This window comes from Bacillus sp. PDNC022, from assembly GCF_016919285.1.
Lineage (GTDB): Bacteria > Bacillota > Bacilli > Bacillales > Bacillaceae > Bacillus > Bacillus safensis.
The window spans coordinates 3,626,853-3,684,523 of the sequence record NZ_CP070345.1 but is presented as its reverse complement, the minus strand read 5'-3'; the positions used below and the strand labels follow the sequence as shown (position 1 = coordinate 3,684,523).

General features: G+C 42.4%; 62 protein-coding genes and 1 riboswitch (2 of these 63 cut by a window edge). Of the genes, 11 read left to right on the top strand and 51 right to left on the bottom strand.

Annotated features, from left to right (window positions below; genetic code table 11):
• The 6 genes from JVX94_RS18725 to yutH form a co-directional block, all read right to left on the bottom strand.
• Window positions 1–1,591, bottom strand: partial view of a S9 family peptidase gene (locus JVX94_RS18725; protein WP_205184101.1) — the 5' portion only. 380 nt of this gene lie to the left of the window's left edge; the window shows 1,591 of its 1,971 coding nt (coding positions 1–1,591); it begins with the start codon at window positions 1,589–1,591; its stop codon lies beyond the left edge, outside the window.
• 101 nt (window positions 1,592–1,692) lie between these two features.
• Window positions 1,693–2,625, bottom strand: a complete 933-nt coding sequence (gene thrB, locus JVX94_RS18720; protein WP_039181185.1) for a homoserine kinase — start codon at window positions 2,623–2,625, stop codon at window positions 1,693–1,695.
• On the bottom strand, window positions 2,622–3,683 hold the full coding sequence (gene thrC / locus JVX94_RS18715; RefSeq protein WP_024423361.1) for a threonine synthase: 1,062 nt from the start codon (window positions 3,681–3,683) through the stop codon (window positions 2,622–2,624). Before thrC ends, thrB begins: the two co-directional genes overlap by 4 nt.
• Complete coding sequence (locus JVX94_RS18710; protein ID WP_095409492.1) at window positions 3,683–4,984, bottom strand: homoserine dehydrogenase; 1,302 nt, start codon at window positions 4,982–4,984, stop codon at window positions 3,683–3,685. The genes thrC and JVX94_RS18710 overlap by 1 nt, the downstream gene beginning before the upstream one ends.
• 223 nt (window positions 4,985–5,207) lie before the next feature.
• Window positions 5,208–6,176 (bottom strand): 2-hydroxyacid dehydrogenase, encoded by a 969-nt coding sequence (locus JVX94_RS18705; RefSeq protein WP_205184098.1) that lies wholly within the window; start codon window positions 6,174–6,176, stop codon window positions 5,208–5,210.
• 74 nt (window positions 6,177–6,250) lie between these two features.
• Entirely contained in the window at window positions 6,251–7,273 is a 1,023-nt protein-coding gene (gene yutH / locus JVX94_RS18700) for a spore coat putative kinase YutH (protein WP_144472224.1), read from the bottom strand.
• A 132-nt stretch (window positions 7,274–7,405) separates the two neighbouring features.
• Here yutH and JVX94_RS18695 point away from each other — a divergent pair, with 132 nt between their 5' ends.
• On the top strand, window positions 7,406–7,906 hold the full coding sequence (locus JVX94_RS18695) for a phosphatidylglycerophosphatase A family protein (protein ID WP_025094161.1): 501 nt from the start codon (window positions 7,406–7,408) through the stop codon (window positions 7,904–7,906).
• A 39-nt stretch (window positions 7,907–7,945) separates the two neighbouring features.
• Here JVX94_RS18695 and JVX94_RS18690 read toward each other — a convergent pair whose 3' ends face one another.
• Genes JVX94_RS18690 through JVX94_RS18680 form a run of 3 tightly spaced genes read right to left on the bottom strand, consistent with a single transcriptional unit; the run spans window position 7,946 to window position 9,467 of the window.
• Window positions 7,946–8,719 (bottom strand): TIGR01457 family HAD-type hydrolase, encoded by a 774-nt coding sequence (locus JVX94_RS18690; protein ID WP_111292852.1) that lies wholly within the window; start codon window positions 8,717–8,719, stop codon window positions 7,946–7,948.
• Between the two features lie 18 nt (window positions 8,720–8,737).
• Window positions 8,738–9,172, bottom strand: coding sequence for a DUF86 domain-containing protein (locus JVX94_RS18685; protein ID WP_095409495.1), 435 nt, complete (start codon window positions 9,170–9,172; stop codon window positions 8,738–8,740).
• A gap of 19 nt (window positions 9,173–9,191) precedes the next feature.
• Window positions 9,192–9,467, bottom strand: coding sequence for a YutD family protein (locus JVX94_RS18680; protein ID WP_024423368.1), 276 nt, complete (start codon window positions 9,465–9,467; stop codon window positions 9,192–9,194).
• A gap of 120 nt (window positions 9,468–9,587) precedes the next feature.
• Here JVX94_RS18680 and JVX94_RS18675 point away from each other — a divergent pair, with 120 nt between their 5' ends.
• Complete coding sequence (locus JVX94_RS18675; RefSeq protein ID WP_111292841.1) at window positions 9,588–10,223, top strand: YhcN/YlaJ family sporulation lipoprotein; 636 nt, start codon at window positions 9,588–9,590, stop codon at window positions 10,221–10,223.
• 39 nt (window positions 10,224–10,262) lie between these two features.
• On the opposite strand, the gene lipA is transcribed toward JVX94_RS18675, so the two are convergent.
• Window positions 10,263–11,159: a lipoyl synthase gene (lipA, locus tag JVX94_RS18670; RefSeq protein WP_008360456.1), complete on the bottom strand. Its 897-nt coding sequence runs from the start codon at window positions 11,157–11,159 to the stop codon at window positions 10,263–10,265.
• A 326-nt stretch (window positions 11,160–11,485) separates the two neighbouring features.
• Between lipA and JVX94_RS18665 the strand changes: the two genes are divergently transcribed.
• Complete coding sequence (locus tag JVX94_RS18665; RefSeq protein WP_240193847.1) at window positions 11,486–12,430, top strand: M23 family metallopeptidase; 945 nt, start codon at window positions 11,486–11,488, stop codon at window positions 12,428–12,430.
• A 62-nt stretch (window positions 12,431–12,492) separates the two neighbouring features.
• On the opposite strand, the gene JVX94_RS18660 is transcribed toward JVX94_RS18665, so the two are convergent.
• From JVX94_RS18660 to JVX94_RS18640, 5 genes are all read right to left on the bottom strand, one after another.
• Window positions 12,493–12,723 carry a hypothetical protein gene (locus tag JVX94_RS18660; protein ID WP_205184093.1) on the bottom strand — a complete coding sequence of 77 codons (231 nt, stop codon included), beginning with the start codon at window positions 12,721–12,723 and terminating at the stop codon, window positions 12,493–12,495.
• Between the two features lie 224 nt (window positions 12,724–12,947).
• Window positions 12,948–13,718: a sporulation protein YunB gene (gene yunB / locus JVX94_RS18655; RefSeq protein WP_095409498.1), complete on the bottom strand. Its 771-nt coding sequence runs from the start codon at window positions 13,716–13,718 to the stop codon at window positions 12,948–12,950.
• A 69-nt stretch (window positions 13,719–13,787) separates the two neighbouring features.
• Complete coding sequence (locus JVX94_RS18650; protein ID WP_034282637.1) at window positions 13,788–14,093, bottom strand: YunC family protein; 306 nt, start codon at window positions 14,091–14,093, stop codon at window positions 13,788–13,790.
• Window positions 14,094–14,160: 67 nt separating this feature from the next.
• Window positions 14,161–15,534 (bottom strand): bifunctional metallophosphatase/5'-nucleotidase, encoded by a 1,374-nt coding sequence (locus JVX94_RS18645; RefSeq protein ID WP_111292843.1) that lies wholly within the window; start codon window positions 15,532–15,534, stop codon window positions 14,161–14,163.
• A gap of 63 nt (window positions 15,535–15,597) precedes the next feature.
• Window positions 15,598–16,449, bottom strand: coding sequence for a DUF72 domain-containing protein (locus tag JVX94_RS18640; RefSeq protein ID WP_111292844.1), 852 nt, complete (start codon window positions 16,447–16,449; stop codon window positions 15,598–15,600).
• Window positions 16,450–16,753: 304 nt separating this feature from the next.
• On the opposite strand from JVX94_RS18640, the gene JVX94_RS18635 reads away from it, so the two are divergent.
• Together JVX94_RS18635 and JVX94_RS18630 are read left to right on the top strand one after the other, a co-directional pair.
• Window positions 16,754–17,920: a PucR family transcriptional regulator gene (locus JVX94_RS18635; protein WP_205184090.1), complete on the top strand. Its 1,167-nt coding sequence runs from the start codon at window positions 16,754–16,756 to the stop codon at window positions 17,918–17,920.
• A 64-nt stretch (window positions 17,921–17,984) separates the two neighbouring features.
• The gene (locus JVX94_RS18630) at window positions 17,985–19,142 is read left to right on the top strand and encodes an oxalate decarboxylase family bicupin (protein ID WP_197197713.1); all 1,158 of its coding nucleotides are present in this window, start codon (window positions 17,985–17,987) and stop codon (window positions 19,140–19,142) included.
• A gap of 64 nt (window positions 19,143–19,206) precedes the next feature.
• Here JVX94_RS18630 and JVX94_RS18625 read toward each other — a convergent pair whose 3' ends face one another.
• The 3 genes from JVX94_RS18625 to JVX94_RS18615 all read right to left on the bottom strand — a co-directional run bounded on the left by JVX94_RS18625 (window position 19,207) and on the right by JVX94_RS18615 (window position 22,822).
• Entirely contained in the window at window positions 19,207–19,935 is a 729-nt protein-coding gene (locus JVX94_RS18625; RefSeq protein ID WP_039181218.1) for an NPP1 family protein, read from the bottom strand.
• Window positions 19,936–20,225: 290 nt separating this feature from the next.
• A complete protein-coding gene (locus JVX94_RS18620; protein WP_111292849.1) occupies window positions 20,226–21,425 on the bottom strand; it encodes an MFS transporter in 1,200 nt (399 codons plus the stop codon).
• 155 nt (window positions 21,426–21,580) lie between these two features.
• On the bottom strand, window positions 21,581–22,822 hold the full coding sequence (locus JVX94_RS18615) for a pyridoxal-phosphate-dependent aminotransferase family protein (protein WP_205184087.1): 1,242 nt from the start codon (window positions 22,820–22,822) through the stop codon (window positions 21,581–21,583).
• 168 nt (window positions 22,823–22,990) lie between these two features.
• On the opposite strand from JVX94_RS18615, the gene JVX94_RS18610 reads away from it, so the two are divergent.
• The gene (locus tag JVX94_RS18610; protein WP_205184085.1) at window positions 22,991–23,869 is read left to right on the top strand and encodes an endonuclease I family protein; all 879 of its coding nucleotides are present in this window, start codon (window positions 22,991–22,993) and stop codon (window positions 23,867–23,869) included.
• A gap of 13 nt (window positions 23,870–23,882) precedes the next feature.
• Here JVX94_RS18610 and JVX94_RS18605 read toward each other — a convergent pair whose 3' ends face one another.
• The 9 genes from JVX94_RS18605 to JVX94_RS18565 form a co-directional block, all read right to left on the bottom strand.
• On the bottom strand, window positions 23,883–24,626 hold the full coding sequence (locus JVX94_RS18605) for an IucA/IucC family C-terminal-domain containing protein (RefSeq protein WP_095409505.1): 744 nt from the start codon (window positions 24,624–24,626) through the stop codon (window positions 23,883–23,885).
• A gap of 21 nt (window positions 24,627–24,647) precedes the next feature.
• On the bottom strand, window positions 24,648–25,685 hold the full coding sequence (locus tag JVX94_RS18600) for a FecCD family ABC transporter permease (protein WP_197197709.1): 1,038 nt from the start codon (window positions 25,683–25,685) through the stop codon (window positions 24,648–24,650).
• Window positions 25,678–26,694 carry a FecCD family ABC transporter permease gene (locus JVX94_RS18595; protein WP_048237375.1) on the bottom strand — a complete coding sequence of 339 codons (1,017 nt, stop codon included), beginning with the start codon at window positions 26,692–26,694 and terminating at the stop codon, window positions 25,678–25,680. The genes JVX94_RS18600 and JVX94_RS18595 overlap by 8 nt, the downstream gene beginning before the upstream one ends.
• A 73-nt stretch (window positions 26,695–26,767) precedes the next feature.
• A complete protein-coding gene (locus tag JVX94_RS18590; RefSeq protein WP_095409506.1) occupies window positions 26,768–27,724 on the bottom strand; it encodes an ABC transporter substrate-binding protein in 957 nt (318 codons plus the stop codon).
• A 136-nt stretch (window positions 27,725–27,860) separates the two neighbouring features.
• Window positions 27,861–28,772: an alpha/beta hydrolase gene (locus tag JVX94_RS18585; protein WP_240193787.1), complete on the bottom strand. Its 912-nt coding sequence runs from the start codon at window positions 28,770–28,772 to the stop codon at window positions 27,861–27,863.
• A 64-nt stretch (window positions 28,773–28,836) separates the two neighbouring features.
• Window positions 28,837–29,748, bottom strand: coding sequence for an alpha/beta hydrolase (locus JVX94_RS18580; protein ID WP_205184083.1), 912 nt, complete (start codon window positions 29,746–29,748; stop codon window positions 28,837–28,839).
• A 312-nt stretch (window positions 29,749–30,060) separates the two neighbouring features.
• Window positions 30,061–30,489 (bottom strand): phosphate-starvation-inducible protein PsiE, encoded by a 429-nt coding sequence (psiE, locus tag JVX94_RS18575; protein WP_024423385.1) that lies wholly within the window; start codon window positions 30,487–30,489, stop codon window positions 30,061–30,063.
• Between the two features lie 36 nt (window positions 30,490–30,525).
• Window positions 30,526–31,833, bottom strand: a complete 1,308-nt coding sequence (locus JVX94_RS18570) for a HAMP domain-containing sensor histidine kinase (protein WP_205184082.1) — start codon at window positions 31,831–31,833, stop codon at window positions 30,526–30,528.
• The gene (locus JVX94_RS18565; RefSeq protein ID WP_205184081.1) at window positions 31,820–32,515 is read right to left on the bottom strand and encodes a response regulator transcription factor; all 696 of its coding nucleotides are present in this window, start codon (window positions 32,513–32,515) and stop codon (window positions 31,820–31,822) included. The genes JVX94_RS18570 and JVX94_RS18565 overlap by 14 nt, the downstream gene beginning before the upstream one ends.
• 250 nt (window positions 32,516–32,765) lie before the next feature.
• Between JVX94_RS18565 and JVX94_RS18560 the strand changes: the two genes are divergently transcribed.
• Window positions 32,766–33,965: a DUF418 domain-containing protein gene (locus JVX94_RS18560; protein WP_111292968.1), complete on the top strand. Its 1,200-nt coding sequence runs from the start codon at window positions 32,766–32,768 to the stop codon at window positions 33,963–33,965.
• 88 nt (window positions 33,966–34,053) lie between these two features.
• Here the strand turns inward: JVX94_RS18560 and JVX94_RS18555 are convergent, their stop codons facing one another.
• Window positions 34,054–34,986, bottom strand: a complete 933-nt coding sequence (locus tag JVX94_RS18555; protein WP_205184080.1) for a helix-turn-helix transcriptional regulator — start codon at window positions 34,984–34,986, stop codon at window positions 34,054–34,056.
• An 82-nt stretch (window positions 34,987–35,068) separates the two neighbouring features.
• Between JVX94_RS18555 and JVX94_RS18550 the strand changes: the two genes are divergently transcribed.
• Window positions 35,069–35,713, top strand: a complete 645-nt coding sequence (locus tag JVX94_RS18550; RefSeq protein ID WP_205184078.1) for an FMN-dependent NADH-azoreductase — start codon at window positions 35,069–35,071, stop codon at window positions 35,711–35,713.
• A 156-nt stretch (window positions 35,714–35,869) separates the two neighbouring features.
• Here JVX94_RS18550 and JVX94_RS18545 read toward each other — a convergent pair whose 3' ends face one another.
• The 21 genes from JVX94_RS18545 to JVX94_RS18445 form a co-directional block, all read right to left on the bottom strand.
• Complete coding sequence (locus tag JVX94_RS18545; protein ID WP_205184077.1) at window positions 35,870–37,726, bottom strand: alpha/beta fold hydrolase; 1,857 nt, start codon at window positions 37,724–37,726, stop codon at window positions 35,870–35,872.
• 58 nt (window positions 37,727–37,784) lie between these two features.
• Window positions 37,785–38,351, bottom strand: coding sequence for a TetR/AcrR family transcriptional regulator (locus tag JVX94_RS18540; RefSeq protein ID WP_205184075.1), 567 nt, complete (start codon window positions 38,349–38,351; stop codon window positions 37,785–37,787).
• Window positions 38,352–38,672: 321 nt separating this feature from the next.
• Window positions 38,673–40,070, bottom strand: a complete 1,398-nt coding sequence (gene sufB, locus JVX94_RS18535) for a Fe-S cluster assembly protein SufB (protein WP_007500362.1) — start codon at window positions 40,068–40,070, stop codon at window positions 38,673–38,675.
• Window positions 40,071–40,087: 17 nt separating this feature from the next.
• Complete coding sequence (gene sufU, locus JVX94_RS18530; RefSeq protein WP_008347017.1) at window positions 40,088–40,534, bottom strand: Fe-S cluster assembly sulfur transfer protein SufU; 447 nt, start codon at window positions 40,532–40,534, stop codon at window positions 40,088–40,090.
• Window positions 40,524–41,744 (bottom strand): cysteine desulfurase, encoded by a 1,221-nt coding sequence (locus JVX94_RS18525; protein WP_169055662.1) that lies wholly within the window; start codon window positions 41,742–41,744, stop codon window positions 40,524–40,526. Before JVX94_RS18525 ends, sufU begins: the two co-directional genes overlap by 11 nt.
• Window positions 41,744–43,057, bottom strand: coding sequence for a Fe-S cluster assembly protein SufD (sufD, locus tag JVX94_RS18520; protein ID WP_034280840.1), 1,314 nt, complete (start codon window positions 43,055–43,057; stop codon window positions 41,744–41,746). The genes JVX94_RS18525 and sufD overlap by 1 nt, the downstream gene beginning before the upstream one ends.
• Window positions 43,058–43,075: 18 nt before the next feature.
• Window positions 43,076–43,861 (bottom strand): Fe-S cluster assembly ATPase SufC, encoded by a 786-nt coding sequence (gene sufC / locus JVX94_RS18515; protein ID WP_034280842.1) that lies wholly within the window; start codon window positions 43,859–43,861, stop codon window positions 43,076–43,078.
• Between the two features lie 210 nt (window positions 43,862–44,071).
• A complete protein-coding gene (locus tag JVX94_RS18510) occupies window positions 44,072–44,209 on the bottom strand; it encodes a YuzK family famiily protein (RefSeq protein ID WP_162838476.1) in 138 nt (45 codons plus the stop codon).
• Between the two features lie 215 nt (window positions 44,210–44,424).
• On the bottom strand, window positions 44,425–44,793 hold the full coding sequence (locus JVX94_RS18505; RefSeq protein WP_003212803.1) for a carboxymuconolactone decarboxylase family protein: 369 nt from the start codon (window positions 44,791–44,793) through the stop codon (window positions 44,425–44,427).
• A gap of 103 nt (window positions 44,794–44,896) precedes the next feature.
• Entirely contained in the window at window positions 44,897–45,718 is an 822-nt protein-coding gene (gene metQ, locus JVX94_RS18500; RefSeq protein ID WP_024423400.1) for a methionine ABC transporter substrate-binding lipoprotein MetQ, read from the bottom strand.
• A 14-nt stretch (window positions 45,719–45,732) separates the two neighbouring features.
• On the bottom strand, window positions 45,733–46,401 hold the full coding sequence (locus tag JVX94_RS18495; protein WP_024423401.1) for a methionine ABC transporter permease: 669 nt from the start codon (window positions 46,399–46,401) through the stop codon (window positions 45,733–45,735).
• A complete protein-coding gene (locus tag JVX94_RS18490) occupies window positions 46,394–47,419 on the bottom strand; it encodes a methionine ABC transporter ATP-binding protein (RefSeq protein ID WP_095410052.1) in 1,026 nt (341 codons plus the stop codon). Before JVX94_RS18490 ends, JVX94_RS18495 begins: the two co-directional genes overlap by 8 nt.
• A 154-nt stretch (window positions 47,420–47,573) precedes the next feature.
• Window positions 47,574–47,682: riboswitch (SAM riboswitch) on the bottom strand.
• Window positions 47,683–47,784: 102 nt separating this feature from the next.
• Window positions 47,785–48,126, bottom strand: coding sequence for an SCP2 sterol-binding domain-containing protein (locus JVX94_RS18485; protein WP_095409521.1), 342 nt, complete (start codon window positions 48,124–48,126; stop codon window positions 47,785–47,787).
• 120 nt (window positions 48,127–48,246) lie between these two features.
• Window positions 48,247–48,549 (bottom strand): thioredoxin family protein, encoded by a 303-nt coding sequence (locus JVX94_RS18480; protein WP_111292656.1) that lies wholly within the window; start codon window positions 48,547–48,549, stop codon window positions 48,247–48,249.
• Between the two features lie 12 nt (window positions 48,550–48,561).
• Complete coding sequence (locus JVX94_RS18475; RefSeq protein WP_034281437.1) at window positions 48,562–48,906, bottom strand: ribonuclease M5; 345 nt, start codon at window positions 48,904–48,906, stop codon at window positions 48,562–48,564.
• A 131-nt stretch (window positions 48,907–49,037) separates the two neighbouring features.
• Window positions 49,038–49,274, bottom strand: coding sequence for a YusG family protein (locus tag JVX94_RS18470; RefSeq protein ID WP_048237389.1), 237 nt, complete (start codon window positions 49,272–49,274; stop codon window positions 49,038–49,040).
• Between the two features lie 44 nt (window positions 49,275–49,318).
• Window positions 49,319–49,702, bottom strand: coding sequence for a glycine cleavage system protein GcvH (gene gcvH / locus JVX94_RS18465; protein WP_008347039.1), 384 nt, complete (start codon window positions 49,700–49,702; stop codon window positions 49,319–49,321).
• Between the two features lie 66 nt (window positions 49,703–49,768).
• Complete coding sequence (locus JVX94_RS18460) at window positions 49,769–50,125, bottom strand: arsenate reductase family protein (RefSeq protein WP_024423406.1); 357 nt, start codon at window positions 50,123–50,125, stop codon at window positions 49,769–49,771.
• 111 nt (window positions 50,126–50,236) lie between these two features.
• A complete protein-coding gene (locus JVX94_RS18455) occupies window positions 50,237–52,018 on the bottom strand; it encodes an acyl-CoA dehydrogenase FadE (protein WP_144472183.1) in 1,782 nt (593 codons plus the stop codon).
• A gap of 14 nt (window positions 52,019–52,032) precedes the next feature.
• Complete coding sequence (locus JVX94_RS18450; RefSeq protein WP_024426007.1) at window positions 52,033–53,208, bottom strand: acetyl-CoA C-acetyltransferase; 1,176 nt, start codon at window positions 53,206–53,208, stop codon at window positions 52,033–52,035.
• A 12-nt stretch (window positions 53,209–53,220) separates the two neighbouring features.
• Entirely contained in the window at window positions 53,221–55,608 is a 2,388-nt protein-coding gene (locus JVX94_RS18445) for a 3-hydroxyacyl-CoA dehydrogenase/enoyl-CoA hydratase family protein (RefSeq protein ID WP_205184073.1), read from the bottom strand.
• A gap of 199 nt (window positions 55,609–55,807) precedes the next feature.
• Here JVX94_RS18445 and JVX94_RS18440 point away from each other — a divergent pair, with 199 nt between their 5' ends.
• From JVX94_RS18440 to JVX94_RS18430, 3 genes are read left to right on the top strand one after another with little or no spacing between them, the layout of a single operon-like run.
• Entirely contained in the window at window positions 55,808–55,945 is a 138-nt protein-coding gene (locus JVX94_RS18440) for a YuzL family protein (protein WP_111292652.1), read from the top strand.
• 26 nt (window positions 55,946–55,971) lie between these two features.
• On the top strand, window positions 55,972–56,223 hold the full coding sequence (locus JVX94_RS18435) for a hypothetical protein (protein ID WP_048237393.1): 252 nt from the start codon (window positions 55,972–55,974) through the stop codon (window positions 56,221–56,223).
• 11 nt (window positions 56,224–56,234) lie between these two features.
• A complete protein-coding gene (locus JVX94_RS18430; RefSeq protein WP_024423410.1) occupies window positions 56,235–56,582 on the top strand; it encodes a spore coat protein in 348 nt (115 codons plus the stop codon).
• A 215-nt stretch (window positions 56,583–56,797) separates the two neighbouring features.
• Here JVX94_RS18430 and JVX94_RS18425 read toward each other — a convergent pair whose 3' ends face one another.
• Complete coding sequence (locus JVX94_RS18425; protein ID WP_024423411.1) at window positions 56,798–57,049, bottom strand: YusU family protein; 252 nt, start codon at window positions 57,047–57,049, stop codon at window positions 56,798–56,800.
• A gap of 71 nt (window positions 57,050–57,120) precedes the next feature.
• A protein-coding gene (locus JVX94_RS18420) for an ABC transporter ATP-binding protein (RefSeq protein WP_008347057.1) crosses the window boundary here: on the bottom strand, window positions 57,121–57,671 show its 3' portion. The gene runs 280 nt beyond the window's last position; only the last 551 of its 831 coding nucleotides appear in the window; its start codon lies beyond the right edge, outside the window — the gene reads right to left on this strand; the stop codon is at window positions 57,121–57,123.

Below are 57,671 nucleotides of genomic sequence, written 5' to 3'. Positions count from 1 at the left end.
GGTCGGTCTGTCCGACAATCCAGTTGGTCATAAAACCGCCATAGCTGCCGCCAGTCACGCCAAGTCTTGTTTCATCAAGGAAATCATAGGCTTTGAGCACATGATCAACAGCCTGCATGACATCGTCATAATCAACGTCACCATAGCTTCCTCTCACACGGTCGGTAAACATCTGTCCGTATCCATGACTGCCATGCGGGTTGATATATACGATGGCATAGCCTTCAGAAGCAAGCATTTGAAATTCATGAAAATACGTATGACCATACATCGCATGCGGTCCGCCATGAATTTCTAGAATGAGCGGATATTTCTTTCCCTCTTCCATCTTGGAAGGCTTCATAAACCAGCCATGCACCTCGTCGCCATCTTTTGACTGAAAAGAAAATGGTTCAGGTTCGGATACGACATGCTCCTTTAGAAAATCATGATGCTCAAACGTGATTTGCTTTAGTTCTGTCTCCCCTAATGTCATCTCATACAGCTCACTTGGTGAGACAGGTGAAAGCCTGCTGAGCAGCAGTTTAGATTCATTTGGATGAAGGCTGAAATTGGTGATATGTTCTGCCTCTAGTCGAACAGGATACGCTAAACCTTCAATAGAGAAATAATAAATCCCTGTACTGCCTTGATCAGAAACAAGCGCATAAAACCCTTGGCTGTCCTTTGTCCACTGCGGAAGCTGATAGGCCTCGCCCATCACGCTATCTCCTGCCATACAGTTCCCAACATACATATCGAGCATTTCTGACAACAGAACCGCTTTGTCTTCCTTCAGATCATATAACCATAATGATGGGAAGGTGGCATTTTGAAATTCGCGCTCATGTCCAATATACAAAAGGCTCTTTCCATTAGGAGAAAAAGATACGGTGGAATAAGCGCCGTTTGCTTGTGTAATTTTCCTTGTCGTACCATCTTCTAATGACAGGAGACACACGTCACTTATGTAAGGTGTCTGTGCATTTAATTGAATAAAGGCAAGCCATTTGCCGCACGGAGAAACCGTATGATTCATATGATGAACCTGCTCACTCGTGACAGGCTCTATCTCTCCTGAACGGATATCCACTTTCACGATCTGCGTGAATCGCCCATCTAAAAAGCCTCTTCCATCTGCTTTATAGGTCAAATCATCATATACTGCTGGAGCAAAGTCATCTCGCTCTTCCTTTTTTTCATCATGAACAGATTCTGATTGTTTCAATGACACAGCCGCATAAAGAAAAGCGCCATCTGGAGAAAAGACAGGATGAGATACTCCGTAAGGAATCGTCGTTAAGGTTCGCACGCCGCCTCCTTCGCTCTTCATGAGCGCCAGCTGAGGGACTTCCTTTGGCTTTTGTAAAATAAAAGCAAGCTGCCTGCCATCTTTTGACCAAACTGGCTGATGATGCTTTCCATCCTCAAATGTCCATTGTGTCAGCTCCTCTGTCTCTTCATCTCGAACCCATAAATGGATATTGTAATCGTCCTTTTTCTCATTCACAGTGACTTTTGTAAAGACTGCCTTTTTTCCATCTGGTGAATAAACCGGATGAGAAACAGAAACAATCTTCGTTAAATCTTCTGCCATCATCAATTTCTTCATGAACGTATCTCCCCCTTATATGCATAAAAAATAGTTCGATCCTCTAAATAATAATCCCTGCTTCTTCCCATAAAAACAAACATAAAAAAGAACGTGCAGATTCACAGCACGTTCTTTACTTGATTAACAGGATAATGCTGCACGACAACCCCTTCTACTGGCACCGTCAGCAAATCGACTTCGCAATGCGGGAAGTTTTGAGCAAGCTGTTCTTTCAGCGCTTCTCCCTTCCCTTTTTCCACTAAGGTAAGGATCGTCGGCCCAGCACCGCTCAAAGCCGTTCCATACGCTCCTTTTAGCGAAGCGACATGCTCTACCTTCGACAGCTCTGGCACGAGCATTGTGCGGTAAGGCTGATGAAATAAATCCTTATTCATCATTTCTCCAACAAGCGGCCAGTTTTGCGTCATTAAGGCGGCTACAAGGACGTTGCTCACAGCACTCGCACTGACGGCATGTTTATAGGAGAAATCCTCTGGCAGGACATCACGGGCATCCTTTGTCAGCACTTCATAAAAAGGAATCACCACGACGACATCTACATCCACATGCTGCACTTTAACGGCATGTGTTTTGTCTTCTTCGTGGAGACCAATCAGTAAACCACCAAATAAAGAGGCACCCGCATTATCTGGATGACCTTCTACCTCACTTGCATAAAAGAGCTTCTGATCATCTGTCATATTTAATTCAAGAAGCTGATTGGCGAGTTCAATGGCGGCCACGATGGCAGCAGCACTGCTGCCAAGCCCCCGTGCCAATGGAATATCACTCCACACTTTGACATGAACAGGCGGGAGTGTTTTTCCAAAGTCATCTGCGACCTTTTTGGCTGTTTGATAAATCAGGTTGTCGGTGCCTGATGGAATCCCAGACACGACATCTGTTTCTGCTTCAAACAGCCAGCTATCATGGTCATAGACCGATAGCTTTAAATAGCGGCTGAGCGCCATTCCAACTGAATCAAAGCCTGGTCCTAAATTGGCAGTGCTTCCCGGTACTGTGATTGAAAAAAGCATGGAGGCTTCACTCATACGCGTGCGGCCTTTTCTAAATGTTCAAGAATTTGATCTTCATCTGCATCGAGTGTGACTGGCTTGATTTGTGAAATATCGATAGCCGTATTTGGATCTTTCAGTCCGTTGCCTGTTAGTACCGCAACAACTTTACTGCCTGGCTTGATTTCTCCAGATTTCACCTGCTTTAACACGCCCGCAATCGACGCACATGAGCCCGGCTCTGCAAACACGCCTTCTTCACGTGCAATCAATTGATACGCATGAAGAATTTCCTCATCTGTTACTTCATCAATCTTTCCGTTTGATTCATCTGCGGCTGCCACAGCTTGTTTCCAGCTCGCTGGATTTCCGATACGGATAGCCGTTGCCACTGTTTCTGGCTGCTCAATCACTTCATTTCGAACGATTGCCGCTGCACCTTCTGCTTCAAAACCGCGCATGACAGGCAGTCCAGTTCCTTTTTTCTCGTGATATTCCTTGAAGCCTTTCCAGTAGGCCGTAATGTTCCCAGCATTTCCGACAGGAATCGCCAGTACGTCCGGGGCAGAGCCTAGCTGCTCACAGATTTCAAATGCTGCTGTCTTTTGTCCTTCAATTCGATAAGGGTTGACCGAGTTAACAAGGGCAATCGGTGCTTTTTCACAGATGCTGCGGACGATTTTCAGTGCATCATCAAAGTTACCGTCAATGGCAATGATCTCTGCTCCGTACATGACAGCCTGTGCAAGCTTACCGAAGGCAATTTTCCCGTCTGGAATGATGACAATACATTTCATATCAGCGCGGGCTGCATAAGCTGCTGCTGCTGCTGAGGTATTCCCTGTTGAAGCGCACATGATTGTATCGTTGCCTTCTTCTTTTGCCTTTGCAACGGCCATGACCATTCCTCGATCCTTGAAAGAGCCTGTTGGATTGACGCCTTCTGTTTTCACATGAAGCTCGATCCCCAGCTTTTCTGACAGCTTGGCGAGATGGATCAGCGGTGTATTCCCTTCATTTAATGTTAGTTTAGGTGTAGATTCGTTAACTGGTAAGAATTCTTGAAATTCTTCAATGAGTCCATTCCATTTCATCAGCTTAAACCGTTCCCTTCTACTCGGTACGTGCTCTTCACTTGAACCACCACGTCGAGGTCGTTTAATTTTTGCAGGATATTTGAGAAATCTTCTTCTGAGGTCTGATGTGTAATAATCACAATTTCAGCCAGCTCATCATGTCCTTTCACAGGAAGCTGAAGGATCTTTTCAAAGCTGATACCTCTTTCAGAAAAAATAGATGTAATGCGGGAGAATGCCCCGACTTGATCTCTGACATGAATTCTTAAAAATTGCTGAGCAAATATTTCTGATGAGGATTTGATCTTCTTGTCAAACTGCGGTGCGATAAATCCGCTTCCGTTCACGCCAAGGCGCATGTTTTTCATTACTGCGACTAAGTCTGATACAACAGCTGTTGCCGTTGGCAGACTTCCTGCTCCAGGTCCGTAAAACATCGTTTCTCCTACAGCACTTCCGTAGACATACACCGCATTGAATTCATTGTTGACGGATGATAATGGATGATGATCAGGAAGTAAGGTTGGCTGGACGCTGACCTCCACCTTCTCTCCGTCTCGCTGAGCAATTCCGATCAGCTTCATGGTATAACCAAACCGCTTACTGAAATTAATATCCTCATCAGAGATATCAGAAATACCTTTCACCTTTACATCCTCTAAATCCACATTCATAGAAAAGCCGAGTCTTGCAAGAATCGCCATTTTCCTTGCTGCATCCAGTCCTTCTACATCAGCTGTCGGGTCTGCTTCTGCAAAGCCAAGATCCTGTGCTTCTTTTAAGACATCCTCATATGCGCTTTTATCGACGTTCATTTTCGTTAAAATAAAATTCGTTGTACCGTTCACAATCCCCATCATCTTGGTGATTCGGTCAGAGGCCAATCCTTCCTCCAGCGTACGCAAAATCGGAATTCCTCCGGCGACACTTGCTTCATAATAAAGATCACAGCCATTTTCTTTCGCTACATGTAAAAGCTCCGTACCGTAAAGTGCCATTAAATCTTTATTGGCTGTAATAACATGCTTCTTCTCATTCAATGCATCTATTAAATATTGTTTTGTCTCTTCAATGCCGCCCATCACTTCAATGATGACGTCGACCTCTGGATCTCTAATCACATCGTATACTTCAGTTGTGAAGACCTCTCTTGCGACATCCACATCTCTTTTTTTATCGGGATTGCTCACAAGCACTTTTTGTATTAATACCGGACAGCCGATTTGGTGCATTAATTTATCCTGATGGTCTTGGATAATTTTTACGACACCGCTCCCCACTGTTCCTAATCCTAATAGCCCAACTCGAATTGCCTTCACCTGAAATTCCACCTTTCTCCGTAAATGTCCTCTCTAAAAAGACATTTGTTAACCTTACACAGACATTCAATGTACACACATTATAAAGGGGTATCCTCATTTTGACAAGGTAATAAAATAAGAGATTGTCAGAATGAAACCGCTTAACAGCTATTTATATCAAGATTCTATATTTTCAAAATATTTTTGTCAGAAAAGCTCCCGAAAGCCGGGAAGCTTTATATTATAAACGAACCGGCGTTTTGGCTGGCTCGTCTTGTAAGACAAGCGCAATATTTTCAGCACATAAACGCATCATTGTTTTTCTCGTTTCGACACTGGCACTTCCAATATGAGGAAGGACTGTGACGTTAGGTAAAGTCGTTAACGGATGAGACGGACTGACAGGTTCCTCTCTAAATACATCCAGACCAGCGCCGGCAATTTTTCCTGTCGTGACAGCCTCATATAAAGCATCCTCATCCACAGTCTGTCCTCTTGATACGTTAATGAAATAAGCAGAGTTCCTCATCAGATCAAATGCTTTTTCATTAAACATGTCTTTCGTTTCCGGGGTTAACGGCGTCAGACAGACGATGAAATCAGACTGCTTGAGCAGTTCCTCAAAAGCCGCATAGGTCACGCCAAGCTGCGCTTCTGCCTCGGGTTTTCTTGAACGATTATGATAAAGGACATTCATATTAAAGCCTTTGGCCCGCTTGGCAAGTGCTGTTCCAATGCTGCCCATTCCGACAATCCCGAGTGTTTTGTGATGAACATCAGCACCGGCAAGAAGAAGCGGCCCCCAGCCTGTCCAGTTTCCATCCTTAATCCAATCACTCGCCTCGACAATGCGTCTAGCTGACGCCATCAGAAGAGCAAAGGCTAAATCAGCCGTCGATTCTGTTAAGACATCTGGTGTATGACATACGGTGATTCCGTACTTTTTGGCTGCTTCAAGATCAATATTGTCATAGCCAACAGCAAGGTTTGCAACCACCTTGATATTCGGTGCCTTTGATAAAAGGGTCTCATCTATTTGATCTGACAGCATGGTGAGAAGCGCATCCGCTTTAGCAGCCTGTGTTTCTAACTCTTCTCTTGGACACGGCTCATCTTCGCTCGGCCACATCTCAACATGAGCGACTTCTTTTAATGGTGTAAGTGATGCTTCATCCAGCTTTCTTGTGATATAGACATAAGGTTTCGGCAAGAAGAACACTCCTTTAATCGATTTCTTTAAGCATAACGAAAAACGCCTCAAGAGAAAAGAGACGTTTTGTGTGTTCACTGAAACTTCAAATCAGCTGCAGGCTGAATCCAGCCAACAGCCGGAATGGGGCTGCCGCCGCTTCGCATGGCACTCATTTCTTGAAAGACCTTCAGAAAGTATTCATAGCGGCTTGCATCATTTAAGACGTAATCTAACCGCTCTTCATAATATGACTTTTCATTTTCTCCCGACATGTAGTAGCCTTCTACAATTTCAAAGTAATGAAGCGGAAACAGCAGGCGGCTGTATAACAAACGCTTTGAAAAGGAGGAAAGAGGTGTCACCTGTTCATATTGCTGAAGAAAGGAAAAGCCCTCTTCAATTAAATCTTCCTTATGCTGTACAAAGGTCTCTCTTAAGTATTCGGCAATATCACGGGTTGGATGATCAAAGACCCAATCCACAGGTAAACGCAGCGGCTGCTCATGCGGCCATGTCATACGTGAAAAGCGCTGATGACAGACAGTGCCTGAGTCACCTTCTTTCGGTTCATCATCAAGTTCAGTATCGACTAAATATTGAATGGCATTCTCCGTTAATCCAAGATAATACGGAAACGATTCAATGAATTTTTGTTCAAACCGTTGCAGCGGTTTTTGATGCATTTGCTGCATCCAAAACCCTTCAAGCTGATCTAATCGTTTTGCCCATAATTCCTTCCAGGCACCGACACGTTTTGTTTCGGATACTTCATATGGAAATCCTCTTCCCCTGACATGAAAGGCTGCCAGCTCTGACGCTTGCTGAAACGAGCGGCTTGAGAGCGGAGGCGCTGCTTTTAATAAAGCATACTGCTCCTTCCCATGAGTGAAGGTGGGCTTCTCTTCGTTTGTTAATTCAAACACAGCAACGTATGGGTCTCCAGCATTCAGTAAATACTGACTGATATGATACAACTCCGAGAGTTCTTCTTCTCGCAAATGAGACACAGGAACAATGAGGAAGAGAGCCTCCGCCGTTTGAAAGCTCTGATAACTGCCATATGGCGTAAATTGACGAACATCAATACCAAATGTGTGATAGATGGTTTCTTTCATGTTTTCACCTGCGTTCCTATGATCAATCTCTTATCATATCGTAGTCGCAGGTTGAGGGATTTATGAATACTATTTACTATCCGAAGCTTTTTACACGTTGTGGACAAATTACGAGGATTGGGTGAGGAATACATGCCGCATCATCATGAGATGAACGAAGTAGAAAAAACAGCAAGACGCCGTTTACAAGAACGAGGCGTAACCATTCAAGATATAGCAGACCTTGTCTACTTTTTACAGGAAAAATATCATCCTGGCTTAGACATGACAGAGTGCATCCACAATGTGGAGCGTGTCATCGCAAAACGTGAAGTCCAAAATGCGATTTTAACGGGCGTCGAATTAGACGTACTCGCCGAGCAAAAAAAGCTGACTGAGCCGCTTCAATCAATACTTGAAACTGACGAAAGCCTGTATGGCGTTGATGAAATTTTATCCTTTGCAATCGTCAATATTTATGGTTCGATCGGCTTTACGAATTACGGATATATCGATAAAGAAAAACCAGGAATACTCGGGAAACTCAACGATAAATCCACAGGCGAATGCCACACCTTTTTAGATGACATTGTTGGCGCTATTGCTGCTGCCGCATCAAGCAGGCTGGCACATAGTGCAAGAAATGCGGAATAAAGAAAAAGAGGACGCGCGCGTAACGCTTGTCCTCTTTTTTTATGATAATCGCTCAATCCACTCGGATAATGAATCAATCACATAGGTTGGCTGTTTTTCATACTGCTGAAGCAGCTCTTTTGTTGTCACACCTGTATGGACGAGTAATGTGTCCATTCCTGCATTCATTCCTGCCATAATATCCGTATCATAGTTATCACCCACCATGAGCGTTTCAGACACATCTGTCCCAAGTACACGCATCGCTTGTTCCATAATAATGGATTCTGGCTTTCCGATAAATGTCGGCTGAACCGTTGTCGTCACGGTTAGTACTGATGTTAACGAGCCGTTTCCTGGCAAAAGCCCTCTTTCTGTTGGAATGGCAATATCTCCATTTGTTGAGACAAATTGTGCGCCTTGACGAATGGCAATCGCACCTACTGCTAATTTTTCATATGTAATGCCACGATCAATTCCAACAACAACGAAATCAGCGTCTTCCTGACCAAATGTCAGCCCTTTTTCTTCAATGGCCTGTTTGATTCCTTCTTCACCAATCACGTAAACTGACGCATCTTTCTTTTGCTCAGCAATATAATTGGCCGTCGCCATACTTGTTGTAAAAACTTGTTCTTCTGTTGCTGGGATATCGAATGAAACGAGTTTTTCCGCTACCTGCTTCGGCGTGCGTGATGAGTTATTCGTGACAAACAAGTAAGGAATGCTCAACTCATTTAACTTTTGAACAAATTGACCTGCTTCCTCGATCTTTTCTGTTCCTTTATACATTGTCCCGTCTAAATCAATTAAATAGCCTTTGTATTTCATGATGCTCACAACTCCAATGGTTTATTTAAACGCTGATACTGGGCCAAGCTCCTGCTCCAAGTAGGTTCGGATGCGGCTTGGAAAGACCTCTAGTGCCTGCTCTACTTCGCTGATCACCTGCAATAAGTCATGATGAACCACTTCCTGATATTGCTGCACAAGTGTTTTGCGGGATGAGACAAGCTTTTTCAGCTGACTGCCTTCCACTTCTGGTACGACTTTTTCATCAACAAGTATATCCATGATGTCATCATAGCTTCCTGGGTCACGCATAATAAAGCCATCAATCATGTCATTTCCAGTATCAAGAATACATTCGACGAGCAAATGAACAATTCGTTCCAGCGCTTTTTTCTCTAGAGGACTTGTCCATGTTTGATGACTCTGCAACAACTCATATTGCTCCTCGAAAAAACGTAATGTCTCTTCAATCTTTTTTCTGTCTACGAAATACATCATGACGCTCCCCTTTGCGTTATTTTCTGATTCGTTTTAAGACAAAATAGGCACAGCCAAAATTACAGTATTCATAAATGTATTCATCGAGTGTGCTGATTTTAGTATCAAATGTGGCCTTTTGGTTTTGGTCATCAAAGAAACCCTTCAGCCTGAGCTGATTATAGCCCCAGTCCCCCACAATATAATCATACTTATTTAAAATATCTGAGTACCTTGCTTTAAACGCTTCTTCATTAAAGCCGTCTTTGATATCTCTTACAAGATCAAAGGTAGCATTCTGAACGACGATCATCTTCTCACCTCTTTTTAAACGATCCATCTTTAATGATAATTCATTGGAAGAACTCCATCAATTGCTAAAGCATGTTTTTTCCGATTTAGCCGAAGCTAAAGGAAAAAGGAGGTCACATTTATGAAGAAACAACTGACGGCCGCGGTTCTCCTCAGCATGCTTTTAGGCGGGTGCGGCTTTCAATCAGGTATGAACCGGCAAGTGGATGAAGATTCTTCAAGTAAAACCATCCGTCTGTCGGATCGTCATGAAGGAAATAATTCCAACATGCCAGAAGCAGACACAAACAGAGCAGGGTATGTTCGTTATCAGCGCCAGCAAGTAACGGATCAGAAAGAAAGAACCCCTGCTTTAAATCGTGAGCATCTTGCCCACGTGATTACAAGTTTAACGGTGCAGCTGCCAAACATCAAAGATGCTGCCACACTTGTGACAGATGAGGATGCACTCATTGTGTATCGAACAGGAAATAAAAACCGTGATGAATCTGCCGATCAAGTAAAGAAAACGGCGGTTTCTGTTCTCCCTCGTTATTATCATGTATACGTCTCTGATAATCCAGAGCACTTTCAATCCATTGCCAATTTTTCACGTCTTCAAACCAATTCACGTGATTTTGACCAAATTTTAACCAAAACGATTCAACAAATGAAGTATTCCCCTCAAGGTGGAGATATCTCAACGAAAGAAGATGCAAATGGCATGACGAATTCCGACCGTACGATGAGAAGAAACGCCCCTTACGGCCAAAATTAATACGAGAAAAAACGCCAGAGAGCTCTGGCGTTTTCTTTGTTATGCTTGCGCCTGACGCTTTTTAGACGCTTCGTTTACTTGTTCATCTGCATGGTAGGAAGAGCGCACAAGCGGCCCAGCTTCACAGTGGCTAAAGCCTTTTGACATCGCAATTTCCTTCAGCTCTGCAAACTCATCCGGATGGTAGTATTTTTGAACTTTCAAATGCTTTTTCGAAGGCTGTAAGTACTGCCCAATCGCCATGATATCGACGTTATTGGCAAGAAGATCATCCATGACTTCAATGATTTCTTCCTTCGTTTCACCGAGTCCAATCATAATGCTTGATTTTGTTGGAATATCGGGCTGCATTTCTTTTGCACGACGCAAGAATTCTAATGAACGATCATATGTAGCACGCGCACGAACTCTTGGCGTTAATCTGCGAACTGTTTCAATGTTGTGATTTAAAATGTCAGGACGTGTGTCCATTAACGTCTTCAAGTTATCATAATTACCGCCCATGTCTGAAGGGAGAACTTCAATGGTCGTGAATGGGCTTTTTCTTCTAATGGCACGAACGGTTTCAGCAAACACACCTGCTCCGCCATCCTTTTGGTCATCCCTTGCAACCGCTGTTATGACAGCGTGCTTTAAGTTCATTAAGGCTACTGAATCTGCCACGCGTTCTGGCTCTTGCAGGTCAAGCTCAGTTGGAAGTCCAGTTTTCACCGCACAGAAACGGCATGCGCGCGTACAAACAGATCCAAGGATCATAAATGTAGCGGTTCTTCTCACTGCCCAGCATTCGTGAATATTCGGACATTTTGCTTCCTCACAAACAGTATGCAGGTTGTTTTCCCGCATCATTTTCTTCAAACCGGTATAGTTTTCATTCGTATTCAGCTTAATTTTAAGCCAGTCCGGTTTTCTTACGTGCTCTTCCTTCTTTGCCAATTCCATCATCTCCATATGAATTCGTTAAAGGTGCATCTACAAAAATCTTCCTGCTATATACGATGGATGCAGCCAAGAAGCTGCAAAAAATTGAATCTTCGGCCTAAAGCCTTTTCTTTAGACACTTTAACATAGTACAGATTGAACAACAAGGGAATGAGCTGCAAAAATACCCAAAAGCCTCCTAAAAAAACAGAAGAAAATTACTAACATTTTCTTCTTATGAAATAGAGTGATCTAACCACACTAAACGGTAGAAGACGATGCTCGATGAAAGGAGATGGACGTTTGTGAAAGTCGTTTTAGCCATCATGATTGCTCTTTCAATGCTCCCTTTACCTGTTCATGCAAAAGGGACTGGCAAGCAGCCAGATGAATTGAAGCAGAGAATGGCCCTATATGAAAAAGTCTCCATCACAACTCATGTTCCATGGTATGTACTTGCTGCAGTTGATCAGTATGAACACAATATTCGAAAAAGCAGAAGAGATTTACCGAAACAAAAAGGCGTCATTGGCATCTACATTCCCCGGGAAATGTGGATTGGACCAGAAAACCCGAATAAACAGGATACCTCTCCTTTAAGCATTAAAGTGTTTGACGGAATTGGTCTTGATGGGAATGGGGATGGCAAAGCAAGCAGCGATGACGATGAGGATGTATTATTCACTTTTGCACAATACTTGCTTCACTACGGCAGCAGCATTGATCAATTAAAAATTGGCTTATGGGACTATTATGGACGTGATCAAACCGTTGGAATCATTTCATCTTTTATGAAGCTATATAAGCACTACGGGCATCTTGATCTTGGAAAGCATGCTTTTCCTCTTCCGGTTGGAGCTGACTACAGCTACCGGAGTACATGGGGAGATGCGAGAGGATTTGGAGGCAGAAGGATTCATGAGGGAACCGATTTATTTGCCCATTATGGACTTCCTGTTCGTGCGACATCGTATGGCGTGATTGAAATGAAAGGCTGGAACCGTTTTGGCGGCTGGCGGATAGGCATTCGAGATATTCATAATCATTATCATTACTTCGCTCACTTAAATGGCTTTGCGAAAGGACTTAAGACAGGTCAAATAGTTGAACCTGGCCAAGTGATTGGATCTGTCGGAAGCTCCGGTTACGGTCCTCCAGGCACCGCAGGAAAGTTTCCGCCCCATCTTCACTATGGCATGTACAAAGACAACGGCAGAACCGAATGGTCATTTGACCCATACCCTCATTTAAGGGCGTGGGAAAGAGCTGAACGGAAACGACATTAAATAAATAAAAGGAGAAGTTTAGCGCTTTTGCACTCTTCTCTTTTTTTATTGCATTTTATTGCTCATTGCTTATTTTTCTCCTTCAAACCTAAAACTAAAAATACAATACCCAGGATAAGAAATATGATATACATAACTGTTACTTCCATTGGAATCATATCAAACATCCCTCTAAATATATCGATACTCAAACTTTCATTTCCTATCAGTAATATTGATGCTGCGATATATTTAGCACTAAATACTATGGCAAAAACCAAAAAACAAATACCACTTACATAAAGTTTCTTCATAATAAATCCCCCCTCACCAATGCAATCACTACTAGCAATAGTAATAATCACGTGCGCATGCCAAGCCGAACATTTTACCAATATAAAATTAGCCACTAATTATTTATCATGACACATTCTCCTCTATGGAATCAAGTGGTGAAATAGGATTTTATTAACACTCCCAAACATATAAGACGATTCATTACATCACATTAAAAAACAGCCCAATCATTCTTGGGCTGTTATTCCTCTTTCTTCTTTTTCTCTGGGAGAACAATTGGTGGAGCGCCTGAGTTTGTTCCGCTGCCATTATAATAATCTGGTACGTCTCCTTGAACGGCTTGTATGGAGACAGGTACAGAGTTTTTGACTACGATTGTTTCAGAGGCAAATGGGATAATGACTCTTACCTTGACCTCGATCAGAACACTAATATCAATCAAGGCATTGTTGATGCCATAAGGCTTAATGTTTTTTTCAACGTCTGTATGCGGATCACCAATCACACTAAAGCGTACAGGCACTTTTGGTCCGAGGTTGGCGATGAGTGCATTTCCGGACGCTTGCCCAAGCGGAATGTTATATATAATGCCGTCATGTCCATCTGTTTGATCCTTTAATGCTTCTTTTGCCTCTTTTTGAAAGTTCCCCTTTTCAATGTCCTCTAAATTTTTTTGAAGATGACGCGAGAGGTCAGCCATTGCTTTCGATGTTGCTTGCGCATTAAAATCAATGGTCGTCACTTTTCCATTCTCACTTGTATTCATGACCACCATATCCTTCATATTCTCCTGATCGTCTGCAAAGTCTTGTACTGAATATTGTATGAGGTGATTGGCGATGCGCTCTGTTTCTAGTTCAGCAATGTGAATAAGGGTTGGTTTAATGGATCGGTTGATAAAAAATAAACTAATTACGGTTGAGAGCACAAAGAATAAGATCGCAAGCAGCATGACGTAACGAAATGGCAAAGGGCCCTTTTTGTAGGGGCGATAACGGCGGTTCATTCTCAATAAAAAATCCCCCCTTCTCCATTACATGTGTATGCAGACAGGCGGGGGGATAGGAATCATCTCTCTATTTTATTTCACCATTTTTAATAATGCATCTCTTCCAATTGTTCCAGCTGAGATGCCCAGTGCTTCTGCGGCGTATGTCACAGATTCTAAAGGAGCATCGAGCAATTGCTCAATCGTTCTTACACCAACTGCTCTTCCTGCAATAATTCCTCTATCTGCAAGCTTTTCATTCAAGAGCCCGACATCCAGTGCACCGCACATGATATACCCATGTTCATTTGATACTGCCATAAAATTTGTCTTCGGCAGTTTGACGGTGACCGCTGTAAAGGAATGGCCATCAATTGTAATAGGTGTTAAATTCACCAAATCCCTTCACTCCTCTCATCACAATCTATGTGAAAAGAGGGCGCGTGTTGTTAGGCTGAAGCGGATTTCATGTGGCTTCCTTCAAGCGCCATGTCAGAACATCACGTAAAAATTCAGGCATGAAATATTCAATATGTTCGTGATCACGGATATGCGGAAAAAGAGAGCCTAATGTATACATATCGACTGTGCCAACTGTATAGGAGGCGTCTTTTTTGATCAATTGACCATGTACAAAGACATCTTCCACCCGTTTGGCATCGCCTTCTTCTAATGTATAGCTGAGTCCACTATATAGCATTTTCCCCATCAGCTCACCTCTAAATCCGAAACCTTTGATGCGCAGCTGTTCCATTTTTTCTTCACAGCCCCGCCGAACCGTTTCGATGAGCTGTTGACCGGTAAGCGTCACCCGAATGGGGTTAATGGGATGCGGACATATCCGGTGGATTTCTTCTCTTGTGACGATCCCTGCCTCTAATGAATCAAGCACCATACCTGCATTCATCATACCAATATCTGCTCCGCACCAATCTTTAATGGCATCTGTTAAGAGCTGCGGAAGCGGAGATTCGTCGAACCACTTCGTTTCTAGCTTCGACTCAATCGTTGTCACTTTTTCCTGCATGAGTGCTTTCGCTCTTCTTTCTGCTTGCTGTAAGGTGGTGATGGCTTCATCTGATTCACTGATGAGCTGATCCACTGACTGTACTGTCGCTTTTTTCTCTATCAGCTCTTTGCGCGCTGTATCGATCGTCAGCTCAACACAGCCAATATAATGCCCATACTTTTCAGCACATGCAAGCAGCACACCATTGTCCATTTCACCTTGTTCTAACAGATGATGCGTGTGTGAGCCTAGGATGATGTCGATTTCAGGGAAATCACGTGCGACCTCTCGATCATGAATGATACCGAGATGGGATAAAAGTACAATGACATCTGCCTGTCCCTTCACTTCCTGCAGCATGTCCCTTATGCTGTCAAACGGATCAGTAATGTTCCAGCCGAGCTTTTCATATACAGGTGTATACGCAATGGTCACGCCTAAGAGACATATCTTCAGTCCGTTTTCCATCGTGATCATATGATAGGGCTTTGCCCACGAAGGCCGTTTGCCTTTCTCAAATAGATTAGACAGGACCACTGGAAATTGGGCATTTTCATACAAGTGATCCAGCTGATCATGAGGCAGCGTAATGCCTTCATTATTCCCGATCGTGACCCCATCATAGCCTAGCTGATTGAGGAGCTTGACGTTTACCTTTCCATAATCAGCTTCGGATACGAGATTCACTCGGTCCATATGGTCGCCAATATCAAACAAGAGCATCTGATCGTGAACTTGACGCTTTTCTTCAATATAAGCTGCAATTTTTGGCCAGTTCTCAAAGTGGCTGTGCAAGTCGTTTGTATGATATAACCATAGCTTCTGCAGCATGTTGATCTCTCCCTCAAGTTGTCACTGAACCGTCTCATTCAGGTTGAAAGCCTCAGCTCTCGGTTAACTAAATAAATCTAACTGCTTCGGAGACAGGCTTGAATACGTGATATCCAGCAAATCAATCATCTGCTGGCCATTCGTCGCTGCATCTCCGCCGGAGTTATTATTAAACACGACATAGACATCTTTCGATTGCTGATGCAGGATGTCGAGATTCTTTTTCCACTCTTTTAATTCAGCTTCATTATATAAATATAAGTATCTCACTTCACGCCAATTCTCATGGTCTGCCGGGTGAAGCCAGCCCTGTTTATTCCTCCCGTGAAATCGGACCAATGTTTTATCACGGTGTGTAGCTTTTATGACTGGCGGAATGGAGCCTTCTCCGACTTGCGGTTCATCACAGACGGAATGAATCCATCCTTCCTTTTCCATAAAGGATAAAGTCTGCTCATAAAATTCTTCTGAAAACCATGTACGGTTTCGGAATTCGAGAGCACATGGAATATCGCCCATCTTCTCCTTACACCATCTTAAATAGTGGACGTGCTCTTTTTTGCAATCAAACCATGGGGGAAATTGAAATAGGACCATGGCTAGTTTCCCTTCACGAATGAGCGGAGTCAATGAAAGAATAAACGCGTCAAACATTTCTTCCTTCGAAGCAAACGGAATCTCGCCCCTTTGATGTCCAGTCATTCCTTGGTATGCTTTCACAACAAATTGAAAGTCATCCGGAGTATCCTTTATCCACTTTTCATGATTACGCTCAGGCTGAACCGCATAAAAGCTGGCATCCAATTCCACAATCGGAAACGTTGACGCGTAGTGAAACAGCTTTTGCGCGCTGCCGATTTTTGGCGGATAAAGACTGTCATGATCTCCCCAGCCAGTTAATCCGATATAAATCATGTTTCTCACCTCTTGCCACTCTCATGTATAGACGGCTTCCTCATTCGAAGCCTTTGTTTCTTGTGATACCCATATTTCTGAAAGAAATTCTTCTGTCTACAACATATCATATTTGCTCGTAATTCTGAATGAAGATGACTGGCAGCACGTGATTTTGTCCTGAGGCTCTGTTTGTTTGTTATATTAATTGACAACTTTCTATCTAAAATGATTTTAGCTGATAACATAAAATGCATATCAGAGATGTTGACAGTGATTGTCCATTTTTTTATTCATCTTCACCAATAAAGGAGATTGAGTGGATATGAACATAGACGATAACCAGTTTGAATTATTACAAAAAATGGCCAAAAAGATTCACAAGCCTGTCTATTTGTTTAATCAGCATGGACGTATTCTTTATACCTCGCACCCCATGATTACGAGCCCAGAATGGATGCACATTCTCCCCTTTTTTCAAAGCAGGACAACTCATTCTTTTTCAATGATACATGCAAAACAAACCTTTTCCGTCTTTCCAATTGATCTAAACGAACAAACATGTGATTATCTGGTCATCCTCTCTTTCATTAATCCGCAGAAAGCATTGCATGCGATGATTGCAAAAGCAGTGAACGAAATATCGATTGCGCGCATGAGACAATATGCCGCTCTGCAAACAGCCAAGCGTGCTAGAAATGAGGGCTTTCGCAAATGGATAGAGAGGGCATCGTCTTCCCAGCAAGATCCCTTACATTTCGCTCAGGCGTTTGGATTAAACGCCGAATGCCGCTACCTATGTATGATCTGTCAGCTTGACCAGCGTAGTGATACCATATGTTTTATGAAGCAGCAGATGATTTTAGATCAAGTGGTTGATTTGCTCGAAAGTGCACTTCCAAGCTGCCCATTCCCTGCCCTTCTGTTTGTCAAAGGTGATATGGGTGTTGTATTGATGGAGGAGACTGGCAGTTGGCCGGAGGTTGGCGACAGGCTCACCTCTTTTTTAAAACAGTTGCAGATGCTCGTTAAAATGCAAGTGAATCACACTATTTCCTTTGGGGTGAGCTTGACTGGCTGCCCATTCCCCCATCTGTCTGAGGGCTGCAATGAAGCATTAGAGGCTCTTCATGCCGGACATCTCTCATCGCGGACTGAATATATTCAATTTTATCAGGCAAAGGATGTGCCAGATTTACTAAGGCTCATTCCAAGAAAAGATATGATCACGTTTCACCAGCTGCACCTTCATCCGTTATCTGAACCATCACGAGTCGATCAAAGTCTTCTTCACACCTTATCTGTCTATTTAGAAACCCATTGCCACATTTCAGAAACAGCCAAACGATTGTCTATTCATCGCAACACGGTCATTTATCGCCTCGAGAAGTGTGAAGAATTGCTTCGAATCAGCTTAAAAGATCCTGACGCAACATTGCGGCTGCGCTTAGCCTTCCGTATTCAAATGTTTCTCTCATCCCATCCTGATTGAATTTTTTCTTCCGGAGCTTCATATAGTTTGGAGGAGAAAATTGAGACTCGAGGAGGGATGACAAATGGATGATGAGCTCCGTCACATCCCGCAGCCCATTCGAAAGGATGGCGCGGGTGCCACCGACTTAGGCCCGCGCGATGTCCTTCGAGATATAGAAAACCCAGATATGTTCGTTCCCCCTAAAACCGATGCCGGAACGATCCCAAATTTAAAATTTTCATTTTCTGATACACACATGCATTTGAATCACGGCGGCTGGTCTAGGGAAATTACGAAGCGGGAGCTGCCTGTTTCAACAACAATTGCAGGTGTCAACATGCGGCTCACACGCGGAGGTGTTCGTGAGCTTCATTGGCATAAGCAGGCGGAATGGGCGTATATGATTTTAGGCAAAGCCCGCATCACATCTGTAGATGCAGAAGGGCGAAATATGATCGCTGATATAGAAGAAGGCGATTTGTGGTATTTCCCGCCTGGTATTCCGCACTCTATTCAAGGACTTGAGGATGGTTGTGAGTTCCTTCTTGTATTTGATGATGGCGATTTTTCCGAATTTGATACATTCACGATCACAGACTGGTTTGCCCATACACCGAAAGATATTCTCTCCGACAATTTTGGTGTCCCTAGGAAATTGTTTGACCATATTCCGAATAAGCAGCGCTACATGTTTCAAGGTTCGCCGCCGGCATCCTTAGAAAGCCAAATGGTATCTGATCCATACGGCAGCATCAAGCCGGCATTTACGCACCAGCTTCTTCGTCAAAAACCGATAACGACCTCTGGCGGAACAGTCCGAATTGTCGATTCACGAAATTTCCCGATTTCAAAAACGATTGCGGCTGCACTTGTTGAAGTAAAACCTGGCGGCATGAGAGAAATGCACTGGCACCCTAATAATGATGAGTGGCAATACTATTTAACCGGTACAGCCAAAATGACAGTCTTTGGAGCAGGTGGTACTGCCCGCACCTTTAATTACAGAGCAGGTGATGTTGGATATGTTCCTTTTGGTATGGGGCATTACATCCAAAATATCGGCCAAACGAGCCTTTGGTTTTTAGAAATTTTTAAAAGTGACCGGTTTGCAGATATTTCGTTGAATCAGTGGATGGCCTTAACCCCGCTTCAATTAGTGAAAGAGCATTTACACGTAGATGATGCGATGATTCGTGCGCTTCATAAAGAAAAATCACCTGTCGTGAAATATGAGAGATGATGCGATTTTGTTTATAAAAAAACCGATCATTTTTTAGATGATCGGTTTTTTATCATGGCTATCCTTATCGATACCACGCTTTTGCTAAATTGTTTTTAAAGTTACTATCTTTGAAAGGTACGTTTGCACTACCAAAGTCTGTTGTATTCAATGCATGTCTTGCTGCCGGCGTTAGATCATCCCAGCCAATTAAAGGCTGCATCCCTTTACCGCTCACATTGCCGCTTACATCCAGCTCGTGGTTCAATGGCCAGTTGCTATCATAACCAACCAAAGGATTTGTTCCTAAAATACTTGCGGCACTCGGTGCTGCTTTCTTATATTGCCCATGACCTGAGTAAGCAATCGATTGAACACGCGGGCTGGCTACAGCTGGGTTGTCAATCCAAACGACAATGGATTCCCAGTCATGACGATGACCAAAGCCCGGTGATGGATTATCTTTTGGGAAATACCAAGCATACATAATCGCCCAGCTGCCATTGTACCAATCTGAACGTGAATATACTTGACCGATATTACTGCTGCATCCACCATTATGTGAACCGCTCGTTTTTAACCCTCTGCTTGTGTTTCCAGCAGCATCTACAGCTGGGAATGGTACACATCCATGCCATACTTTCAAATAAGGCTGAAATTTCTTCGCCGCTTTTTGTGTAACAGTTGTTGGATTGACTTCTCTAAAACCAACTACCTTGTCATGATCAATTTCTGCCGCATGAACTGCTGATGGCACTGCTGTACTAAACATGGTGACGATAAAAAATATAATGGCAAACATAAACTTCTTCATTTTCTATCCCCTTTTCTCTTGATTATCTCAGTTACCTCATGCTGTCGAGATTGATGTTACCATTGCGGAAAAAACCAATCAATCACTTTTTGTACAAAATGTATATTTTAGTATTTTATTAACAAGTTTTTATTGATCTCAAAGACCTAAATCTATGGATTCCATCTCAGTAAAAGGTGTAAATATTGATAAACTCTACTGTTCATTTTGATAAAATATAAAACATATACTATTTCTATATGGAATTTTTCTAAATACATTTCATTCAATAAAAAAAGACTGTAGATCAACTACAATCTTCCTTGCGCTGCATGAGCATGCTGCACTTTTTTCCCCCACACGATAGATGCAGCGAAGCTTACGCAAAGCACCAGTGTTCCAAACATAAAAGGAAACTCAATATTCACATCAAATAATATACCCGCAAGACTCGGTCCGACGATATTGGCAAGGCTCATAAAGGATGTATTGAGACCGCCTGCTATCCCTTGCTGATTGCCTGCCATCTTGGACAGCAATGTATTGAGGGCTGGTCGGACAAATGACGTAGCCGATAAAAATAAAATCGAACCCGTAAAAATCAACCAAAAGGACGGCGCAAAACGGCAGGCGATCAACATGAAAGCCGCACCTAACAGCGCATAACGCACGACTCTCATCTCCCCAAATCGTTTCACACAAGCATTCACTAATGCACCTTGAACAAGCACCCCGGCAAGACCCGCAACCGTAATCACAAACGCAATATCCTTCGGAGAAAATCCGTGTTTTTGGTCTACATATAAGCCGAAAATCGATTCAAAATGAATGATTCCGAAATTGAGGACAAAGGCCAATATAAACAAAAAGCCGTACGATGTCCTTAGGGCCTCGATCATTTGCACAAAAGGATTGAAATGAATATGCTTGTTGAGCCGCGCCTCTTCCTGCTTTTCCTTTGTTAATGTTTCAGGTAAGAAGAGGATGGATAACAAGGTAGAAAGAGCAGCAAAGGAACCGGCAATAAGAAAAGGAAAAGCGATCCCGTACTCAACCAAATAACCGCCTACGCCCGGCCCAATGACAAAACCTAGTGTCATCGCTGCACTGAATAGACCCATTCCTTTCCCTCGGTCCTTTTCACTTGTGATATCAGCGATGTATGCAAACATGGCCGGCATGAGTAAAGCCCCGGCAGCACCGCCTAAAAACCGAGACACGAACAGCATCCAAAGCTGATCAGCAAAAGCAAAAATAAACTGAGCAATTGTAAAGCCGGCAATCCCGGCAATGATCAATTTTCTTCGTCCAAATCGATCGGTCAGTGCGCCGGCAATCGGCGATAACGCAAATTGTGTAAGACCTGTTGCAGCGACAAGAAAACCAAGTGTTTTTCCTGTTGCACCAAAGGCTTCGATATAACTCGGCATAACAGGTACAATGAGGCCAAAGCCAAGCATGGCAATAAAAATATTGAGCATCAAAATGTATAATCTGCCCATCTTCTTCATATAAAAACCTCTTTCTGCAAAATAAATGAAAATGATGACAAAAAATGATGAGAACTTCTCCAGTATAGCGATAACCTCATCTATAAGTCTAGTTTTTCAAAAATTAGCGTTCTTTTCCAAATAAAAAAATACCCGCCAATGGCGAGTATGAGGTATCACGTTATTTCAGCTTGTTCATAGATAGAAAGAGCCGCCTGAAGCCCTGCTCCGCAATGGATGGACGCACCGTGTTTGATGAGGATCGCTTCAAGCCCTGCTAACACAAACAGTACATTTTCCTTTCGGCAGCTGTAGCCCATTGTCCCAATTCTCCATATACGGCCGGCAAGCGGTCCAAAGGAGCTTGCAATCTCAATCCCAAAATGATGGAGCAGGTCGGCACGGACCGCTTCTCCGTCAATATCACTTGGAATGACAATACAAGTCACAACCGGCATTTTACAATCTGGATCACCAAACAATTCAAGCCCCATTGCTTCAAGACCTTTCATCAAGGCTTTCTCATGATATGCGTGCCTTTGAAAACGTTCAGACAGCCCTTCTTCCAGCACAACACGAACCCCTTCTCGCAGTGCATAGAGCATCGTTGTCGCTTCTGTATGATGATTTAATCGTCTTGGGCTCCAATAATCCTGAAGCTGGCTTAAATCAAAATAATTGCTTTTGATTGGAGAAATATCGATTTGTTTTTGTAATTCATCCTGTGTCGCAATGCCTTTTTCTACTTTCTTTCTCGATTCAATGACAGCTGCGACTCGGTCATTATACGTAATAGGTGACATGCCTGATGGAACAGATAAACATTTCTGCGTGCCGCCAATCGCCGCATCAATTTTCCATTCATCCACTTTTACCTCGACACCGCCAATGGTCGCCACAGCGTCTACAATGAACAGCACATCAAGAGCCCGGCATGCTTCACCGATTTGCTTGAGCGGCTGCAATCGTCCAGTCGATGTTTCACCATGAACCATTGCAACGATTTTAGGCTTGACCTGCTTTATTTCTTGGATGATGTCGTCAGGATCAAAAACCGTCCCCCATTCACATTCCATTGTATGTACCTCAGCACCGTAGCGCTGCCCTATTTCAATGAGCAGGTGACCAAAGCGGCCAAAGACAGGCACAAGCATTGAATCTCCCGGTTCAATCACACTGGCGAGCACAGCTTCAATCCCTGAACGGGACGTACCGTCAATTGGATAAGCCCATTTGTTTTCTGTTTGAAAAAGTGACCGCAATAAGGTCATTGTTTCATTCATAATGTGTGTAAATGCCGGATCAAATTGACCGAGAATTGGCGTGCTCATCACACGGAGCACTCTCGGATCTACTTCAACGGGCCCCGGTGTCATAATCGTTCTTGAAGGTGTTTGCAGTTCTTTCACGTTATCCATCCTCTCCTTGCTGTCATCCTATATGCCCACTTATACAGTAATGTGTATAAAATAGCAATCTCTTTTCCTACGAACTTATTACATAAAATTTACGAGAAATCCATTTATTTCTTCATGGCAATATGATAGAAATAAAGAGAATACATTCCCTATCAAGGAGGAAATCGAATGAAAAGAACTTTATTTGGAACTGTGGCCGCCGGATTGATGATATTCGGCACATTAGCCGCTCCGCTGCCTCCAGCTGCAAATGCTCAAGCCTTCACGCTGAATGAACCAAGTCAAACGATCACCTTTTCCCCGTTACAGCTTCAAAACGAAACATCTGCACAACAAACGCAAACTACCGCCACAAGTCAAATCGATTCCTATTACCAATCTGCTGCTGGCAAATCAGGACCCGCTCTTAAGAAAGCCTTACACGATATCATTGATGATCATACGCAGCTATCCTACAGCCAGGTTTGGGATGCCTTAAAGACAACAGATGAAGACCCCAATAACCCAAACAATGTGCTGCTGCTTTATAGTGGTGCCTCCCGCTCAAAGCAGTCGAATGGCGGAAATGTGGGCCAGTGGAACCGGGAGCATGTCTGGGCCAAGTCTCACGGCAATTTCGGGACAAGCCAAGGGCCTGGGACAGATCTCCACCACCTTCGTGCGACAGATGTGCAAACGAACAGCACACGCGGAAATTTAGATTTTGACACGGGTGGTAATGAATACAAAGGAGCGCCGGGCAACTTCTACGACAGCGACTCATTCGAACCTCACAACCGGGTCAAAGGAGATGTCGCGAGAATGCTCTTTTATATGGCGGTTCGCTACGAAGGCGATGACCGATTTCCAGATTTAGAATTGAACGACAAAGTGAATAATGGAAGCTCTCCTCTTCACGGCAAAATGTCTGTGCTTCTCAAATGGCACAAGCAGGATCCAGTCGATCAAATCGAACGGAACCGCAATGAGATCATATATCAAACGTATCAACACAACCGCAACCCTTTTATTGATCATCCTGAATGGGCAAGTGAGATTTGGGAATAAAAAAAAGGCACTGCTAAGAACAAGCAGTGCCTTTCTTTTTTTCAAGAGGACAAACAAGACAATAATCGAGACTCTCCGATTTTTTCTCAAGCTTGTAATACATACAGCAGGTTTTCCGATTGGATGTTTCAAGTAAGCTGTCGTCTAGGTTTAGGCTGTGCTGAAATGGGTTTTGCTGAGCTCCAAATACATCACCAGCCGCCTGCTTCAGGTACAGATAATCCTCCCGCACGCGCTGCTTCACCGCAGGCTCTTCCGCTTCCCGCATCATGCTTCGATAAAGAGAGTTGATTCGAACCGCTACATTTTCCCATAAAATACGATAAGAGAGTTTTGATGTGCGGTTCAGCACGTCTAAAAGAGGCGTGACACACTCCGTAAACAACTCACGCACAACCTTTTCTCTCCATTCATGCCGATCTCCTTCTAGTGGAACGAACGAACACGCCGCCTCATCCATTTCAATTTTCCGATCCTCTCTAAATGCACATGCTGCTGGTGGAAACTGATAGACACCGTCATACAGCGTCATCAAGTATAAAGAGGAACTGACGGCTAAGTAGGCATACCGCTTTGAAAACATAGATGCTGCTACCGCAAGATTCGGTGCATGCATCGCTTCCTTTTCAGCTTCTAATAAACGCATGACGGCTGCTTCTGAAAAAAGCGCAGCAAGTGTTCGATCAGATGTCATTGGTCCATTTGTGATGTGTACCCCAAAATCAAGTAATTCTCTCTCAACCCACTCTGGCCTCATATCAAAACCCCCATCTTCTGTTTATCGATTGCGCTGTTGATATAACAAATAAATAAAGAACGGTGCACCAATGGCCGCTGTAAAAACACCTGCTGGGACATCTAACGGTAGAAATGCGGTTCTAGCAACAAGATCAGCCAGCATCACGAGAATACTCCCAACAAGCGCAGATGCTGGGACAAGCGCTATGAATGAACGTCCAATGATCATCCGTGCAACGTGCGGCGCCATGAGTCCAACAAATTCAATGCCGCCTGCAAATGCGACTGCAACACCAGCCAATGTCACACTCATCAGGAGAAAGAATAATCGTTTCGCCTGCACTTTTACCCCGAGACCTGTTGCAAGATCATCGCCAAGTTCTTTTACATTCATCGTTCTTGCTAACACCATGACAATCGGTAAAATGATCATCACCCAAGGAAGCATTGCAGCAACGTCTTTCATCGTAGAACCATATAAGCTGCCTGTCAGCCAGATGTATGACTTTGTCGTTGTCATCGTGTCACTAAGAACAAGCGTAAACGTCACACATGCCTTCATAATGGCAGAAATCCCAATTCCCATCAGGACAAGTGTGATCGGTTTGACCCCCTTTTTCCATGAAAGCAAATAGATTAGGCACGATACCGCAAAAGCACCTGCAATCGCCCATAAAGATTGATAAGCAATGGGCACAGTGCCCATCCAAAAGACGATGAACATAATCGCACCAAACGAAGCACCACTCGTAATTCCAATGATGTCAGGTGATGCAAGCGGATTGCGGATCAATCCTTGCAAAATAAGCCCTGATACCGCAAGCGCGGCTCCGACTAAGACAGCCAGCAGCGTTCGTGGAATTCTCAGCGTATTTAGCACAAAGGAATTCCCCTCTCCCTGACCGATTATATGAAGCAGCACATCCACCGGCTGAATGAACCGGCTTCCCATACTGAGACTAAGAATAAATAAACCAAAGGCAATGGCCGTCAATAAAAGTAAAATCAAAAATGTCCGCTTTGAAAATTGAAATGAAATGCGCCCGCCTTTAGAACGCACTGTATATGTTTTAGCCACCTGTCTTCAACCCCTTGCGCACGAGATAAACAAATAGAGGCGCTCCTGCTATCGCCGTCATGACACCAATCGGCACTTCCTGCGGCATGATCAGAAAACGAGCCGCCAGATCCGCGGCAAGTAAAAGCGACGCCCCCACAACGGCACAATACGGCAGTACCCAGCGGTGGTCAGGCCCGACAAGCTTTTTCACAATATGCGGCACAAGAAAACCAACAAAACCAATTGAACCAGCAACAGCGACGGAACCACCTGCTAAAAAGACAACGAGTACACCCATCGTTATTTTCAGCAGCAGTGTACGCTGGCCAAGTCCTTTGGCAATATCATCTCCCGACAAAAGAACATTAATAGAACGTCCTAGAAGCAGCGCCACAATAGTCGCACCTAAAATATATGGCAAAACAGGGATTAACATATCAATGCTTCTTCCAGACACTGAACCAGCCATCCAGAACAAAATGCTTTGAATCGACTGTTCATTCACGATTAAAAGACCTTGTGTAAAAGAAGCAAACAGTGCAGATATCGCCGCACCTGCAAGGACAATTTTGACAGGCGTCAATCCATCTCTTCCAATGGAGCCCAATAGAAAAACGAGCATCCCTGCAATCGCTGCGCCTAGAAAGGCTGTCCACATATAGCCTGTTAACGACTCTGTTGAAAAGAAAACAATCGAAATCACGATAAAAAATAGTCCACCTGCATTAATTCCTAATAAATCAGGCGCCGCAAGCGGATTTCTCGTCAATGCCTGCATAAGAGCACCTGAAATCGCCAGGCTTGATCCAACGACCGTTGCGATTAAAGCTCTTGATAATCTGGATGTCATGACAATGACACTGTTTGGATCCGATTCATCAAATTGAAGAAAAGCATGGATGGTGGCTTTGAGGGAAATTGAGGTTTGCCCAAGGGAAATACTGAGCATAAAAAAGACCAACATCAACACAATGAATCCAGCAAAAAGCAGTGCCTTGCTTGAATCCTTTTTTAATAAACTTCTCATCTGATTCCCGCTTTCAATCTGTTATGGAAAAAAGGAGAAAATGGTATGTTCACATTTTCTCCTTTGTTATAACTTATTTATCAATTCCTAGTCGATCGTAAATATCATCAAGCATCATGTTTGCAGCAATAATACCGCCGCCCATGTTCCAAGTGATTTCATCTACTTTATGCACTTGTTTCGCTTTCACTGCGTCAAGCTGCTTCCATAAAGGATGACTCGTCCACTCTTTATATGCTTTTTCAACCGCTTTATCCTTTTCATCCATAAAGTAATAGATCACATCTGCATCCATTTGCGGAATGCTCTCTTTGTCTGTCAGTGTAATGATATCTTGCTTTTTATCTTTGACATTCTTAGGTCCTTCAAAGCCTAGCTCTGTTAAAATCGACCCTGCGAAACCAGTTTGATAGATTCTAGCATGATCTGCACGGAAGTTCACCACAGACACACTCATTGGCCAGTTCTTGATGTCTTTTTTCGCTTTTTCTTTAAAATCAGCGACACGGTTATCCCACTTCGTCAGCAATTCTTTTGATTTGTCTTCCTGATTTAACGCTTCACCCATCAACTTCACTGTATCTTTAAATGTGAACACTGTTTCTGTTGCAACAGTTGGAGCGATTTCTTGCAGCTGATCAAAAATTTGCTCGTGGCGGATTTTTGATGCAATGATCAAGTCAGGCTTTAGCTTTTCAATTTCTTCTAAGTTTGGCTGTGTTTCCTGCCCAACAATTTTAACATCCTTTAAATCATCTCTTAAATATTTATACGTAGGTGCTTCAAGCCAAGATTCTACAACACCCACTGGTTTAATGCCCATAGCGACTGCTGCATCCGTTGCTCCTTGGTACAGCGTCACAATACGCTTTGGTTTATCCTTAATATTGTCAGTTGAACCGATAGCGCTTTCAACGGTCCTTGTTTTCTCTTTATTACCTGACTTGCCGTCACTGCTATTGCTGCCGCAAGCTGCAAGTAAAACGATGGAGAGCACAACTAATAGTGACCAAAAAGATTTCTTGAACATGTACCTCACCTATCCATTCTATATGTAGTCATATCGTTTGATAACGATTCTCATTATCACACTATGATTTTATCATAGAAAAGGATGGTGTCAATGTAAATTTTTAAGAAAATGGGAGAGTGTTGACTAGTTATTCTTATGAAATAGGATGATTCCACATTTGGATGGTCCTGCCAATCTCTTTTCCTGCTTCTAGTAATACCGACAAATGGGTATGTCCTTCCATCACTTGATAGACTGATTGTTTTTTAATTGGTTCCATCGGCAGCTCATGATAGGGGAGAAATGTCTCGACGTCATACAGCTCGTCCTTGCTGCCTACAAACATGCCATATGGCCGATCCATCTTCGCAAATTGGTTTTTAGGTGCAGATGGTGTTAAGGCAAGAGATAGATTGACAGTGATGGTCGTCAATAGAAGTGGATCCTGCTCGATCACCCATGCAGGATAGTGAAAACGTACGGCTTCAGAATGACTCATCAGCCCCCCTTTTGTCATCGCAGACAGAACGAACTTCCATACTTGAACAGTGGCAAAAGGGATTTGATCAGCCCTTGCAGTGCCTGACTTATAGCCAAATTCAGGTGCAATAAAAAAGTAACCGTCCACTTCTCTTTTTTTTGGCCAAGACAAGTAGTTAAGCAGCAGGCCCGCTCCAGATGAATGACCACAAAGATAGATGGCTCCATTATGATCCTGTTTAATGGCATCCACAACCTGCGAGATATCCTGCCATACATCCGTGACCCGAGGTGTATCACCCTTTTTTCCTTGAGAATGGCCATGGCCTCTTAGATCAAGTAAAAATACATTTACGTGAAAATCATGTTGCAGTGTGTAAGCAATATGCTCATAACCAGCCAAACTATGAGCACCACCGCCATGAATCAAGATCATATTGGCCTGCGTCTTCTTTTCTGATAAAAATGGATAATACGCAAGGCTTGTACCATCATGTGATGAAATGAATTGTCTTTCTGGAATATGTACAGGGGCTGCCTGCTGCATACTTGCAAATGAGAATGGTTCGATCTTGGTGTCTGTCAATTTTTCGCTCCTTCAAACAGAAACAAGAATGGCCAGCTGCGCTAGTCATCCTCATTCCTATATCTTATTCATTGCTTTCTTTCAAAGGGAAGGTATTACTTTCAATAATCTCGACAATTTGGTTTAACGCTTTTTTTGCTTCTGGTATAGGGAAAACAGGAAACACATGATTCATTTTAGGATATTCTATATAGTTTATTGGAACCCCCTGCTTATCTGCTATCTCTTTGAATTTACGGGCATCTGGAAGGAAGAATTCGTGAGTGCCTATAAAAACAGAAATTCGTCCCAGTGCTTTGATCTCCCCGTAGATTGGACTGACTAAGTGGTGTGTTTCATCCATGTCACCCGCATATCTTTTTCCTGCTTCAATTAATAAGGCTAGATTGAGCATTGGTTCTTTTGGAACCATAGCAGCGATATCTGGGTTGCTTAATGTAACATCTAGCCATGGTGATAAAAGAATGATATTCCCTGGCTGCGGCAAGCCCTTTTTTGCCAAGTATTGAGCAAAAGCTAACGATAAACCGCCACCAGCAGAATCACCCATGATGACGATATTTTCAGGTGTTCCTTTCTCTAAAAGAGCTTGGTACACAGGAAGGACACTCTCGATCGCATCCATATACTGATGGTTCGGTGCTTTTGGATATACCGGCACATACACCGTACTATTTAATTGCTTCGTCAATCGGTCTAAAAAACGCCAATGCCAAGTTAAAGGCTGTTCAATATAGCCGCCACCTGGTATAAACAACACCTGATGGTCATCTGGCTGGTCATTTGATTTCAGCATATACGTATCGACTGGAAACGAGTGATTTTTAGTGATTTTGTACTTATTCTTAATTTTGTCAGGCAATTCATAAGGTAATTGATTTGCCCTTCTTCGTTCTTCTAGATAATCATTTACATTGAGTTTCTTTTTCGTCAAACCAAGTAGCAGTTCTACTAAAAAACTTTGAATACTTCGCATATGATCGTCCCCTGTTCATAGAATCATGATGATCGATTTCGATGGAAAGATAAGGCTTCTAAAGCATACCATATGAGGACGTACATCAGGAAAAAACTTTTTTATCCAGCTGATCACTCACCACAACAAACAGTTGTTCATTAATGAACAACTGTTTGTTTACTGTTACTCATATTCTACTTTTTAGATGCATGACAATCAATAGTCAATCTGACCCTAACCGTTCATTAATAGACAGATAACGACTAAGTGTTCATCTCGTCAATGTCCAGACATGAAAAAAGACGAACGGTCATCGTTCGTCTTCTTCGCTCACTTCACTTCTTCATGCTCCTGAACCGCATGTCGTTTACTAGCGATAAAGAGAGCAACGGTCATAGCTAAAATGGTCAGCGCCCACCAGAAGGTCGATACAGCCTCTTTATGATCGATGATAATCAAACGGATGACGGCTGTGATGCCAATATAAATAAAATAGCGAAGTGGAAAATGAAAGTTTGATTTAAAGTACTTAATAATTAAGGCAATAAACTCAAAGTACATAAAGAAGATCAGCAGCTCTCCAAGCATTTCATAATAACTGTCTTCTTTGCTGAGCAAATTCTTGTAGACGAATTGGACAATATACCAAGTTTCACTAATTAAGAGGACGCTTAAAGCAATGGCCAGAAAGAATAGACAAATATTCAGAAGGCCTTGCAAGAGATCCGGTACCTTTTGGAAATTGTTGAATCGTTTCATTAGATTGTCTCTCCATTCCATGTTATTATTTGCCACCTATATTTTGATGTGCCAGAAACGCAGCACGATGTAGTAAACGCCGTTCTTTTCCATCCTTTCAAACTGCCCGTGCATGCGGGACATCATTCGTTTTATGCTTCGTTCACCAAGTCCAGTGCTTTCCTGCGTGTCATTTGTATCGATTATCGCATTGCTGATATGGATCTCAAAGATTTCTTGGTCGGATAGAAACGTGAGATTGATATCTTTTTTCGGGTCAGCGTATTTCAGTATGTTCGACATCAGATTATCAAACACTCGGCCAAGCTCCTCGACATTCACATTGATATAGCTGTCTGGCAGCTCTCCTAAAAGATGAACCTTAAATGTCTCTTGCTGCAAGATCGCCACCTGATCTGATAAGAGATCGTAAATGACCTCTTTGACTGCAACTGTCTCAAGCTCAGGTTCATGTTCTTTATCAAGTAGAAAATAGGCGAACAGATTATCAGATAGATTTTTCAATTGCAGTGCTTTTTCATAAGCACTTGCTATATATTGATCCTTACGGGTATCCGCTCCATCCCCCTCTTTTTTCGCAAACTCCAAGTTCATCATCAGCGACGTTAGCGGTGTTCTCATATCGTGTGACATTTCAGTAACCAAACTGCGGCTCTCTTCTTGCAGCTCATCAATGGCTTGAAGCTTGTCCAAAAAAGCTTTACGAAGGTCCTCAATACTTTTGGCAATCATCGCTAATTCGTCATGCCCTTTCACCGTCATCTCATAGTCCAGCTCGCCGCCTTCAAGAATATGAATGTCTTGGTGAATCGTTTGCAGGTAGCGTAAACTTTTGCGAATACCGAGAAGAACAATGAGGAGAAAAATAAGCGTTGCTCCAAGCAGCTCGAGTGTAAACGCAAGATCGTGGTAACGAGACGAATAGAAACCATCCACCATGACCCGACCTTCACCGTCGCTAAACTGAACAGGAAACGAATGATGATCGGCGTACTGGGTCATCTTTTCTTTTCCGTACGCCGATTCATCCGCAGCCGAATAGATGGAGTCATATTGTAGCACCTCATCCTTGAAGATAGTCAAATTAATGTAATTCTCTTTTTTCACCCACTCACCAAACGCTTGTCGATCCGTTGAAGACAGCTTATTCTCAGACACATAACGACTGAATTTTTGAATATATTTAGCTGACTCCTCCTCGTAATACTCGTCCGAACTCAAGTATCCATCAATGAGCTCATTGGTGATCTTTTGCAGCGTCATAAAAACAAGACCGCTCACAATGGCAGCCGCTAAAATCAACAATGCCAGCTTTTTAGCTAGCGTATATTTACGATGTGCCAAATCGGTATCCTCTTCCCCATTCGGTTTTGATATATATAGGATGTGCCGGATCATCCTCAATTTTGGCACGCAGCTTTCGAATATGCACCATCACCGTATTGTTGGAACAATAAAAATACGGCTGTCCCCACACGCTTTCATAAATATTTTGAGCTGAAAAGATTTTGTTTCGCCTGCTCATAAGCAGCTTCAACATACGATATTCTAAATCAGACAGCTTGAGTTGTTGATTTTCTTTCCACACTTCATTAAATTCTTCGCTCACCCTTAGCTTGCCTCCAACAAGATAAGTTTCTTCCTGTTCCTTCTTTTCCTGATAGACAGTATACCTGCGTAATAGTGCAATCACTCTAGCATGAAGCTCCTCTTGTGAAAAAGGTTTTGTCATATAATCATCCCCGCCGGCAAGTAAGCCTTCGGTTTTATCGAATGTACTTGATTTGGCTGTTAAAAATAGAATCGGGACATTAGAAGAGGCTCTTATCTGCTGGCACGTTTCGATGCCTGAGAGCCCCGGCATCATCACATCCAAAATCACCAAATCGAGCGAATCGTCCACAAACTTCAATGCTTGCTCACCATTCATCGCTCTCAGCACCTCATATCCAGCACGTGTAAGGGATTCCTGCAAAAGGTCTCCAATATCCTGATCATCTTCTACGACTAATATTCGATGTGTCATGTCTCTCTCACCTCATGATACGTGATGTACTTTCTTATGTCTTTACTATATATCATCTAGCTATGTGAAAAGATACAGCATAAATCTTAACAGTTTATGAAATTGACCGTTCTCCATCAATTTGTCACATTTATTTTCAAAGAATTAGATCTTCATAAATTGTTAAGAATTGGGACGTATATTGATTCATTGTAAGGATCGATGGAATGATCCGAATGACATTTATCATAACAAGAAAAGGAGCATGGATATGAATGCAAACAAAGTAGCACACGCGATGAGTTTGAAAGATCGGGTTCATTTCTTAGACATCGTAAGGGGTTTCGCTTTAATGGGAATTATTCTGGTTAATTACTTTTTGATTGTGGATTCGGCGAAGGGGTTTGATATGGGAGCAAATGATGTCTTTCACAACTTGGTGAATTGGTTCGCCTCAGGGAAATTCATTACGTTGTTCTCCTTCCTATTCGGCGTTGGGTTTATGATTTTTATGGATCGAGCTGCTCAGAAGGTGGACAGTCCGAACAAGCTGTTTGCCCGCAGATTAACCATTCTCTTAGGATTTGGCCTTCTGCATTTAACTTTTGTTTGGATTGGTGATATTTTGGCCTATTATGCAGTCGCTGGCTTTTTACTGCTTTTCTTTTACAAACGCACAGCCAAAACCATCCTATACTGGCTCATCACACTCTTTGTGATTCAATTGCTCACGCCTTTTTTCACGATGCTGCTCAATACCGTCAGTTCAGGATCATCAGGCAAGCCGGACTTTGCTGATTTTGAATTAATCAGCCACAACAGTCTGACTTATTTAGCATCTATTGGTGATCGGTGGACAGATATGGTGACAATGGCTTCCGGCTCTTTTTCTACTGTCTATTCCATGTTCTTCATGTTTTTACTTGGTGTGTATTTTGTAAAAATGGAGTTTTTCAAAAACATGGAGGCGAAAAAAGCGATTTGGAATCGCATTTGGATCATTTTTGCCATCGCTTTTCTCATTACCCAAGGCAGTACGATCATAGCAGCGGTCAATCCTTTTGAAAATACACTCTGGATGAACATTGCCACTGCTCTGGAACAAAACGGGGGATTAACTGGCAGTATGTTTTATATGAGTACACTTGCGATGCTTTTTCTGCACGTTCCTCAGCTGCGAGGTGCTTTAATGGTCTTTACAAAAGTCGGACGGATGTCCCTGACCTGTTATTTGCTACACTCGATCATTGGAACTCTGCTATTTCTAAAGTATGGAGCGGGGCTTGTCGATCATCTCCAGCCGGCTGGTACGTTTTTCATGGCTATTGGCGTGTATGTCTTCCTTGTGCTTTTCAGTACGTTTTGGTTAAAGCGGTTTAAGTATGGACCGATGGAATTTATTTGGCGGCAGCTGACGTATGGAAAGGTCGATGATAAATCGAAAACAAACACAATGGATGTGGCGAAGTAACTGACATCATAGTAGTTAAATAGAGTGAGTGAGAAAAAGGCGAACTTTAGTGGTTCGCCTTTTCTGTAGTATATTAATTTTTTTTGATTCAATACTTGTCAATCACTTCTCGTAATTGATTCAAATAACTTTCTTTCAATTCCTCTGGGTATTCAATTGTCACATGTTTCCCAAATGACATCAAATAGTGAGTCATATACGATAATTCTTCTTGGTTGTATCCACCCATAATATAAGGAATCTGATCAATGATCTCCAATCTCATATTTGGGTAATGATGCTTCAAAAACTTTTCTTTTCCTTGTTCCGTTAATCGACATTTAAATGAGATATCATGATAAGTTTTTTCGTACTCGAGTTGCATTGCTTTTAATTCTTCCTTCGTATAGGTGCCTCTGCCTTCTTCTTCAATGATCAAGTCCTTCATAAAGTCACATCTATAGATGCCCCACTTTTTATTTTGAACATCATATGCTTTGGTGAACCAAATCCCATTTCGATAAAATAACTCAAGAAATTGCAGCCTGATCCTTTTATTTTCATATTGAGTGTACGTCATCTTCACGATTTGATCTTCCATCATCGCCTGTAAAATCAATTCCAAATGATTTTGTTCACTAACTGGTGCGACATTATAGTAATGAATCACTTCCAAAGTCTCCGTAATCGTTTGTTTTCTCTCATCAGACATTGTGGCAAACAGCTTTTGCCGAATTTGTGAGTAGGACTTTTTAAATGGTGTGGCTGACACTAGATCTAGAGCTTTAAGAGCGAAAAAAATAGCTTGGACTTCTTCTATATTGAAATAAATAGGAACCAATGGAGATTGATTCACCAGTCGATATCCTCCATGTCTGCCATTTTCAACGTAAAAAGCTAAGCCCATTGACTCTAGCTCTTCTATATCTCTTAAAGCCGTCCTTTTAGAAATGCCAAATTCGGATTGTAAGTCCTTTAACTGAAAAGAGTGTTTATCGCTTAAAAAAATAAGTTCTTGGTTTAATCGTTCTGATTTTTTCATTTGTTTTCCCTCTTAAAAAGGTGACTTCTTTTGTCACCTTTATCATTTATACTCAGCTTATCAAAAGAAAAGGAGCATGTATATGCAAACATTAATCATTAACGCACACCCAGATTTTACTCAACAAGAAAGTTATTCAAACAAACTGCAAACACTATTTTTAAAACAGTTTAAAGAAAGATTCCCTCATGAAGAACCAACCATTTTACATTTACATGAAACTGAAATTCCTCGTATCGAAAAAGACCAGCTGCTACGTATTTGGGATAAGCAAGCATCCGAACAAACATTAACGGCTGCCGAAGAAAAAATCGCCGCTGCTTCATCTGCTTTATTGGCCCAATTCAAAGCACATCATCGAATTGTGATCGTGTCACCTGTTCATAATTTCAATGTGACTTCACGAATGAAAGATTATATAGATAATATCTTTATTGCGAGAGAAACGTTTAAATATACAGAAGATGGTTCAGTTGGTCTGATGACTGACGATTATCGTGTACTTTTACTTCAAGCAAGCGGCTCAATTTTCACAAATAACGATCGATATACACCTCTGGAATTTTCACATCAATACCTAAAAGAAATATTTCAAAACTTGATGGGGTTTCATCAATTTCATATTGTCCGAGCACAAGGAACAGCGATTTTAGAAGAAGATGCTATTTTACAATCTGCATCTGATGATATGACGAAAACCTTAGAAGAGTTTTATTCACCTAGTTAACCTCTATTTAATCAAAAAGACCCAAAACGAAAAATCGTGCTTTTTTTAATAAAAATCACCTTTTTCGTTTTAGGGTGCTATAAAAACTTTCAGTTGATGTGCATCGGCGGATGCGATTTCATTTCAATTACGACATACTTTATTTATCCCACATTCTCAACTGCTAGTAAGACTATTTTTTATAACCAAAGCTGCCGTTTCACTCGGATGGCTAAGAGGAAAATGATGACCATATGGAACAAAATCAATTTTACCAAGATGCGATGGAGCAGAATAGCCTTTGTCATACTCCCCCCAGATCATATGAGGATTATCCTTTGTTAATTCATTGAATTCACCTTGATCGGTGTTCAGTAGTAAATGATTAAGCTGAACCGTCGTATTTAAAATTCTAGGAGACGTAAAGCTGTTTCTGATTTTTTCAATATAATGTTCAGGGATGCTCTCCGCCCTTTCAAACAAACCCTTACTTAATAAATAACGCTCTATCATTTTAGGAGTTGATAATTTTAAAGACCATTTGTTCATCCATTGAGGAACATTTAGCGATTTAGCATTTTTTTTAGCAACTGGCGGCTGAAGTAAAGTGATTGAATACTTCTTATCTATGTACCCTTGTCCTAGCGCTTCCAGTAGAATAAACGCACCGAATGAATGGCCGATTAGATGTGCACCATTAGCCGCTTTCTCCAATACCTTTTTGACTACATTCAAATAGATATCTAGAAGGTGTTTCCCTCGTTTAAATGGAGAACGTCCCAAACCTGGAAGGTCCAAGATCCATATAGGCTGACCCGTTTTTTCATGAAGCTCTTGTGCTAAAGGAAATAAATCCTCTCCATCACTCAATAAACCATGTAATAAAATAAACGGTTTCCCTTCTCCTTGTAATTGGTAAAGGGTGTTGTTATCGCATAATGTTCGCTCAAATACATGATAATGCTCACCATGTTGATCCATCATGCGATAATCCAGATCAGCTACTACAGCAGGGAAAAAGTTCATGACACTCGTCTTCTTAAACCAATCTTCCCCCATCATGTTTTTCACTGAAGCATTTGAAAATGTTCGTTTTGTCATAAAATTGAGTCCATCAGAAGGAATGTTTGTTATTTTACTTACTCCACTTTTCATCATTGCTTTCATAAACGGCATTGGGACAGAGATTTTTGGTGCTCTCATATTCATACTTTCCGACATCACACTTAATAATTCAGCAATGTTCTGATCGTGCTGTTTGTCTTCAACAAGTGTATATGTTTGAATAGCCGGCTGTTCGATCCTGAGAACCTGCACAATAAATTTTGCAAACTCATCGTTTGAAATCAGTGGCAGCCTATATCCCTTACCTCCAGGAATCACCGGCATGAGCCCTCTTCGTATACTCGTCACAAGCAAACCTAATCCTGCTATCTGCTCTGTACTCCCTGTTTTACTACTGCCGACTATAGTTGGCGGATTAATGACAGAAAGCGGATAACCTACTGCTGATGCCTGTTGACGGATATAAAGATCTGCTAAAAATTTTGTTCTCTCATAAGAATTTTTTATTTTCAGGTAATCATCTCCTTCTTTAAACACATCAATTTCTATCTTGCTATTTTCATCATCAAAGGGACTCATATAACCGACAACATGAATAAATTGCTGCAAGCCCTTCAATTGATGAATACTTTTAGCTAATTCACCAATATGTTTGGCACCATTTAAAAAGACGGAAGCTGCCTCATTACTTGTCGCTTGAATATCCATAGGGCCTCCTGCGTGAATCATCACATCCGTCTTCAATACCCTCTCTTTATCTTCAGGACTTAGACCTAAATCTATTTTCGTCAAATCACCTTCAACAAAGTGCATCACTGACTCTTTTAAAATACCTCTTTCTTGAAAAATGCGTGTCGCTTTACTTTTCGACCTCACTAAAAGAAGAATGTTCACATCCTCTTTAGCTAATTCTTCCACTAATTGCTTTCCAATAAAGCCTGTTCCACCTGTTAAAAATACTGTTTTCATATAAAATCTCCTTTTTAGTACCATTCAGTACTAATTTGATGTAAAAAAAATGCTTCTTTTATCGAAGCAAGTTAAATAAATGATCTGCTGTTTTTGTGATGACAGTGGAATCCTTCAATGTTTCTGAAATAAATAACGCCCCTTCAAGATTTGTAATAAAAAGTGATGCCACCTCATCAATCTGAATCGTATCCCTGAATTCCCCATTCTCTACCCCTTGTTTCAGTAATAGAGAAACTTTCTTTTGTAATCCTGTAAAAAATAGACCTATTTTTTCTTTTATTTGCGTGGCCTGTGCAGGACTTTGAATATAAAGAGTAATAAATGGACAGCCTCCCTTATACTCTCTCGACTGAACTCCTTGTGATAATTGCTTTAAAAACATTTGGATACGATCTTCAACTGAAAATTGGGTCTGAGACATTACGTCGTCTATTGAAGCTTGATACATGTCAATCCAATAATCAACGACCCCTTCTAATAATTCTTCCTTATTAGAAAAGTGATAATACACATTAGACTTTGATACTTTGCTAACACGAACTAATTCGTCCATACTCGTATAAGCAAACCCTTTTTCTAAAAATAAAGTTGCAGCTACTTCAAGTACACGTTTTTGATTCATTAATTTTACCTTTGTCATAATTAGAACTATACAGTACTAATTTGAATGTGGCAACTATTTATGTTCATTTAGAAATAAATTTAATTCCACAGAAAAATATGATGGCTTTAATGATGATATTGGAGGGATGGCTCTGACTTCACGAACTAATTACATCTGTCGTTTCATCAGAAATGTGAATAAGAGCCATTTGTTGAGGATGAACACTGTATACTTCTCCACATTTACATAAAAAAACACAACGCCATGAAGGCTTAATTAACAAGTGGTATCACTCGAAAATAAATGCCTTCAAAAAGCGTTGTGTATCAATGTTTTTTATTAACCAATAGAACCTTCCATTTCAAACTTAATCAAGCGGTTCATTTCAACGGCGTATTCCATTGGCAGTTCTTTTGTGAATGGCTCGATGAAGCCCATGACGATCATTTCTGTTGCTTCTTCTTCAGAAATTCCGCGGCTCATCAAGTAGAATAGCTGTTCTTCTGATACTTTTGATACCTTTGCTTCGTGCTCTAATGAAATGTTGTCGTTTAAGATTTCATTGTAAGGGATCGTATCAGATGTTGATTTGTTATCCATGATGAGTGTATCACACTCGATGTTTGAGCGTGCACCCTCTGCTTTGCGTCCGAAGTGAACGATTCCGCGGTATGTTACTTTACCGCCTTGTTTCGAAATCGATTTCGATACGATCGTTGAAGATGTGTTTGGTGCAAGGTGAATCATTTTCGCACCTGCATCTTGGTGCTGACCTTTACCTGCTAGGGCAATACTTAATGTCATACCACGAGCGCCTTCACCTTTTAGAATGACCGCTGGGTATTTCATTGTCAGTTTAGAACCGATGTTTCCATCAATCCATTCCATAGTTGCATTTTCTTCACATACTGTACGTTTCGTCACAAGGTTGAAGACGTTGTTTGCCCAGTTTTGAATCGTTGTATAACGGCAGTAGCCGCCTTTTTTAACGATGATTTCAACTACCGCACTGTGAAGTGAGTTTGTTGTGTAAACTGGAGCTGTACAGCCTTCTACGTAATGCACATGTGCGCCTTCGTCAACGATGATCAGTGTACGTTCGAACTGACCCATGTTTTCAGAGTTGATACGGAAGTATGCTTGAAGTGGAGTATCTACTTTTACGCCTTTTGGTACGTAGATAAATGAACCACCAGACCATACAGCCGAGTTAAGCGCAGCAAATTTGTTGTCAGTCGGAGGAATGACTTTTGCCCAGTGCTCACGGAAGATGTCTTCGTTCTCTTTTAATGCGCTGTCTGTATCTTTAAACACAATTCCTAGATCTTCAAGGTCTTGCTTCATGTTGTGATACACAACTTCAGATTCATACTGAGCAGATACACCAGCTAAATATTTTTGCTCTGCTTCTGGGATTCCAAGCTTATCAAAGGTTTGTTTGATTTCTTCTGGTACTTCATCCCAAGAACGCTCAGAGCGCTCTGATGGCTTTACGTAGTACGTAATTTCATCAAAGTTTAATGCATTTAAATCTCCGCCCCATTGTGGCATCGGCATGTTGTAAAAGTGCTCAAGAGATTTCAAGCGGAAGTCGAGCATCCACTGAGGCTCTTCTTTCATACGAGAAATTTCTTCAACGATCTCTTTTGTCAGTCCGCGCTCTGAACGGAAAATGGAAACGTCTTTATCAGAAAAGCCGTATTTATATTCACCAACATCTGGCATTTTTTTAGCCATCCATTTTCACTCCAATCTTATGATTTGCCGTTATCTTCGGCAGATGCGCCTTTTTCAAGCGCCTTCCAGGATAATGTTGCACATTTGATGCGCGCTGGGAATTTTGCGACTCCCTGCAGCGCCTCAATGTCACCAAGATCAATGGAATCGTCGTATTCTTTTCCTAGCATCATATCGGAGAAAATCTGAGACATTTTCAAAGCTGTTTCAATATCTTTCCCTTTAATCGCCTGCGTCATCATAGAGGCAGATGCCATCGAAATCGAGCATCCTTCTCCTTCAAATTTCGCATCGATGACTTTTTCGTCTTCTATTTTCATCGTGAGACGAATGCGGTCACCACACGTTGGGTTGTTCATATCGACGACAATGCTGTCGTTTAACACACCTTTGTTTCTCGGATTTTTATAATGATCCATAATCACTTGTCTGTACAGTGTGTCTAAGTTTACATTAAAAGACATTCGTAAAATACTCCTTTGTCTTACGGAGCGCTGCAATAAGTTGGTCAATCTCTTCTTCTGTATTATACAGATAAAAGCTTGCTCTTGCAGTCGCTGATACACCAAGCCATTTCATGAGCGGCTGTGCACAGTGGTGTCCAGCACGAATGGCGACACCTTCCGTATCCAGAACAGTAGACGCATCATGCGGATGGACGTCGTCTAAGTTAAATGTCACAAGCCCAGCTCGGTGCTGCGGTCCATAAACAGTCGCACCATCAAGCTCCTTAAAGCGCTCAAGCGCGTAAGTGGCAAGCTGATGCTCGTAACGGCTGACTTCCTCCATACCAATGTCATTTAAGAAATCAATCGCTTTTCCGAGTCCAACTGCTCCGGCAATAATCGGTGTCCCCGCTTCAAATTTCCACGGAAGCTCTTTCCAAGTAGAATCATACAGATCCACAAAGTCGATCATTTCACCGCCAAACTCAGCAGGCTCCATATTATTCAAAAGGTCCTTCTTCCCGTAAAGCACACCGATGCCAGTCGGTCCACACATTTTATGCCCAGAGAATGCGAAAAAGTCACAATCTAGATCCTGAACATCAATTTGCATGTGCGGGGTGCTTTGTGCACCGTCGACGACAATGATTGCCCCATGATCGTGGGCAATTTTGGCGATTTCTTTAATTGGGTTGATGGTTCCTAATACGTTTGAAACATGTGTGACAGCGACGATTTTCGTTTGATGTGTGATCGTTTGCTTCACATCTTCAAGCGATAGCGTGCCGTCTTCCTGTAACGGAATGTATTTCAATGTGGCGCCAGTTGCTTTTGCTGCTTGCTGCCAAGGGATGATATTCGCATGATGCTCCATATGCGTAATGACAATCTCATCGCCTTCTTTGAGGTTGGCTCTAGCATAGCTGATCGCCACTGTATTTAGTGCAGTTGTTGTACCTCTAGTAAAAATAATCTCCTGGACAGATGAAGCACGGATGAATGCACGAACTTTCTCTCTCGCACCCTCGTATGCGTCCGTTGCTCTTGTGCCAAGGGTATGAACACCCCTGTGAACGTTCGAGTTGTAAGACCGGTAATACTCATTCATTGCATCAATGACCACTCTTGGTTTTTGAGAAGTCGCTGCACTGTCCAAATACACCAAATCATGTCCGTTCACTTGCTGATGAAGGATTGGAAATTGCTCACGAACGTCTTTGATATTCATTATTTTACTTTCCTTTCAATCACAGAAACGAGCTGCTTTTTAACTCCTTCAATCGGCAGTTCTTTGACGACTGGATTTAAGAAGCCATAAATCACAAGTCTTTCTGCATCTTCTTTGGAAATCCCACGGCTCATGAGGTAATACAGTTGAATTGGATCGACACGTCCAACAGAAGCAGCATGCCCTGCTGTCACATCATCTTCATCAATTAAAAGAATTGGGTTTGCGTCACCGCGTGCTTTCTCACTAAGCATGAGGACACGTGATTCCTGCTCTGCATTTGACTTCGTTGCGCCATGCTCGATTTTGCCAATTCCGTTAAAGATAGAGGATGCTTGATCCTTCATCACACCATGCTTCAAGATATACCCTTCAGAGTTTTTACCGAAGTGAATGATGCTTGTTGTGAAGTTTTCAGTTTGGTTTCCTCGGCCGACAACAACTGATTTCGTATCACCGAATGTACCGTCACCCATCAGTTTTGTGATGTTTTCAGATACGACGTCTCCATCATTCATCAGACCAAGCGCCCATTCGATTTTACTGTCACGGCCATTAGCCATACCGCGTCTGTTTACATATACTGTGACTCCTTCTGCAAGGTTATCTACAGCACCGTATGTGACGCGGGCGTTTGCACCTGTGAACACTTCAGAAACGATATTGAAGATCGCTTCTTCCGGTTTTGCTGTACTTATGTAGTTTTCTACATATGTCACAGCACTATGATCGTCTGCTACGACGATGACATGGTTGAACAATGTCGTTTCGTCATTTTCATGAAGATAAACAGCTTGAATTGGTGCTTCAAGCTCAACGTTTTTCGGAACATAGAGGAAAGCTCCGCCATTCACTAAAGCAGCGTGTAAAGCTGTTAGTTTATGCTCATCCACTTTCACTGCATCTGTCATGAAGTATTGTTTCACTAAATCTCCATGCTCACGAATCGCTGTATGAAGATCAGTGAAGATCACACCTTTGTCTTTCGCTTCAGCTGAAAGAGACAAATAGGCCGGCGTTTGATCACGCTGAATGTAAACTGTCTTATCTGTGTCCTCTAAATCAATAAGTGATTTCACTTCTTCTGGAAGCTCTTCTAATGATCCAAATGGTGCACTTTCGACTGTATGCTGTTTGAAATTCGTTAAATTCCATTTTGAAATATTCGTTTTGTCAGGCTTTGGCATTGGGAGGTCTTCTGCTTTTTCAAGAGCCTGTAAGCGAAGGGAGCTCATCCATGCCGGTTCCTGATGCTTCTCGGAGAAGCTTTTGACATAATCTTGATCTACTGATAATTTCGTTTCTAATGTCATCAATAATCCTCCTAACGCTTACGCTTCTTGACCAACAGTTTCGTCTTCAATTCCTAACTCTTTTTTAATCCAGTCATAGCCTTCTGCTTCTAGACGCTGCGCGAGTTCTGGTCCGCCAGATTTCACAATACGACCTTGCATCATGACATGAACGTGATCTGGTGTGATGTAGTTCAGCAGGCGCTGATAGTGAGTGATCATTAAGCAGCCGAAGCTTTCGCCGCGCATTTTGTTAATTCCTTTAGAAACAACTTTCAAGGCATCGATATCAAGACCAGAATCGATTTCGTCAAGGATGGCGATCTTTGGCTCAATCATCATTAATTGAAGAATTTCGTTGCGTTTTTTCTCCCCGCCTGAGAAACCTTCGTTTAGGTAGCGCTGTGCCATATCTGGGTCCATTTCAAGGAACTCCATGTTTTCGTCCATTTTGCGGATGAATTTCATAAGAGAGATTTCATCGCCTTCTTCTCTGCGTGCGTTAATAGCAGAACGAAGGAAGTCAGCATTTGTGACACCGCTGATTTCAGATGGGTATTGCATCGCAAGGAAAAGACCAGCTTGAGCGCGCTCATCTACTTCCATTTCAAGGACATCTTCGCCATCAAGCAAGATGCTGCCTTGTGTTACTTCATATTTTGGGTGACCCATAATTGCAGCAGATAAAGTAGATTTACCTGTTCCGTTTGGTCCCATTACTGCGTGGAATTCTCCACCTTTTATCTCGAGGTTTACACCCTTTAAGATTTCTTTCCCTTCAATCTCAACGTGCAAGTCCTTAATTGTTAATGTCGAAGCAGTCATATATCGATACCTCCAAAATAATCATTATTCTCAATTTATTCTCATTCTAATTTTATAACAAATTAAAACTGAATACAACACATTCACGATAAGCGTGAGAGGATGCTCTCAAAATTCTAACAAAAAAAGCAGGTAGATAAAAGGATTTATGTCGAAAAGACTGTTTTCATAAAGAAAGGGCGGGAAACTGTTCTCCCCGCCCCTCAGCTATTAATAGCCTCGTATATTCATTTTTGCGAGCTGTCTTTTCTCATCTCGGTAGGACTGCTCTCGTTTATATTCCACTTTCATCCGTAAGTCATGGTCTCTTTCGTACTCTGCATAGCTCATGCCATGAGCTTGATGCATGGCCTTTTCCATCTCGGCGGTATAATCCAATCCCAGTGTACTATGGTCCGAACAAATAATAAACCATTCCCTTCCTTGAGTGTAGCTTTATTGTAGCAAACGTATGCGGCTTCACTCAAAAGGGATATGACACCTTATGCTGGCATATTTTCTCACACAATCGGATGAGAAGCACTCAACTCCCTGAGATGGAAAAATACCGTGTTTTGCTTCCCTTAATGCGTCTGTCCTCCAAATTCATCAATACATTGCTGAACGACAGTGATTCCTTGGCTTAGTGCTGCCCCGCCGCCAAAAGCTGCCGCCACGCTGACAACCTCCAGCAAATTCTCTTCTGTCGCCCCTTGATCTAGTGCTCCCTTTGTATGATAAATCATGCAGTATTCATCTTGTGCATGAATACTGATGCCGAGGGCAATCATTTGTTTTTCCTTTTGCGTTAATGAATCGCTTTGGAAGCACTGCTCCGTAAATTCATTAAATTTCTTTCCAAACACCGGCATTTTCTTCTGGAATTCACCCATTGCGGTTTTATAATCAGTCAGTGATTGCTGCATGGATCCGCTCATATGCTGTTCATTCATCTTCATTCCATCCCTTCAGGTCATTTGTACGTTTTTATTATGAGCGAGATTTGAAAAAATACACAAAAAACCTCGCTTTGATAGAAGCGAGGTTGAAATGTTGTTATTCAGATACAGGCAATACTGCACCGTCATATTTTTTGTCGATGAATTCTTTGATTTTATCAGAGTGAAGAACTTCCATTAGTGCCTTGATCTTATCTGATTTTTCGTCACCTTTGCGAACCGCAACGATGTTTGCATATGGGTTGTTCTTTGTTTGCTCAAGTTCGATTGAATCTTTTTTCGGATTCAATTTGTTTTGGATCGCATAGTTTACGTTGATAAATACAGCATCGCCTTCACTGTTTTCATAAGCTTTCGCAGTTAATTCAGGCGCGATTTTTTTGAATTTTAGGTTCTTTGGGTTTTCTTTAATGTTCTTTACTGTTGCGTTGATTGTATCAACCTTTGGATCAAGCTTGATGACACCAGCATTTTGCAGCAGGGCAAGCATACGGCCTTGCTCAGCTACGTTGTTTGTCATGATGATTGTGCCGCCGTTTGGAATATCTTTTACTGATTTGTATTTCTTAGAGTAGATACCGAAAGGCTCAAGGTGAACCGCACCAGCACTCACTAGGTTATAATCTTTGTTTGATTTATTTTCTTCGTTTAAGTAAGGGATATGTTGGAAAAAGTTCGCATCCACTTCTTTTTCAGCTAACGCTTTGTTGTACATTTTATAATCGCTAAGCACTTTCACTTTTAAATCGTAGCCTTTTTCTTTTAGAAGTGGTTTTGCTTCTTCAAGAATTTCGGCATGCGGCGTTTTTGAAGCGGCAACCGTAATGGTTTTGCTTTCACTTGCGTTATTAGATGAACCGCATGCAGCTAAAATACCTGCAAATGCTAGAAATAGTGCACTTAAAATCAATTTCTTCATGAATAAATCCTCCCTTAACGTTTATCAATTTTATTTGTAATCAAATCACCGATTATTTGAATAATAAAGACGATGATGAGAATAAACACAGTAGCTACAAGTGTGACATCAGTATTACCAGATTGGTACCCTTCCACATAGGCGAGGTCACCAAGTCCGCCTGCTCCAATTGCACCTGCAATAGCAGTAGAGCCAATCAGAGCAATCGCTGTTACGGTAATACCTGAAATAAGGGCCGGCAATGATTCTGGCAGCAATACTTTGAAAATGATTGTCGACGTTTTTGCTCCCATTGATCGTGCTGCTTCAATGACTCCTTTGTCTACCTCACGCAGTGCAATTTCGACTAGACGTGCGTAGAATGGAGCTGATCCTATGACAAGGGCAGGGAGTGCTGCATTTGGGCCAAGAATCGTATGCATTAAGAATTTCGTGAACCCTAATAAAAGAATAATTAAAATGATAAAAGGAATCGATCTGAAAATGTTGACGACAGCGCCGATGACAGCATTAATCGGTTTATTTTCCCAAAGACCGCCTTTTCCTGTAAGGAAGAGCAGGAGTCCTAGGATAATCCCGATTGCAAAGGCAAATGCCAATGAAATGAGTGTCATATACACTGTTTCACCTGTTGCACTCCAGATGACGTCTAAATCAACGTTCGGAAACCATTTCTCAAACATGTGTCATCACCTCGATTTCAACCTGTTTGCTTTGGATATAGGCGATGGCTTTTTCTACCTCGGTCTCTTCTCCATTAATGTGGATAAAGAGTGTTCCAAACGCGCCTTCCTGCGTTTGAGAAATCTTCCCTTGAAGGATGTTCACATCGACGTTGAAGGATCGAATGATTTCAGTGATCAGCGGCTGCTCGGCAGAATCTCCGATAAAGGACAACCGTACGACCTGACCTTCTTTTACTCGCTCAAGGACATGCTCAATTGTTTCTTTCGCTTCCTCAGGTTCAGCAAGCTGTTTCACAAATCGCTTCGTCATTTCTTCCTTCGGCTGTCTGAAGACGCGCAATACTTCGCCTTCTTCGACAATACGTCCATTTTCCATGACCGCGACGCGATGACAAATTTTGCGAATGACGTGCATTTCGTGTGTAATCAGCACAATCGTGAGCCCTAGTCGTTTATTGATATCCGCCAAAAGCTCAAGGATAGAATCGGTCGTTTGCGGATCTAACGCAGATGTCGCTTCATCACATAGAAGAACCTTTGGATCATTCGCTAATGCTCTCGCAATACCGACACGCTGTTTTTGCCCGCCGCTTAGCTGAGACGGATATGCATTTTCTTTTCCTTCTAAACCGACCAATTTAATCAGTTCATTCGCACGCTCTCTCCGTTTCGATGTCGGTACACCTGCGATCTCAAGCGGGAACATAATATTTTGTCTCACCGTTCTTGACCAAAGCAAGTTAAAGTGCTGGAAGATCATGCTGATTTCTTGTCTTGCTTTCCGAAGTTTCGCATTCGATACTTCATTGATTCGGTTGCCTGCCACTTCAACAATTCCTTCTGTTGGCAGCTCCAGACCGTTTAATAGGCGAATAAGTGAGCTTTTTCCTGCACCGCTATACCCGATAATTCCGAATATTTCACCTTTATCAATATCCAAGTTGACGTCTTTTACGGCATCAACATTTCCGCTTTTTGAATAGTACGTTTTTGATACATTCTGTAAATGAATCACAGTCTGATCACCTGCTTTCTTGCTGAATCTATAGGTTGCCATCACATACGTTATTTATTCTTCTTTCTGTCATGACTCTAGCCTGTCGCCAGGTCAGTAAAAAAGACCTAACTGCAACGCAAGCAGAAAGGCCTTTTATGTCAATTACGCCTTTCTCTCATCTTTCAAAGCGCTGCGGCTTTGAGTGAATTGGCACCAATTTCAGCTATGCTGACGGTTGCCGGGTTTCATAGGGCACGTCCCTCCACCTCTCTTAATAAGAGAAAATATGTTGTTTTATGTGATGTTCATGTTTTTACTAACGTAGAATATCATGCTACCCGAGATATGTCAACGCTGTAAATCGCTAATTTCCAAGTAAACAACTACGTTATCATTTTTCGAAAAAAACCGTTCGTCAGCCAAAGCACTGCCTCTAGTCTAAGGAGCGCCCGGAATGACCCTTTGACTTTGACTTGTCCCCTGCTGATTAACTGCTGTAAGGACATATCTCCATCTAATAATTGAAGAATTTCTTTCCTCTCACCATAAAAGATGAGATCCGATAACTCAATTGCAGGTAGTTTCTTCACTTCACCACGTTCATCCACAATCAATGTACAAGAGTCAGTTTCCGCCTCAAATGTAATCTTCAAGGATGATGATGAGAGCAGCGGCTTTAATAATAAACGCTGCCCTGTGTTACCATGGGCTTTCACTTTTTCCACATGTATAACCTCCCTGTCATTTGGTTATACATAACATTTCTCTACAAACATCGGCTTGTCCTTTATAAATAACTCGACAAATTTTCAAATGAATTTCTTGAAATATGACAAAAAACCGCTTTATTTAGCGGTTTCAATCATTTCATGAAGATATGGAACTGAGTGAAATGCATAGCCTTTTTGCACCAATTTACCTTTTTTAAACAGTAGAAAGCAAGGAACACTCTCGATCTCAAACTCTTTCGCAAAGCTTGGTGAGTAGTTTAAATTATTTTCGTAAAATGGTACATCCGGCTGCATGGCGTCTACGACTGCCAGCATTTTCTTTGCCAGCTGGCATGTTCCGCAAAACGGTGTATATAAGTATAAAAGAAATAAATCGTCCTCTATCTCTTTGAATTCGTGTTCTTCAATCTCTTTCATATACGTCCACCCTCATAAATATTTCGAATGAACATCAATGTTTGCAGCTAATAGGATAGATGCAATGTGGGCTGACGGTGAAGCGGCCACTTCGCGGTACGTTCTGTCGACAAAAAGATGAAGTGCTTCAGGGAATTCTTTTCGAAATTGCTTCCGCAGTTTGTCGCCTGCATCGTCACTGTCTGCTAATATGTAAACGTCTTTCCCCAATAAATCGTCTACAAGCTGATCCAGCTTCGATGTACTGATCGTGCCATTGGTGCAAATGATGGTAACAGGTTCACTTATGACTTCTTTTAGCTTTTGTTTGTCTGTTTTACCTTCTACAATGATGACCTTTTCTATCTCGACATTCATCACGATCACCCGGCCCTTTTGACGTTGATTCACTTCTTCCTTAGATTACAATCTTTCATTCAGGTTGTAAAGATTGAGCGCCTCGTCATCAAAAAGACTGCAGCTTCTGTTCACTGCAGTCTCATCTGTGATTAGCACCAGCCATTTTCATCGTCACAGTCAACATATTTTTCTGTCCCGTGGGTCAATGTATCCGTTAGTCGATAAAAACGGTTTTGATCATAAGAATATCCCGATTTAAGCTCATATTGGTTTTCACTAATCATCGTGCCAATCTCTTCATTTTGATGATAAAGCACCATGCCGCTTTCTTTAAATCGTCCAGTGACATGCTCTGTTATATCCACGTGTTCTTTTTGAAAAGACAAATTGGACACCCCCCATAAAGGTAGAGTGTCCAATTCCACATGAATTAGTCTTCTTTTGTCATTTCTTCATATTGCTCAGCCGTCATTAAGTTCTCGATTTCAGATGCATCAGCTGGTTCTACAACGATCATCCATGCTTTTTCGTATGGAGAGTCGTTGACGAATTCTGGGCTGTCATCCAGCTCATCGTTCACTTCAACGATTGTGCCATTGATCGGTGCATAAAGTTCAGAAACAGTTTTCACTGATTCTACACTTCCGAAAGGCTCGTCCGCTGTGATTTTGTCTCCTACTTCAGGAAGCTCAACGAACACGATATCGCCCAGCTCAGATTGAGCAAAATGCGTAATACCGATACGCACCTTATCTCCTTCTACTTTGACCCATTCATGTTCTTCTGAATAACGTAAATCTTTTGGTGTGCTCATTCAATACCCCTCCAGTCTTTTCTTACAATCTATATTGAAGATACCACAATCTGAATGAAAGTTACATCATTTCCAGACGCTTTTAAATGTATCTTCATTAAATCCAACCGTCACTCGTTTTCCGTCTGTTGTAATCGGGCGCTTAATCAGCATTCCGTTAGACGCGAGTAATTCTAGCTGCTCGTCCTCTGACATTGCAGGAAGTTGATCTTTCAGCTGCAGCTCCCGGTATTTTTGTCCGCTTGTATTAAAGAATTTCTTCAGCTCTAAACCGCTTTTTTCGTAAAGGGCTTTTAATGTTTCTTTATCAGGCGTCTCTTCGACGATATGTATGCTGTTGATGTCTTTATTGTGTGCTTCCAGCCATTTTTTTGCTTTTCGGCATGTACCACAAGATGGGTATTCATAAAAATCTAAAGCCACCATTTTCACCTCCTGCAAATAGTGACAACATTTTATCACAAAATATTTTAAAAACCTAAATGTATGCTTACAAAAAGGTGCGGAGTGATATCCGCACCTTTTAAGCCGTCCTTATACGATATATTTCTCTGCTTCAAAGATTCGTTTCGCCACTTCGCGCTTTTTGGCGATGACATTGATCGGAGTAAATCGCGTCAACTTGCGAAGGGCTGACAGGCTCATGCGGAGTGAATCCCCTTCCTCCATCGCAATCAAAGATTCTTTTGCATGGGCTTCAATCTTTAAGAAAGCTTCCTGCGTGAAAATTTGAGTGTAAGCAAGCTTTTGAGCATTCTTTTCTTCCCCTGTTGCAGCGATTGCCTTTTCTGTGCGCAGAATCGCTGATTCAGCAGCAAAAATTTCATTGACGATATCGGCTATGTTCACAAGAATTTCTTGCTCTTTGTCTAAGGCTTTCCCGTATTTCATTGCTGCCATACCAGCCACCATTAAGGCGATCTTTTTCCCATGAGAGAGCAAATATTTTTCTTGATCGAGCGGCTGATCGCCTGGCTCTTCCGGCATCATCATCATCAGCTCTTCCTGTAAGGTTTGCGCCTTTTGAAGCAGCGGGAGCTCTCCTTTCATCGCTTTTTTCAAGAATGTACCTGGTACAAGTAAACGGTTGATTTCGTTTGTCCCTTCAAAAATCCGGTTAATTCGTGAGTCACGATAGGCTCTTTCGACCTCGTATTCTTGCATGAATCCATATCCGCCGTGAATCTGCACGCCTTCATCCACAACATAATCTAACGTTTCAGAGCCAAGCACTTTACAGAGAGAACATTCAATCGCATATTCCGCAATGGATTGAGCAATTTGTTTGCCGTCTTTTTGCTCTTCATCACTTAAGAGACCCATCCGCTGTTCAAATAATCCAACCGTGCGGTAAACTGCACTTTCCATTGCATAGAGCTTTGCTGACATATTGGCTGCTTTTTCACCAATTAAGCTGAATTGAGAAATTGGTGTTTTGAATTGCTTACGCTGGTTCGCATATTCTGCCGACAATTGAATGACGCGTTTTGATGCACCGATTGTGCCAACTGCCAGCTTATAGCGCCCAATATTCAAAATGTTAAAGGCAATCACATGTCCTCTGCCTGCTTCACCGAGCAAATTCTCCTTCGGTACTTGGGCATCTTCAAGAATTAATGTTCTTGTCGATGATCCTTTAATACCCATCTTTTTCTCTTCAGGTCCCGTTTTGACACCTGGAAAATCCTTTTCGACGATAAAAGCAGAGAAGTGTTCCCCATCAATCTTCGCATACACAACAAAGACATCGGCAAATGCAGAGTTTGTGATCCACTGCTTTTCTCCATTGAGGACATAATGGGTACCTGCTTCATTCAGAACTGCCGTTGTTTTTGCTCCAAGAGCGTCAGAGCCTGATCCCGGCTCAGTGAGTGCGTACGCCGCAATGGTTTCCCCAGAGGCGAGTCCAGGCAGGTACGTTTCCTTTTGCGCTTGATTTCCGAAGAGTACGATCGGCAGAGAACCAATACCGACATGAGCGCCATAGGAAAGTGAGAAGCTTCCTGCTCTAGCGAATTTTTCAGTAATGATAGCTGAACTGATTTTATCTAATCCAAGCCCGCCGAATTCTTCAGGCACATCGGCTCCTAAAAGTCCAAGCTCACCAGCCTTTTTGAGTAGCCTCACCGAATGCTCGAACTCATGGTTTTCAATTTGATCTATATGTGGAACCACATCTTGTAAAATATAATCCTCTGTTGTCTTTCCAATCATTTGATGTTCATCAGAGAAATCCTCCGGTGTAAAGATATGCTCATAATTCGTCTCATCAATTAAAAAGCTTCCACCCTTTTTTACATCTTCCAATGCTTTCATCCTGATTTCCCCCTTTAAATCAATTCAAAAATTCCTGCTGCTCCCATGCCTCCGCCGATACACATTGTGACAATGCCAAATTGCTCGTTTCGTCGTTTCATTTCATGAATAAGTGACAGCGTGAGTTTCGTACCTGTACAGCCGAGCGGATGTCCGAGCGCAATCGCCCCGCCGTTGACATTCACCTTTTCTTCATCAATCCCTAAATGGCGAATGACTTGAATTGCCTGAGAAGCAAACGCTTCGTTTAATTCAAACAGTCCAATATCCTTTAGCTCTAGTCCAGCGATTTTCAGCGCACGCGGAATGGCTTCAACCGGCCCGATCCCCATCACCTCAGGCGGTACACCACCGACAGCAAATGCTCTGAACTTAGCGAGCGGCTGAAGAGAAAGTGAGGATGCTTTCTCGCGGTCCATCATCATCACACACGCAGCCCCGTCACTTGTTTGAGACGAGTTCCCTGCGGTCACCGTGCCTTTTGTCGAAAAGGCTGGACGCAAAGTAGACAGAATCTCCTCCGTTGTGCCTGCTCTCACACCTTCATCCTGTGAGAACGTGAATTGATGCTCTTCTAATTGATATTGCTCACCTACCCGTCGCTCTGTTACATCAACAGGCACAATTTCATCTGAAAATTTCCCTTCTTGAAGTGCCTTTGCTGCCTTTTGATGACTCCTCACCGCAAAGGCGTCCTGATCTTGACGTGTGACCTGATACTTTTGCGCCACTTGCTCTGCCGTGTGCCCCATGCTCATGTAGTATTCAGGTGCTTGCTCTGCCAAGAGAGCATTTGGACGAATGGAATGACCCATCATCGGCACCTGCGACATCGATTCGACTCCTCCGGCTAAAATCGTGTCTGCCTGCCCGAGCATAATACGTTCACCCGCATAAGCGATAGATTGAAGACCAGACGAGCAGTAACGGTTTATGGTGATGGCAGGTACCGTATAAGGCAGTCCCGCTAATGCCCCAATATTCCGCGCCACATTTAACCCCTGCTCTGCTTCTGGTGTTGCACAGCCAATGATCAAGTCATCTATCTGACCGTCGTATTCACCGGCACGCTTTAACGTTTCTTTTACACATAATGCGCCCATATCATCAGGACGGACATGTTTTAATGATCCTTTTTTCGCCTTCCCTACTGGTGTTCTTGCGCCAGCGACAATGACTGCTTCTCTCATTTTGACTCCCCCTTAGTTACGTAAAGGTTTTCCTTTGACGAGCATGTGCTGCATACGTGCCTGTGATTTCACTTCTCCTACAAGACTTAAAAAGGCTTCTCTTTCAAGCTCTAATAAGTATTGCTCCTCTACCTCTGTTCCAAATGGCAGTTTCCCGCCGGAAATGACATGAGCTAATTTTTTTACAATGGTCATGTCATGCTCTGAAATGTATCCTGACAGTCTCATATTTTCAGCAGCCAAAATCATCGCTGCATAGCCTGTTTCTCCCATGACCGGCACCTTTTGCTTGAGCGGCGCTCGATAACCGGCTTCATCTAGAGAGAGCACCAGTTGTTTTGCATCATAGATCAAGTGATCTCCGTTCATACTGATCCGGTCACTCATGCGGAGCATGTTCATATCCCGCGCATCCTCAGCTGAAGTCGATACTTTTGCCATTGCAATTGTTTCAAATGTTTTCAGCGTGGCATCCTGTATAGCCGTCTGCGACGGCTTCGCTGATCCTTGCAGGTGACGAAGATATAACTCTTTGTTTCCGCCGCCTCCTGGAATCAGCCCAACTCCCGCTTCCACAAGTCCCATGTAAGTTTCGCTGGACGCCTGAATAGCTGCTGCCGGCAGACAAACTTCTGTTCCGCCTCCTAATGTCATCCCAAACGGTGCAGCTACGACTGGGCGCTCGCTATATTTCACCTTCATCATTGCCTGCTGGAAGCGCCTGATCACAAAGTCAATTTCAAAGAAATTATCGTCCTGTGCTTCCATTAAAATCAGAGCAAGGTTAGCACCAACACAGAAGTTCTTCCCTTGGTTTCCGATGACAAGCCCTTTATAATTCTTTTCCGTTTCATCAACAGCGCGATTGATCATATCAATGACATCTAGTCCAATGGCATTGCTTTTAGAGTGAAATTCGAGCAAGGCGACATCATCACCAATATCGATCAGGCTCGCACCAGAATTTTTGAAGATAACGTCGTGTTTCTTTTTCAATCTAGCTAAAGATATATGTTTGTCGTTCCATTTTTCCTGTTCATAAGCGCCATTATGATAAAACGCACGGTCTCCATCAGCATTCTCTTGATAGAATGTGTCGTGTCCTTTTGACAGCATGTCTTGCACCCACGCTGGGATGCTGTGACCTTCTGCTTCCATGCGCTCGGCGGCTTTTTTGACACCAATTGCATCCCACAGCTCAAATGGGCCATGCTGCCAGCCAAATCCCCATTTCATTGCGTTATCGATAGACTGAATATCATCCGCAATTTCACCTGTTAGATGAGCTGAATAAAGAAGTACGGGCGCTGTCATATTCCAAAGTAGTTGCCCTGCACGGCCATCCTGATAAATAAGCGCTTTCAACTTTGCTTTTGCACCCTTTTGCTGCTTCGCCATTTCAATGCCTGGATCTTTCAGCTTTGTGCGTTCTCCATATGTGAGCGTGACTGGGTCAAGCTCTAAAATGACCTTCCCATTTTTTTGATAAAAACCTTGGCCTGCCTTGCTGCCAATCCATCCTTTTTCGAGCATGCTTTCAATAAACTCAGGCAGCTGAAAAATCTCTTTTTCCTTTCCTTCCACCTGTTCATATACGTTTCGTGCCACATGAGAAAACGTGTCGAGTCCCACTACATCCAGTGTACGGAAGGTCGCACTTTTCGGTCTTCCAATGAGGGGTCCTGTGACCGAATCCACTTCTCCGATGGTGTATTTGTTCTCAAGCATTTCACGCACTGTGACAAGAAGTCCATAAGTGCCAATGCGGTTTGCGATAAAGTTCGGTGTGTCCTTTGCTTCAACCACACCTTTGCCGAGTACATCCTCGCCAAATGTTTTCATAAATGAAAGTACTTCTGGATCGGTTTCTTGAATAGGAATGATTTCTAAGAGCTTTAAATAACGAGCTGGGTTAAAAAAATGTGTGCCTAAAAAATGGCGTTTAAAATCATCTGATCGGCCTTCTGCCATTTTTTCAACTGAAATACCGGATGTATTGCTTGATACGATGCTACCTTCTTTGCGGTGTTCGTCGATGAGAGAGAATACGTGCTTTTTGATGCTGAGCTTTTCAGTGACGACTTCAATGATCCAGTCAGCATCGTGTAATAAGGAAAGGTGGTCTGTGAGATTTCCCGGTGTGATGTATGATAGGTTTTTTGCTGAAGTAAGAGGTGCTGGCTTTTGCTTTAACAATTTTTTCATCGCTTCTTGACTTAATCTATTCCGAACACTAGGGTGATCAAGCGTCCGCTTTTTCGCCATTTCTTCCTTTGTCAGTTCATTTGGCACAATATCTAGCAGTGTAACTGGTATCCCAATATTGGCTAGATGCGCAGCAATGCCTGAGCCCATGACACCTGAACCAATGACAGCCGCCTTGCGAATATGTTTGCCCATAAATATCCCCCTAAACATTTTGAATGAACAGTCATTCATTTTTTGTCCAAAAAAAAGCAATGCCTCTTTCTTTATCTTAAAAGATTTTCCGAAACAGTTCAATAGCAGATTTCAAAAATTTACACATTCTCAAGTGCCTCCGTTTGCGGCGTATGAATTAAAGATGAGAGGGAATTGTAAGAATGGAGGTGATGTCCACATGTCTCGTTTGAAGAAAAACCCATCGAAAGCAGGCGTAAGTGCTGCAAGTGTAAAAGGAAACGCAGGTCCATCACAGGAAGCAGACCTTGGCGGGAAAAAAACCAGTCAAAATCAGCAATATAAAAAGCATCAGTAAGGAAACAAAATCGTAAGGAGGAACACATGTTGAACAATCAGCAAATGAATATGCCCCCAGAAGTCATTTCAGTGAAAGATTCCTTATACTTAGAGGATATGCTCAACTGGAACTTGATCGCCATGAAAAAGGCTCATTTTATGGCCGAGCATTGCCAAGACCAAACATTGAAACAGGAATTAAATCAAGTTGGCCAAATGCATCATCAGCATTACACACAAATTCTTCAGCATTTAGGCAGCTCAGGGCAAGGCCAGTCTACTGGCTTTATGCAATAGGAGGAAAAAACATGGAACAGCAAAATCAACAAAAAATCGGGAATCCACAAACTCCGGTTCCCACAACAACAAACATGAACGATCGTGATTTCGTCACAGATCTCTTGTCGACTGAAAAATATATGACAAGTGGATACAACACAGCGCTCAATGAATTCAGTCATGAATCTCTTTATCAGGATATTCAGCGAATTGCGCTCGAAACACAGAAAACACAAAGACATTTATATGATGTCATGTTCCGATATGGCTGGTATTCTGTTGAAGCCGCTGATCAGCAAAAGCTCCAGCAGGCACATCAGAAATTCCAGCAAACACTGACAGATCAATCCCCGTACGGTTCATCACAAATGTCATAAGAAAAAAACTGCCAGTTGGAGCTGGCAGTCAATTGTTGATAAAGGGCTAAAATGATTTTTATTTTAGCCCTTTGTCTTCTTTTCAGCGTGATAGAAAACCTTTGCAGCCCTAGGAAGGACAGCTACTTTTGCGGAGCGAATTGAACATTCGTGAGCACCAGCGCACAGGACTGACAAAGAATGCGAGGGTTTGTCTACACGCTGCTGGCAGTTTTTTAACGGTCTTTATTGGCGCGATGAGCCTCGTTCAACTGTTTGATCCGTTGAATCGTGTGTTTGATTTCTTCTTTTGCTTCTGGATACGTTTCATTGAAATGCTTTGCTAGCGGCGGCATGCTTTTTGCAATATGAGAGTAGATCACCCACTGTTTCACATCTTGTTTCAGCTCGTCTGTTGATTCACCGAGCAGCAGCTCTGTATATTTATCAAGCAAGCCTTCCAGCTTTTCATCTAATTCATTTCCCATTGATACTCCGCTCCTTTTTCAGAAAAAAGCCTGACTCTGTGAGACACAGATGTCAGGCTTTTGACATACGATTATCTTGCAGCAAGAAATGTTTCAGCTTGCGCTTGCTGCACAATACAGCGTCCTCTACCGTGCGGAATACATAATGGTGTTCCAAATAAAGGATCTGTTGTCACTTGGCAATTCATATCAAAGACATTTTTCACGAGATCACAATTAATCACTGTTTCTGGTCTGCCTTCTGCATAGATCGACTTGTCTTTAATCGCCACAAGATGGTGAGCATATCTGCATGCGAGATTGAGATCATGAAGAACCATCACAATCGTGCGCTGCTCTTTCTCATTTAAATCAAACAGAAGGTCCAAAATTTCGATTTGATGCGTCATGTCTAAATATGTCGTCGGCTCATCTAACAAAATAATATCGGTCTCTTGTGCCAGCGTCATCGCAATCCATGCACGCTGCCTCTGCCCACCTGATAATGAATCAACGGTCCGATCAGCAAGGTCTTCCATCTTTGTTGACTTCAATGCGCGGTTCACTGCTTCTTCATCTTGCTTCGACCACTGCTTCAGCCAATTTTGATAAGGATATCTGCCTTGCTTCACTAACTGATGCA

Excerpts from the sequence above, each read along its gene's own strand:
- thrB (WP_039181185.1), bottom strand. The coding sequence starts at position 2,625 with ATGAGTGAAGCCTCCATGCTTTTTTCAATCACAGTACCGGGAAGCACT.
- thrC (WP_024423361.1), bottom strand. The coding sequence starts at position 3,683 with ATGAAATGGAATGGACTCATTGAAGAATTTCAAGAATTCTTACCAGTT.
- yutH (WP_144472224.1), bottom strand. The coding sequence starts at position 7,273 with ATGAAAGAAACCATCTATCACACATTTGGTATTGATGTTCGTCAATTT.
- JVX94_RS18695 (WP_025094161.1), top strand. The coding sequence starts at position 7,406 with ATGCCGCATCATCATGAGATGAACGAAGTAGAAAAAACAGCAAGACGC.
- JVX94_RS18685 (WP_095409495.1), bottom strand. The coding sequence starts at position 9,172 with ATGTATTTCGTAGACAGAAAAAAGATTGAAGAGACATTACGTTTTTTC.
- JVX94_RS18680 (WP_024423368.1), bottom strand. The coding sequence starts at position 9,467 with ATGATCGTCGTTCAGAATGCTACCTTTGATCTTGTAAGAGATATCAAA.
- JVX94_RS18675 (WP_111292841.1), top strand. The coding sequence starts at position 9,588 with ATGAAGAAACAACTGACGGCCGCGGTTCTCCTCAGCATGCTTTTAGGC.
- JVX94_RS18665 (WP_240193847.1), top strand. The coding sequence starts at position 11,486 with ATGCTCCCTTTACCTGTTCATGCAAAAGGGACTGGCAAGCAGCCAGAT.
- JVX94_RS18660 (WP_205184093.1), bottom strand. The coding sequence starts at position 12,723 with ATGAAGAAACTTTATGTAAGTGGTATTTGTTTTTTGGTTTTTGCCATA.
- JVX94_RS18645 (WP_111292843.1), bottom strand. The coding sequence starts at position 15,534 with ATGCTGCAGAAGCTATGGTTATATCATACAAACGACTTGCACAGCCAC.
- JVX94_RS18640 (WP_111292844.1), bottom strand. The coding sequence starts at position 16,449 with ATGATTTATATCGGATTAACTGGCTGGGGAGATCATGACAGTCTTTAT.
- JVX94_RS18635 (WP_205184090.1), top strand. The coding sequence starts at position 16,754 with ATGAACATAGACGATAACCAGTTTGAATTATTACAAAAAATGGCCAAA.
- JVX94_RS18630 (WP_197197713.1), top strand. The coding sequence starts at position 17,985 with ATGGATGATGAGCTCCGTCACATCCCGCAGCCCATTCGAAAGGATGGC.
- JVX94_RS18625 (WP_039181218.1), bottom strand. The coding sequence starts at position 19,935 with ATGAAGAAGTTTATGTTTGCCATTATATTTTTTATCGTCACCATGTTT.
- JVX94_RS18620 (WP_111292849.1), bottom strand. The coding sequence starts at position 21,425 with ATGAAGAAGATGGGCAGATTATACATTTTGATGCTCAATATTTTTATT.
- JVX94_RS18615 (WP_205184087.1), bottom strand. The coding sequence starts at position 22,822 with ATGGATAACGTGAAAGAACTGCAAACACCTTCAAGAACGATTATGACA.
- JVX94_RS18610 (WP_205184085.1), top strand. The coding sequence starts at position 22,991 with ATGAAAAGAACTTTATTTGGAACTGTGGCCGCCGGATTGATGATATTC.
- JVX94_RS18605 (WP_095409505.1), bottom strand. The coding sequence starts at position 24,626 with ATGAGGCCAGAGTGGGTTGAGAGAGAATTACTTGATTTTGGGGTACAC.
- JVX94_RS18595 (WP_048237375.1), bottom strand. The coding sequence starts at position 26,694 with ATGAGAAGTTTATTAAAAAAGGATTCAAGCAAGGCACTGCTTTTTGCT.
- JVX94_RS18590 (WP_095409506.1), bottom strand. The coding sequence starts at position 27,724 with ATGTTCAAGAAATCTTTTTGGTCACTATTAGTTGTGCTCTCCATCGTT.
- JVX94_RS18580 (WP_205184083.1), bottom strand. The coding sequence starts at position 29,748 with ATGCGAAGTATTCAAAGTTTTTTAGTAGAACTGCTACTTGGTTTGACG.
- psiE (WP_024423385.1), bottom strand. The coding sequence starts at position 30,489 with ATGAAACGATTCAACAATTTCCAAAAGGTACCGGATCTCTTGCAAGGC.
- JVX94_RS18565 (WP_205184081.1), bottom strand. The coding sequence starts at position 32,515 with ATGACACATCGAATATTAGTCGTAGAAGATGATCAGGATATTGGAGAC.
- JVX94_RS18560 (WP_111292968.1), top strand. The coding sequence starts at position 32,766 with ATGAATGCAAACAAAGTAGCACACGCGATGAGTTTGAAAGATCGGGTT.
- JVX94_RS18555 (WP_205184080.1), bottom strand. The coding sequence starts at position 34,986 with ATGAAAAAATCAGAACGATTAAACCAAGAACTTATTTTTTTAAGCGAT.
- JVX94_RS18550 (WP_205184078.1), top strand. The coding sequence starts at position 35,069 with ATGCAAACATTAATCATTAACGCACACCCAGATTTTACTCAACAAGAA.
- JVX94_RS18545 (WP_205184077.1), bottom strand. The coding sequence starts at position 37,726 with ATGAAAACAGTATTTTTAACAGGTGGAACAGGCTTTATTGGAAAGCAA.
- JVX94_RS18540 (WP_205184075.1), bottom strand. The coding sequence starts at position 38,351 with ATGAATCAAAAACGTGTACTTGAAGTAGCTGCAACTTTATTTTTAGAA.
- sufB (WP_007500362.1), bottom strand. The coding sequence starts at position 40,070 with ATGGCTAAAAAAATGCCAGATGTTGGTGAATATAAATACGGCTTTTCT.
- sufU (WP_008347017.1), bottom strand. The coding sequence starts at position 40,534 with ATGTCTTTTAATGTAAACTTAGACACACTGTACAGACAAGTGATTATG.
- JVX94_RS18525 (WP_169055662.1), bottom strand. The coding sequence starts at position 41,744 with ATGAATATCAAAGACGTTCGTGAGCAATTTCCAATCCTTCATCAGCAA.
- sufD (WP_034280840.1), bottom strand. The coding sequence starts at position 43,057 with ATGACATTAGAAACGAAATTATCAGTAGATCAAGATTATGTCAAAAGC.
- sufC (WP_034280842.1), bottom strand. The coding sequence starts at position 43,861 with ATGACTGCTTCGACATTAACAATTAAGGACTTGCACGTTGAGATTGAA.
- JVX94_RS18510 (WP_162838476.1), bottom strand. The coding sequence starts at position 44,209 with ATGCATCAAGCTCATGGCATGAGCTATGCAGAGTACGAAAGAGACCAT.
- JVX94_RS18505 (WP_003212803.1), bottom strand. The coding sequence starts at position 44,793 with ATGAATGAACAGCATATGAGCGGATCCATGCAGCAATCACTGACTGAT.
- metQ (WP_024423400.1), bottom strand. The coding sequence starts at position 45,718 with ATGAAGAAATTGATTTTAAGTGCACTATTTCTAGCATTTGCAGGTATT.
- JVX94_RS18495 (WP_024423401.1), bottom strand. The coding sequence starts at position 46,401 with ATGTTTGAGAAATGGTTTCCGAACGTTGATTTAGACGTCATCTGGAGT.
- JVX94_RS18480 (WP_111292656.1), bottom strand. The coding sequence starts at position 48,549 with ATGAAAGAGATTGAAGAACACGAATTCAAAGAGATAGAGGACGATTTA.
- JVX94_RS18475 (WP_034281437.1), bottom strand. The coding sequence starts at position 48,906 with ATGAATGTCGAGATAGAAAAGGTCATCATTGTAGAAGGTAAAACAGAC.
- gcvH (WP_008347039.1), bottom strand. The coding sequence starts at position 49,702 with ATGAGCACACCAAAAGATTTACGTTATTCAGAAGAACATGAATGGGTC.
- JVX94_RS18455 (WP_144472183.1), bottom strand. The coding sequence starts at position 52,018 with ATGAAAGCATTGGAAGATGTAAAAAAGGGTGGAAGCTTTTTAATTGAT.
- JVX94_RS18450 (WP_024426007.1), bottom strand. The coding sequence starts at position 53,208 with ATGAGAGAAGCAGTCATTGTCGCTGGCGCAAGAACACCAGTAGGGAAG.
- JVX94_RS18445 (WP_205184073.1), bottom strand. The coding sequence starts at position 55,608 with ATGGGCAAACATATTCGCAAGGCGGCTGTCATTGGTTCAGGTGTCATG.
- JVX94_RS18440 (WP_111292652.1), top strand. The coding sequence starts at position 55,808 with ATGTCTCGTTTGAAGAAAAACCCATCGAAAGCAGGCGTAAGTGCTGCA.
- JVX94_RS18435 (WP_048237393.1), top strand. The coding sequence starts at position 55,972 with ATGTTGAACAATCAGCAAATGAATATGCCCCCAGAAGTCATTTCAGTG.
- JVX94_RS18430 (WP_024423410.1), top strand. The coding sequence starts at position 56,235 with ATGGAACAGCAAAATCAACAAAAAATCGGGAATCCACAAACTCCGGTT.
- JVX94_RS18425 (WP_024423411.1), bottom strand. The coding sequence starts at position 57,049 with ATGGGAAATGAATTAGATGAAAAGCTGGAAGGCTTGCTTGATAAATAT.